The organism is Blastococcus sp. VKM Ac-2987 (genome assembly GCF_026967805.1).
Taxonomy (GTDB): domain Bacteria; phylum Actinomycetota; class Actinomycetes; order Mycobacteriales; family Geodermatophilaceae; genus Blastococcus.
The window spans coordinates 512,304-568,041 of the sequence record NZ_JAPVBG010000003.1 but is presented as its reverse complement, the minus strand read 5'-3'; the positions used below and the strand labels follow the sequence as shown (position 1 = coordinate 568,041).

Genomic DNA, 55,738 nt, shown 5'->3' with positions numbered 1-55,738 from the left:
GCTCGGCCACCGCGGCCAGCTGCGCCGGCAGCTGCAGCAGCTGCTGGGTGAAGGCGGGGTCGAAGCGGTCCCCGTCCCAGCCACCGACCACGATCCCCTGGGCGCTGTCCCCGAGCCCGTGCAGCTGGGTGGCCGTCGCCCGGCGGCCGACCACCGCGGACATCACGGAGAACAGGTAGGTGATGGAGAGGGTCACCAGCGCCAGGCCGCTGAAGCTGGCCAGCGAGGTCATCACCCGCCACGCGGGTTCGGTGGCGACGAAGTCGCCGACGCCCAGCGTGGAGACCGCGTAGCCCGCGAAGTAGACGACGTCGGCGACCGAGCCCGGCCGGCCGGTCCGCGCCTCGGCCACCGAGCCGCTGCCGAGGAAGACCAGCGACCAGCCGGCCCAGAACAGCGCCACCCAGAGGAACACCGTCACACCCATCAGGAGCGGCCCCGCGGAGCTGAGCAGGCGCGGCCGGCCCCCGCGCCGCCGGTGGACGCGGAGCAGCAGGCGCCACGCCGCGGCGAGCAGCCGCCGGGTCAGCGGACCGGCGCCCTCCCCGAGGGTGAGGGTGGTGGCGGTGACGTCCCAGACCACCAGGACGACGGCGAGCGCCCCTCCGACGACGAGCAGGACGTCGGTCACGTCGGGGAGACCTCCGCGGTCGCACCGCGGCCCCGTCGCTTGAACCGGCCCCTGTGGCTGGCCTGCACGCTCGCTCCCTCCCCGGCCGGAGCGGCCGCCGCCCGGTCCGTCCGGGAGCAGGTAGCCCACCTGGGCGGGCCCGACCCCGTCGTCACGCAGTTGTCACATCGCCCGGACCCGGTTCGGCCCGCGACGCCGCGCCGCGGCGACGCCCGTCCGGGTGGCCGGAGCTGCAGGCCGCTGCCCGGGTCGGCAGACTGGGGGCATGTCGCGGTCGGTGCTGATCATCGAGGACGATCCGCGGATCCGCCGCATGCTGCAGATGACGCTCCAGCGGGAGGGGCTCGAGGTCACCGAGGCCGGGAGCGGCGAGGACGGGCTGGAGCGGCTCGCGGAGCGGACCTTCGACGTCATCCTGCTGGACCTGATGCTCCCGGGGAAGGACGGCTTCGAGGTGTGCCGGGAGATCCGGCGCACCTCGAACACGCCGGTCATCATGGTGACCGCCCGCTCGGACAGCCACGACGTCGTCGCGGGACTCGAGGCCGGCGCCGACGACTACGTCTCCAAGCCCTTCGTCGTCAAGGAGCTGTCGGCGCGGATCCGGGCGCTCGCCCGGCGCACCCGCGCGCCGGAGCCGCGCGTCCACCTGCAGGTGGGCGACCTGGAGATCGCCCCCGCGGACGGCACGGTCACGCGCGACGGCGAGCTGCTCAGCCTCACCCGCACCGAGTTCCGGCTGCTCTGCGAGCTGGCGACCGAGCCCGGGCGGGTGCTCAGCCGCGAGGAGCTGCTCGAGCGGGTGTGGGGCTACGACTACTTCGGCGACTCCCGGCTGGTCGACGTGCACGTCCGCCGGCTGCGGAAGAAGATCGAGCCGGACCCGGGCAACCCCACGCTGGTGACCACCGTGCGGGGCATGGGCTACCGAGTCCCGGGGTGAGCAGCCGGTACGACCACGGCGACGGCCCGCCGCCCCGGCCGGCCTGGTCCCTCCGGCCGAGGACCCTGCGGGGGCGCGCGACCGTGGCCTTCGCCGCGGTCACCTTCCTGCTCTCCGGCGTGCTGGCGCTGGCCGTCTGGGTGGGGGTGTCGCAGTACCTGCTCGTCCAGCGGGAGCGGGTCACCCTGGTCCAGGCCTCCGACAACGCCGCGCAGGTGCAGCGCGCCCTGGCCAGCGAGGGCCTCGGCGTCCCCCAGGTGCTCTCCCAGCTGCCCCGGGAGACCGGCTCGACGTCGCTGCTCGTCGACGACGGCGCGTGGACCACCACCTCCCTGCTGCTCGGGCGGGACGCCCTCCCCGAGTCGCTCCGGGAGACGGTGATCGCCGGCACGCCGGCCCGGCAGCGGATCGAGGTGCAGGGGCAGACGATGATGGCCGTCGGCATCCCGCTGGCCGAGTTGCGGCAGGCCTACGTGGAGGTCTTCCCCCTCGACGAGCTGGACCGGACCTACCGGGTGCTGGCGGCGGTGCTCGCCGCGGCGGTCCTGGGCACGGTGCCGCTGTCGCTGCTGGTGGGCTGGTACGTGACCGGCCCGACGCTGCGCCCGCTGGACCGCATCTCCAGCGCCGCCGCCGCCGTCGCCGGCGGGGCGCTCGACACCCGCATCGACCCGCGGGGCGACCCCTCGCTGGTCCCCATCGCGACCTCGTTCAACCAGACCGCCGACGCCCTCGAGGCCCGGGTCCGGAGCGACGCCCGCTTCGCCGCCGACGTCAGCCACGAGCTGCGCAGCCCGCTCACCACGATGCTCGGCGCGCTGGACCTGGTCGACGCGACCGCCGACCCCGCCGACCACGACCAGACCGAGGCGCTGGCCCTCCTGCGCTCGGAGGTGGTCCGCTTCGAACGCCTGGTCGCCGACCTGCTGGAGATCTCCCGGGCCGACGCAGGCAGCGCCGACCTGGTCGCCGAACCGGTCCGCCTGGCGTCGCTGACCGGTGCCGTGGTCACCCGCCACCGGCTGGACGGCAGCGCGGCGCAGCTGCTCACCGTCGAGGACGACGCCGCCGACGTCCTGGTCTGCGCCGACAAGCGGCGCCTCGAGCGGGTGCTGAGCAATCTGCTGGACAACGCCGACAAGCACGGGGGCGGGGTCACCGCCGTCACCGTGGCCCGGCACGGCGAGACCGCCGTCGTCCTGGTCGACGACGCCGGGCCGGGCGTCCCCGCGGACGAGCAGGAGCGGATCTTCGAGCGCTTCGCGCGCGGGTCGGGCAGCATCCGCACGCACACCGACGGCTCCGGGCTGGGGCTGGCACTGGTCACGAGGCACGTCCACGCCATGGACGGGCGGGTCCGGGTGCAGCGCAGCCCGGCGGGGGGCGCCCGCTTCGTCGTCGAGCTGCCGGTGGAGACGCAGCCGTGAGGGCCGTTCCCGCGCTGCTGTGCGCGCTCCTCCTCCTCGCCGGCTGCGGCGTGGAGCCGCAGGGGAGTCCTGAGGTGCTCACCATCCCGGTGCCGGAGGTCAGCGCGGCCGGGGAACGGACCGAGGCGAACGGCCCGGCGCTGACCGTCTACTTCGTCCAGGGCACCACCCTGGCCGCAGCGGAGCGCGCCACGCAGATCGCCGACGCGCCGTCCGCGCTCGAGCTGCTGTCCCAGGGACCGACGCGGGTGGAGGTCATCGGCGGTCTGCGCACCGCCCTCGCGCCGCAGTCGCTCCTGGCGGACGAGGGCGTGCCCGGAGGGATCACCTCCGTGTCGGTCACCCGGGAGTTCACCGGCATCACCGGCGGCAACCAGCTGCTCGCCGTCGCCCAGGTCGTCTGGACCCTGACCGACCTGCCCGGCACCACGCAGGTGCGGTTCCTCGTCGAGGGGGTGCCCGTGGAGGTGCCGACCGACAGCGGGCTCACCGACCAGCCGGTCGACCGAGACCACTTCCGCTCCGTGGCGCCGGCCGGGGACGGACCGTCCAGCCCGCAGCCCCCCGCCGAGGAGGCGGATTGACCGACCGGTTCCGCGGTGCCGGGCGCGGCTCCCGGCCCGCCGGGCCCCTCGTGGGCAACGGGGTCCGGCCGGGATCACCCCGGTCCCGCACGGCTGGAAGGAGCCGATCATCATGCACGTCGTGCAGCAGACCCCGGCGGCGGTGACCCGGTGACGCGGATCAATCCGATCGGCCGGGTGTGGCGGTTGGCCCGCGGCGCGCTCTGGCCGATCCCGCTGCTCGCCGTCACCCTGGCCGTGACCGCCGGCCTCCTGCTGCCGGTGCTGGACGAGGCGCTGAGCACCGCCGACGAAGGCTCCCCGCTGGGGTTCGTGTTCGGCGGTGACCCGGGCGCGGCGCGCGACCTGCTGGCCGCGATCGCGGGCTCGCTGATCTCCGTCACGGGCGTGACCTTCTCGCTGACCGTGGTGGCCCTCCAGCTGGGCAGCAGCCAGTACTCCCCCCGGCTGCTGCAGACGTTCGTCACCGACCCGGTGGTGCAGGGCACCCTCGCCCAGCTGACCGGGACGTTCGTCTACGCGCTGACCGTGCTCCGGACGGTGCGGACCGCGGAGGCGACGCTGGACGGCCGGGCGTTCGTGCCGCGGTTGTCGATCACGCTGGCGTTCCTGTTCGCACTGGGCAGCGTCGCGGCGCTGGTGTTCTTCCTCGGCCACCTCGCCCGGATGCTGCGGGTGGAGACGATGCTGCGCAACGTCCACGACGAGGCCGTGGCCACGATCGAGCGCACCGACCAGAACCCGGACGACGCCCCGCCGGAGCTGCCCGGCCGACCGGGGACGCCCGTCGAGGCGCAGGCGAGCGGCTTCGTCGTGGCGGTCGACGAGGAGCGGCTGGTCGCCGTCGCGCGCGAGCGGGACCTGGTGCTCGTGCTGCGGCCGCGGATGGGCGACTCGGTGGTGAGGGGCACGCCGCTGGCCCACGTGTGGCCCCGCGACGGGGGCCCGGTGCGGGATCCGGACGAGCTGGCCGACGCCGTCACCCAGGCGGTCACCCTGTCCTACGAGCGCACCCCGGAGGAGGACGCGGCCTACAGCGTGCGCAAGATCGTCGACATCGCCGGTCGAGCCCTCTCCCCCGGGATCAACGACCCGACGACGGCCGTGCACGCGCTCTCGCACCTCTCCGCGCTGCTGGGCGACCTGCTGCCCCGCCACTCGCCGTCCCTGGCTTGCCGGGACACCGACGGCACGCTGCGCCTGGTGGTGCACCGCTGGACCGCCGAGGAGCTCCTGCGGCTGGGGCTGGAGGAGACGATCGAGTACTCCTCCGGGCAGCCGGCCGTGCTGCGGCGGATCGCGGGGCTGCTGCGCGAGCTGGCCTGGCGGGTCCGCGGCCACGGGCTGGACCGGGAGCTCACCGCCCTCGTGGAGCGCGCCGCCCGGCTGGCCGCGGAGACGACGTCGGTCGACGAGCGGGAGGCCACCCTGTGGCGGGCCGCCGTCGACGACGCGCTCGCCGGCCGGTGGTCGGTCGTGCCGGAGCCGGGCCGCCGGCCCGCCACCCCCCACGCCCCGACGAGCTGAGGCACGGCACGTCGGGACCCGTCCCGCGGCGGTATGCGCACGTACCGCCGCGGGGTCGGTCAGGCCTGGGCGCGGCGGGCGATGTCGTCGGTCCCGGCGACGCCCGCCAGCGCGGAGCCGGCGCCGTACTTCTTCGCCGGGATGACGCTCAGCGAGCCGTCGCTCTCCAGCACGACCGCGGCGACGTCGGCCAGATCACCGGAGCCCGAGGAGCGGATCGCCTGGCGGATCTCGTCGATGCCGACCCGCACCTCGCGCATCCGGTCGTGCACCGGCTCACCGTTGCGCAGGACCAGCGTGGGCCGTGAGGTGACGACCATCCGCAGGCCCGGCCAGCGGACGGTGGCCCACGCGACCACCGCCTGCAGCAGGGCCAGCAGGCCGAGCGCGACGGCGCCCTCGGTCCAGGCGACGTCGGTGCTCAGCAGGATGGTCGCCAGCGTCGAACCCAGCGCCACGGTGACCACCAGGTCGAACGCGTTGAGCTTGGTCAGCGTCCGCTTGCCGGACAACCGCAGCACGACGACCACGGTGACGTAGGCGGCCGTCCCCACCAGCAGCACCCGGATGACATCGGACCACGAGTCGAACCACATGCCGGCCCCCTACCCCTGCGATCCCGGTGGGAAAGCGGATCGGTCGCGATCGTGATCCCCGGCCGGGTCGTCGTCGCCCTCCTCGCGACCCGCCGGACCGGCGACCTTCCGGTAGACCACCCGCCCCGGCGTCGCCGTCAGGCCGTGCACCACGGTGCTGACCGCGACCACCAGCGTGCCGGCCACCAGGACGACCGGGTCCAGCTGCAGCCGCTCGGACTCCAGCGTCAGGTAGAACAGCGCCGAGACCCCGATCGGGCCGAACCAGCCGAGGTAGACGGCGTCCGGGCGGGCCAGGTGCAGCGGGCGGCGGAGCAGGTAGACGACCGGCGGCCGGCGCAGCAGCAGCACCAGGACGGCGAACAGCAGCCCGCTCCAGCCCAGCGCGCGCCACTCGGCCCACGGCAGTATCGCGCCGAACGCCAGGAACAGCGGCAGGACGACGAACCGGTTCACCGCCTCGTCGATCCGGACGTCCGCCGCGCGCTCCCGTCCGGTGCTCACCGCGTTGAAGGCGAGCCCGCAGACGAACACGGCCAGGACCCCGTCGACCCGGATCAGCCCGCCGGCGCCCAGGGTGGCGAACGCCAGCACGATGGTGAAGACCAGCTCGGGCCCGGGGTCGGTGGCCCCGTGGTCGGCGCCGGCCCTCAGCGCCTGACCGCCCAGCCAGCCGAGCAGCAGGCCGAGCAGCACCGCACCGGCGACGTCCCAGACCGACTCCACCAGCGCCTCGCCCGCGGTCAGCGGGCCGGCCAGCGCCAGGGCGACGAGGACCAGCGGGAGCGCCAGGCCGTCGTTGATGCCGGACTCCAGGGAGAGCACCTGGCGGTCCCGACCGGGCAGGTCCTCCTCGGCGGGCTTGCCGGTGGTGACGGTCGAGGCCAGCACCGGGTCGGTCGGCGTCAGCGCGGCCCCGATCAGCGCCGCCACCCCGAGCCCGACGCCGAGCGTCAGCGCGGCCAGCCCGGCGGTGACCACTGCCATGGCCGGCATCACCACGGCCAGCAGCAGCAGCACCGGCCGCCAGCGGGCGCGCGCGACGTGGAACGGGTAGCGCAGCGCCACCGACATGACCGAGACCGCCAGCAGCAGCCGGGCCGCGGTGTGCAGCCAGGCGTGCTCGGCGAGCAGGTCGGGCAGCGGCAGGACGCCGAGCACGGCCGGGCCGAGCACGACGCCGATGCCCAGCGCCAGGAGCGGCTCGCTCACCGGCAGCCGGCGGATCCGCTCCGACCACGCCGCGGCGACGAGCGCCAGGGCGCCCGCCGCCGTCAGCAGCACGTCGACGGTCATCGGTGGCCGCCGGACGTGCCCGCGACGTTCCGCACGGCGCTCAGCCCAGGCTGGCGATGAGCTCCCGGCACGCCGTCTCGCAGCGGCGGCAGGCCTCGGCGCACACCCGGCAGTGCTCGTGCATGTCGGCGTGGCTGCCGCACTCGTCACCGCAGGACCTGCACGCGGTGGCGCAGGCCTCGAGGACCGCGCGGGTGAGGTTGGCGTCGTAGCCGGTGTGCCGCGAGAGCACCCGGCCGGTCATGTCGCAGATGTCGGCGCAGTCGGCGTTGGTGCGGATGCACTTCGTCAGCTCGGCGACCATGTCCTCGCCGAGGCAGGCGTCGGCGCAGGCGGTGCAGGCCTGCGCGCACTCGAAGCAGGCCTCGATGCACTCGAGCAGCTTCTGCTTGTCCACCCCGCCGAGGTCCTTCGGGTAGGTGTCGAGCATCTGGGCGGCGACGGTCATGTCGGTCTCCTTCGGGGAGTCGGCCCGGTGCGCGGTCGCGCCCGGGGGCTCTCGCCACCGGTCGCCCTACCCGGGCCTCCCGGCCCGGCACGCGATCGACCATGACGATCACGTGACGGCACCGCCCGTGGCCGCGCCGCCGACCGGGTGCGCCGCACCGGCGGGGAGTGCCGGCGTCAGCCCCGCTCGGCCGGCTCGGCGGCGTCGGCCGCCGGCGAGGTGCCCGACGAGGTGTCCGGCGTCTCGCGCAGGAACAGGTACCAGTACGACGTCGCCACGAACACCACGGCGCCGACCAGGTTGCCGACCCCGGCGAGCAGCCAGTTGAGCAGCACGTCCTCCCAGCCGATGTCCGCGACCCCGGCGAAGATCGCCGCGGGGAGGAAGAACATGTTGGCCACGACGTGGTCGAACCCCATCGCGACGAACGCCATGATCGGGAAGAAGATCGCCAGGATCTTGCCCGAGACCGTGGTCGCCGCGAGCGACATCCACACGGCCAGGCAGACCAGCCAGTTGCAGCCCACCGCGCGCAGGAAGGTCTGCCACGGCGTCTCCCCCAGCGCCTTGCCCTCGGCGATGCCGGCCAGCCGCTCGTGGGTCAGGGCGGCGGTGCCGGTCGCGTCGGCGTCGCCGATCACCCCGGTCTGCACCGCGAGGAAGTAGGCCACGAGCAGCGCGCCGAGCAGGTTGCCCAGGAGCACGAGCGTCAGGTTCCGGACGACGTCGCCGATGCTGAGCTTGCCGTTCATGGCGCCGAACGGGACCAGCATCATGTTGCCGGTGGCCAGGTCGGAGCCGGCGATGAGCACGAGGACCAGGCCCAGGGTGAACGCGGCGCCCATGAACAGCGTGGGCAGCGTGCCCCAGGTCGCCGGGTCCAGGCCGGAGGACACGGTGATCGCCACCAGCCCGCCGAAGGCGATGTACGCGCCGGCGAGGAAGGCGCTGACCAGGACACGGTCCCACGTGCGGTGCACCTTCTTGGCACCGGTCGCGGCCGCTACCTGGGCCATCTCCTGCGGTTCACGAGCCGCCATGGTCGCCTCCTCGGGGTGGTGCCTGCCGGCCCCCGCAGCCTCCCGCCGGGCCGACCCCGCGGCAAACCGAGGGCGGCCCGGGCCGGGCCCGGTCGCCCCGCCAGCGCGGCGGCGCACCAGGGTCCCGGCCGACCGTCCACTTCTTACAGCCGCTGCAACGAGCTGCGGGACGCCGTCGACCTGCACCGCAGCACCGGACCGGCGGCGTCCCACCGGTTCGATGCAGGCACTGCACCGAGTCTGCGCCCCGGATCAGCCCTGGCGCTGGAGCACGAAGTCGTAACGGGACTCCAGCCAGGGCACGTCGAGGGAACCGCCGTCGGGCGTCGCCCCCGGCTCCCGCTGGTCGAACGAGGTGACCAGCTCCTGCTTGGTGCCGAAGACGACATCGCTGTCGAGGTACTCCGCCCCCTCCTGGAAGAGGTGGGTGATGAGCGGCTCGAACCCCGGGACGTTGATCAGGAAGTGGATGTGCGCCGGCCGGAAGTGGCTGATGCCGGTGCGGCCCACGAGGTCCCCGACCGGGCCGTCCATCGGGATCGAGTAGCCCAGCGGCGCGATCGTGCGGACGCAGTAGCCGCCGTCGGGCCCGGTCGTGTACTTGGCGCGCAGCCGGGCCTCGTCCACCTCGGCGAGCTGCGACTCGTAGAAGCCCTCGGAGTCCGACTGCCAGACGTCGAGCACCGCGCCGGCCACCGGGGCTCCGTCGAGGTCGCTCACCCGGCCGTGCAGGAACAGCGGCGTCCCCGCCAGCCCCTCGGACATGTCCTCGGCGTAGCCGAGCTCCGGCGAGCCCTCGATGTGGAAGGGGCCCAGCACGGTCGCCGGTGTCGCCCGCGGGTCCAGCCGGTGGTTCATCTGGACCACGAGCATCGACAGGCCCAGCACGTCCGAGGCGAGGATGAACTCCTCGCGCTTCTCGGTGCTGATCTTCCCCGTGGCGGTGAGCCACTGCACCGCGGCCATCCACTCGGCCTCGGTCAGCCGCACCTCGCGGGCGAAGTCGTGCAGGTGACGCACGAGCGCCGTCATGACCTCGGCCAGCCGCGGGTCGCGGGCAGTGGCCCAGCGCTCCACCGCCAGGTCGGTGATGTTGTCCTCGGTGACCAGTTGCACGCCGATCCTCCTGCCGTCCGGCGCGGCCGGGTCCGGCCGCGCGACCTCGTCCCCCGCGGCTCCCGCGGGGCCGTGCTCGTTCAGGGCGTCAGGACGAGCCGGACGCCGGGGTCGCCGGTCGCCTGCCGGCGCCAGGCGGCGGCGACGTCGGCGAGGGGGACCCGCTCGTGGGCCACGGCCAGCCGGCCCGCCGCGGCCTCGCGCGCGACGGCGGTGACCGCCTCGGCCCGCTGGGCCGGGGTCAGCGCGTTGTTGGTGTAGCCGAGGACCGACACCGATCCCCCGCGCAGCACCGCGGAGGAGAACTCGGCGAGGTCACCCGACGCGCCGCCCAGGTTGACCAGCCGCCCGCCGGCCGAGAGGGCCCGGACGGCGGCCGTGGCCGCCCGCCCGAACACCGGGTCGACGACGAGGTCCAGTCGCCCACCGGCGGCCTCGGCGAACCGGGCGGCCAGCGCGTCGGGATCGGCGTCCAGCGCGACCACGGCGTCGGCCCCCGCGGCCAGCGCCCGCTCCCGCGCCGCGGCCGACCGTGCGGCCGCCACCACCCGGCCGGCACCGAGCACCCGAGCCGCCCCCACCGCGGCCTGGCCCACCGCGCCACCGGCGCCCAGGACGAGCACGTGCTCGCCCGGGCGCAGCGCGCCGCGCCAGCCGAGCGACATCCACGCCGCGACGGCGGACAGCCCGAGCGCGGCCATCGCCGCGTCGGGGACGTCGGCGTCCACCGGCACCAGGTCCTCGGGCGCCACCGCGCAGCGCTGCGCCAGGCTGCCGTCGCCCGGCGCCATGCCGGCGCTGGTGCTGAACCAGACCCGGGTGCCGGCCGCGGCGCCCGGGCCGCTCTCGACGACCCCCGTCCCCTGGACCCCGGGAACATAGGGCACGGCGGGGCGCCCGAAGTAGGACGTGCCCGACGCGCACAGCAGGTCGAGCGGGACGATCGGGGCCGCCGTCACCCGGACGACGGTGGACGCCGGCCCGGGTACCGGGTCGGGGTGCTCGGCGAGCTCCGGGGTCTCCCCCGGTGCGTGCAGGACGGCGGCGCGCACGGCCGGCGCCTCAGCCCCGCGCGCCGTCGCCGGCGCCCGGCAGCGGCGACGGGACGAACGGATCGGGGTCCACCGGCCGGTTGTTGAGGTCGACGGAGAGGAAGACGTCGTTGGCGACCGGGTACCGCAGCTCCTCGGCGAGCTGGCCGATCAGCCCCGCGGTGCGCGCCAGCAGCGCGAAGCCCCGGAGCAGCTCCAGCGGCAGGCCGAGGTCGGCGAGGGCCGCGCCGCAGACGCCGGCGCCGTTGAGCGGCAGCGTCTTCCCGAGCACCCGGGGGTGCACCCGCCCGATCGCCGCGAACAGCGACAGGTGCGGCCCGTACAACCCCTCCTCGGCGGCGATCTGGAACAGCCGCGGGGTGCGCGGGTCGCCCTGCTTGTGCACGTGGTGGCCCAGCCCCGGGACGAACCGCCCGGCGGCGCGCTGCGCGGTCACCGTCTCCAGGGCGAGGGCGTCCCAGCCGGCGTCGTCGGTGGGCAGGTCGCCGTCCACCCGCGCGAGCACCTCGTGCAGGAAGCGGCCGCAGTCTTCCGTCACACCCAGGAACCTCGAGCCACCCCCGAGGAGGCCGGCCGCCAGCGCACCCTGGACCGAGTCGGGGGCCGAGAGGTAGGTCAGCCGCGTGACGATCGCGGTCGGGGTGAAGCCGTGGTCGGCGAGCGCGGCGAGCACCGCCTCGAACACGCGGGTCTCCCCCGTGCTCGGTCGGCGCTGGGTGGCCAGCCAGAAGGCCAGCTCACCGAAGCCGACGGACCCCATGACGTCACGGGCCAGGTCGCTGCCCAGCAGCGTGATCGACTCCAGGCTGGAGGCGCCCAGGGCGGTCGGGTAGGCGGGCCGCTCGTCGCTCACCGGGACTCCTCGGGGGCGGCCAGCCAGCGGCGGACCTCCGCACCGTGCTCGTCGAGGTCCGGCGGGGGCAGCCGGTAGGCCGGCGGGGTCACGGAGAAGGTGATCGGGTTGCGCACCGACGGGACGGCGGCGTCGCCCTCCCCCACCCGGACGACCGGGTCCAGCCCGACCTCCTCGGCGAACGCCACGCCCTGGTCGATGGTGTTGATCGGCCCGCACGGGACGCCGGCGCCGATGATGTCGCGGAACCACTCCTGCTTGCTGCGGGTGCGCAGCCGCTCGACGAGCAGCGGGCGCAGCTCGTCGCGGTTGGCGGTGCGGTCCTCGTTGCGGCTGAACCGCGGGTCGTCGGCCAGCTCCGGCACGCCGAGGACCTCGACCAGCCGGCGGAACTGGCCGTTGTTGCCGGCCGTGATGATCAGGTCGCCGTCGGAGCACGGCAGCGGCTCGTAGGGGAACAGGCTCGGGTGGCTGTTCCCCATCCGGAACGGGACGACGTCGCCGGCGACGTAGGCGCTGGTCTGGTTCACCAGCCCGGACAGCGCCGAGGACAGCAGGTTCACCTCGATGTGCTGCCCCTGCCCGGTGGCGTGCCGGTGATTGATCGCCGACAGCACGCCGATGGTGGCGTGCAAGCCGGCCATGACGTCGAAGAGGGCGACACCGCCCCGGTAGGGCGCGCCGTCGGTGTCGCCGGTCAGGCTCATGAAGCCCGAGATGGCCTGCACGATCAGGTCGTAGCCGGGCAGCGGCGCGCCCTTGGGCCCGCTGCCGAAACCGCTGATCGAGGCGTAGACGACGCCGGGGTTCGTCGCGGCCACCGAGTCGTAGTCCAGACCGAACCGCGCCAGGCCGCCGGGCTTGAAGTTCTCCACCACCACGTCGGCGCGGCGGGCCAGCTCGCGGGCGGCGCCGGCGTCCGCCTCGTCCGCCAGGTTCAGCGCCACCGAGCGCTTGTTGCGGTTGACGCCCATGTAGTACGTCGACACGCCCTCGCGCACGGGCGGCTGCCAGGTGCGGGTGTCGTCGCCGGAGGGCCCCTCCACCTTGACCACCTCGGCGCCGAGGTCGGCGAGCAGCATGGTGGCGTACGGACCGGCGAGGATCCGGGAGAAGTCGGCCACCAGGAGCCCGGCCAGGGGCCCGGGGGCCGCCGCACCGGTGCTCGCCGGCTGCGTCGCGTCAGCGCTCATCTGGTTTCCGCCACTCCTTCGCGGTCCCTGCGGACCACTGTCCGCTGCCGTCGCCGCAGTCTCTGCCGCTCCGTCGACCGCTGTCAACCGCAGCACCGAGGTCCTCCGGGATCGGCTCGGCGGCCGGTTGACAGGCACCTCCGGAGCGGCCAAGGTGACGCAGGTCGCACATGCTGTCCGCTATGCGGACGATGGTCCGGCGACGCGACGACGACGTCCAGGAGGAGACGATGACCCAGTCCGAGCCCACCCCGGTGGCCGGCCGCCCGGTGGTCCTGCGCGGCGGGACCGTGCTGACGATGGACGGCAGCTGCACCGTGCTCGACAGCGCCGACGTCCTGGTCGTCGACGACCGCATCGCGGCCGTGGGGCCGGCCCTGGAGGTGCCGGAGGGCACCCAGGAGATCGACGCCCGCGGGGGCATCGTCATGCCGGGGATGATCGACACCCACCGGCACATGTGGCAGACGGCGATGCGCGGCTACGGCGCCGACTGGACGCTCACGCAGTACTTCGTCTGGTACTACCTCGAGCACGGCAAGAGGTTCCGCCCCGAGGACGTCGCGGCGGGCAACCGGCTGTCGGCGCTCGAGGCCATCGAGTCCGGCGTCACCACCACCGTCGACTGGTCGCACGGCCTGCAGACGGTGGACCACGCCGAGGCCGCCGTCGCCGCGCTGCGCTCGGTGCCCGGCCGCTTCGTGCTCGCCTACGGCAACATCCAGGCCGCGCCGTGGGAGTGGACCGCCGACCCGGCCGTCCGCGCCTTCCTGGAGCGGCACCGCGACGCCGCCGACGACAGCCTCGGCCTCCAGCTGGCCTTCGACGTCACGGGCGACCCGGCCTTCCCGGAGAAGGCGGCGTTCGAGGTGGCCCGGGAGCTCGGGCTGCCGGTCACCACCCACGCCGGCGTCTGGGGCGCGACCAACGACGACGGCATCCGGCTCATGCACGAGCACGGCTTCATGACCCCCGAGACGGTCTACGTGCACGCGGCCACGCTGACGCCGGACTCCTACCACCGCATCGCCGCCACAGGCGGGTCGATCTCGGTGTCCACGGAGTCCGAGCAGAGCGCCGGGCAGGGCTATCCCCCCACCTGGCAGGTCCGCTCGCACGGCATCCCGGTCTCGCTGTCGATGGACACCAGCGTCTGGTGGAGCGGCGACCTGTTCTCCGCCATGCGCACCACGCTGGGCGCCGACCGCTCCCGCGAGCACTTCGAGGCCCACCTCGCCGGCGACACCGTCACCCACCTGCAGCTGCGCGCCCAGGACGTCGTCCAGTGGGCCACCCGCGGCGGGGCGCTGGCGCTGGGCCGCGACGACCTGGGCAGCCTCGAGCCGGGCAAGAAGGCCGACGTCGTCCTGATCAAGAACGACGCCTCGCCGGTCTCGTTCCCGCTGCTCAACCCCTTCGGCCACGTCGCCTTCCAGGCCCAGCGCGGGGACGTGCACACCGTGCTGGTCGACGGCCGGGTGGTGAAGCACGCGCACCGGCTGGTCGACGTCGACCTGGCGGCGGTGCGGGAGGAGATCGAGGCGACCGTGGAGCACCTGCGCGGCGCCATGGGTGAGGCGGCGTGGGCCGGCGGGATGTACCCGGATCTCCCCGACGCCGAGGTGCTGGACAACCCGTACCAGTACACCGACTACAGGTCGCACGGCACGCACGCCGCCCGCGAGCAGGTGTTCGAGGAGCACCTGGCCACCGAGCGGCCGGCCGGCGGGCAGTCGACCGGCCACCACTGAGCGGTCCGGGCCGGCGGTCTCGCACACTCCCGTCAGCGGGGTGTGCGGGACCGCCTCCGACCGGGACCGAGGAGAGGACCACGGACATGGCAGGGCGCGGCACCGGGCCCGACTTCGTCGAGGCGCTCGCGCGGGGTCTCGACGTCCTCGCCTGCTTCGACCGGGACTCCCCCACCATGTCGCTCACCGAGGTGGCGGCCGCCGCGGGCCTGGCTCGGCCCACCGCGCGGCGGCTGTTGCTCACCCTGGAGGAGCTCGGCTTCGTCCGCTCGCGGGGCGGGGCCTTCTCGCTCACCCCCAAGGTGCTGACGCTGGGGATGGCCTACGTCGGCGCCCTGGGGTTGTGGGACATCGCCCGCCCGCACCTGGAGGACCTCGTCGCCCGCACCGGGGAGTCCTCGTCGATGGCCCAGCTGGACGGCTCGGACATCGTGTACGTCGCCCGGGTGTCGGTGCCCAAGCTGATCGCGCTGCGGGTGGACATCGGCACCCGCTTCCCCGCTGCGCAGACGTCCCAGGGGAAGGTGCTGCTCGCCGCGCTCTCCCCCGAGGAGCTGGCCGACACCCTCGCCCAGCGCAGCCGGGCCGGTGTGCCGCCGATGATCGGCCGGTCGCCCGAGCAGCTGCGGGCGGAGCTGACCGAGGTGCGCGCCCGCGGCTGGGCGTTCGCCGACGAGGAGCTGGCCCCGGGGGTGCGCTCGGTGGCGGTCCCGGTGCGGGACGGTCAGGGCGTCGTGCGCGCCGCCATGAACGTGACGGTGCACGCGGCGGAGACCTCCTCGGAGCGGCTGCTGCGCGACCACCTCCCACTGCTGCTGCGGACGGCGGGCGACGTCAGCGCCGAGTGGGCGCTGTGGCAGGCCCGCCCGCACACCGAGGTGAACCCGGGCAGCGCGACCGCCGGCTGACCGGTGCGGGAGCGTGTGCCAGGGTGCCCCCGTGACCGCCGTCCTCAGCATCCAGTCGCACGTCACCTACGGGCACGTGGGCAACTCGTCGGCGGTGTTCCCGCTGCAGCGCCTCGGGATCGAGGTGTGGCCGGTGCACACCGTCCAGTTCTCCAACCACACCGGCTACGGCGAGTGGACCGGCCGGGTGTACGACGGCCAGTCGATCGACGAGCTGGTGCAGGGGGTCGCCGAGCGGGGCGTCCTGGGCTCGTGCGATGCCGTGCTCTCGGGCTACCTCGGCTCGGCCGACATCGGGCACGCCGTCGTGGGCGCGGTGGCCCGCGTGCGGGAGGCCAACCCCGCGGCGGTCTACTGCTGCGACCCGGTGATCGGCGACGTCGGCCGCGGGGTGTTCGTGCGGCCGGGCATCGAGGAGTTCATGCGGGACGTCGCGGTGCCGGCCGCCGACGTCGTGACGCCCAACCACTACGAGCTGGACCTGCTCTCCGGCGCGGCCACCCGCTCGCTCGCCTCGGTGAAGGACGCCGTCGCCGCCGTGCAGGGCCTCGGCCCGCGGGTGGTGCTCACCACCTCGCTGGTCGCCGAGGACACCCCCGACGACGCCGTCGACCTGCTGGCGTCGGAGGGCGGCCGGCACTTCCGGGTGCGCACCCCGCGTCTGGGCGTCTCGGTCAACGGCGCCGGCGACGCGATCGCCGCGCTGTTCCTCGCCCACTGGCTCGACACCCGCTCGGCGGCCGAGGCGCTGGGCCGCGCCGCCTCGTCGGTGTTCGGTCTCCTCCAGCGCACCGAGGACGCCCGCTCCCGGGAGATCCTGATGGTCGCCGCGCAGGAGGAGTTCGTGACGCCGTCGCGGACCTTCCCCGTCGAGGAGGTCTGACCGGCCCTCAGCGCTGGGCGAGGGTGGCCGCGATCCGGGTGATCGTCTGCTCCTCCACCGGCAGGTGGGGCAGCACGCTGCTCACCTCGTCCGGTTCGAGGCCGGCGTCCCCGAGCGCGGCCAGGAGCAGGTCGGCGTCCGCCGGCCGGACCGGCACCGTGCAGCCGGACTCCTCGAGGGCCGCGCGGGCGAGGAACAGCGCCCCGGCGAGGCTGTCGTCGGGCACCGGGGCGGGAGCGGGGGCGGCGGCCCGCGTCGCCGCCTCGGCAGCGCGGACCAGCGACAGCGGCAGGCCCTCGGCCTCCGCCTCGATGAGCGGGACGTCGCGCAGCGCGGCGAGGACGAGGTGCTCGGCGTCGATGCGCAGCGGCGCCTCCCAGCCGCCGGCGCGCACCACGTCGGCCACGTCGGCGGGGTCCTCGCCCAGGTCGTGGGCGAGCTCGGCCCAGTCCGCCCGGCGGGTGGTGCGCGCCCGCTCGCCGGCCACCCGGCAGGTCTCGGCGACGAAGGGCACCAGCACCTCGTCGTCGAACCGCTCGGCCTCCAGCCGGCCGTCCGGGCCGATCATGTTCAGCGCGTCCGGGAAGCTGCCGGGCCGGGCGTCCTCGAGGTCGACCCGGCCGTCCTCCGCGCCGCCCAGCGGCTGGCCGTTGGCCGCCCGCTCCCCCACGGTCAGCCCGCTGGGCGCGACCCGGCCGGACCGCCGCCGGTAGTGCGGTCGGTCGGAGAGCCCGACCGCCCACGCGCAGCTCTCGGCGATCAGCGCGGCGCCGCGCTCGCGCAGCACCTCACGGGTCAGCAGGCCCATCCAGTCGACGTCGAACACGCCTCCACTGTCCCAGCGCGGCGCCCGCGGGTCAGCCGGTCGCCTCGGCGAGCGGCAGCAGCACCTGGAAGCGGGTGTCCCCCGGCGACGACGTCACCCGCAGGTCCTCGCCGTGCCGCTTGACCACGACCCGCCACGACACGTCGAGGCCCAGACCGGTCGCTGCCCCACGGGCTTCGTCGTGTGGCACTGGACGGCGTCCGTAGCGTTGCCTCCGTCCCCACGACGTCCGTCCGTCCCGGAGGCGGCCATGACAGCACCCGCCATCGACCCCACGGTGCCGCCCAGCGGGACCGGCTGCGTCGAGTGCGAGGCCACCGGCGGCTGGTGGTTCCACCTCCGCCGCTGCGCGCAGTGCGGCCACATCGGCTGCTGCGACTCCTCACCCAGCCGGCACGCCCGCGCGCACGCGGCGTCGGCCGGCCACCCGGTCATCAGCAGCTTCGAACCGGGCGAGGACTGGTTCTGGGACTTCGACGCGGACCGGCCGGTGGTCGGCCGCGCCCTGGCGCCGCCGCAGCACCGCCCCCTCGACCAGCCCGTGCCCGGACCGAGCGGTCGCGTGCCCGCCGACTGGAGCTCCCGCCTGCACTGAGCGCGGGCGCCAGGGGGTGCCGTACCGGTCATCCGGCGGCGGCTCCGGCGGTGCTGCCCTTGGTGCGCGGCGCCCTGCCCGGAGGTCGGCCGCCGAGAACCGGCCGTCCCGACCCGGCCGGGACGGCCGGCACGGTCCCCAGGATGCGCCCCTGCGGCTGACCGATCCGCCGCACTGGCCTACCGTGGGGCAACGTTCCGGGGCAGCGGACGCGACACGGCAGGGGCAACGGGTGGACTGGACAGCAGCAGGCGGGGTGGGACATCCCCCCGCCGGGGGCTTTCCGCACGACGCCCTCCTGTACGACTCGCCCGACCAGCTGGTCGCCGCGGGGGCGCCGTTCCTGCGCGCGGGGCTGGACGCCGGCGAGGCCGCGGTGGTCATGACCGGCCCCGCTAGCACGGCGGCCCTGCGGGAGGCGCTGGACGACGACCCGCGGCTGCAGCTGCTCGACCGCGCCGAGCTCTACCGGATGCGCACGCCCGCGGCGATCACGACCCTCCGCCGGCTGGCCGAGAAGCAGACCGCCGACGGCGCGCGCCGGGTCCGCGTCGTGGGCGAGATCGACTTCGGGCGCACCGAGCGGGAGTGGCTCGAGTGGGAGCGCTACGAGTCGGTGATCAACGAGGCGCTCACCGGCTGGGAGCTGTGGGGGCTCTGCGCCTTCGACACCCGCCGGCTCCCCGAGCCGGTGCTGGAGTCCGCCGTCCGGACGCACCCCACCCTGGTCACTGCCGCCGGGCGGGCGGCCAATGACGGGTACACCGACCCGGCCGAGTACCTCCGGGCGCTTCCGGTGCCCGACGAGCCGCTGGAGCGCACTGCCCCGCGCCTCGCGGCCGCCGACGTCGCGGACTTCATCGGCCTGCGGCACGCGGTCGCCGCGGAACTGGCCGGCGTCCCGGCCCCCGCCGACGTGGTCGAGGACTTCCTCCTCGCCGTCGACGAGATGGCCTCCAACGCCGTGCGGCACGGGCGGCCGCCGGTGAGCCTCCGGCTGTGGACCGCGCCCGACCGCATGGTCTGCACGATCAGCGACGGCGGCCCCGGCTGGGACGACCCGTTCGCCGGGTACGGCCCCGCGCACGGCGCGGACCTCTCCCGCGGCGGCATGGGGCTGTGGCTCGCCCGCCAGCTCTGCGACCACGTCGACATCTCCGGCGGCGCGCACCACCCGGGCGACGGTGGGGTCCGCGTCCGCCTCACCACGGTCCTGCGCTGAGCCACCCGCGCCCACCCGGGTTCCGGTCAGTGGAGGATCTCGTCCCGCGGTGCGGCCGCGGACGGCGATACTGGGCCCGGCAACCGGCGAGCGATGGGAGCACTGCGGTGGAGCGGACGCGCACGGACCACGGGCGGGACACCGTCCCCGTCGAACCGGGCTCCCGGTGAACAAGCTCGTCGCCTCCCCGGCGGAGGCCGTGGCCGACATCGGAGCGGGGTCGGTGCTGGCCGTGGGCGGCTTCGGCCTCTGCGGGGTGCCGTTCGAGCTGATCGACGCGCTGCTGGCGCAGGGCACCGACGGGCTGACCACGATCTCCAACAACTGCGGGGTCGACGACCAGGCGCTGGGCGTGCTGCTCTACGCCGGGCGGATCCGTCGGACGATCTCGTCGTTCGTCGGCGGCAACAAGGAGCTGGCCCGGCTGTACCTGTCCGGCGAGCTGGAGGTCGAGCTGACGCCGCAGGGCACGCTGGCCGAGCGGCTGCGCGCCGGGGGCGCCGGCATCCCCGCCTTCTACACCCCGACCGGCGTGGGCACGATGGTCGCCGACGGCGGCATCCCGATCCGCTACGACGCCCAGGGGGAGGTCGTCGAGGTGTCCCGGCCCAAGGAGGTGCGGGAGTTCGACGGCCGCCAGTACGTGCTGGAGACCGCGCTGACCGCCGACTTCGGCCTGGTCCGCGCCGCGATCGGTGACCGGCACGGCAACCTGGTGTTCCACGAGTCGGCGCGGAACTTCAACCCGCTGGCCGGGATGGCCGCCCGCGTCACGATCGCCGAGGTGGAGGAGCTCGTCGAACCCGGCGAGATCACCCCCGAGGACGTGCACCTGCCCGGCGTCTTCGTCGACCGCGTCGTCGTCGTCGGCGGCGACCGGAAGCCGATCGAGAACCGCACCACCCGCCCCCGCCCGGCGGCGGGCACCGCCGACACCGCCGCGCCGGCCGCCGCCGGCGAGGAAGCGACCGGAGGAGCAGCCTGATGGCCCTGTCCCGTGAGCAGCTGGCCGCCCGCGTCGCGCTGGAGCTGGAGGACGGCGCCTACGTCAACCTCGGCATCGGCATGCCGACGCTGGTGCCCAACTACGTGCCCGACGGCGTGCACGTCGTCCTGCACTCGGAGAACGGCGTGCTCGGTGTCGGCCCCTACCCCTACCAGGGCGAGGAGGACCCCGACCTGATCAACGCCGGCAAGGAGACCGTCACCGTGCTGCCCGGGGCCAGCTTCTTCGACTCCGCCCTGTCCTTCGGCATGATCCGCGGGCAGCACCTCGACGTCGCCGTCCTCGGCGCCATGCAGGTCAACCCCCGCGGGGACCTCGCCAACTGGCTCATCCCCGGCAAGATGGTCAACGGCATGGGTGGCGCCATGGACCTCGTCCACGGCGCCAAGCGGGTGATCATCATGATGGAGCACACGGCCCGCGACGGATCGCCCAAGATCGTCGCCGAGTGCACCCTGCCGCTGACCGGAAAGGCCTGCGTCGACCGCATCGTCACCGACCTCGCCGTCATCGACGTCACCGACACCGGCCTCGTCCTCCGCGAGACCGCCCCCGGTGTGAGGGCCGACGAGGTCGTGCAGAAGACCGGCGCCCCGCTCACCGTCGCCGACGACGTGCGCGAGATGCCCCTCCCCGCCACCGTCTGACCGGGGGCGCCCCCCTCACCGCCCGCCTGTTCCGGGGCAGTCCGTCACTGCCCAGCCGTGCTGGGCAGTGACGGACTGCCGCTGCCGACGGACACCGGGCGCTGCGCCCGGCCGGAGGCGGTCGCGAGTGCGGTGGCTCAGCTGCCCGGCGTGCGGTGCAGTTCGGCGAGGATCGGGGCGGCCACCGTGAAGGCGTGGTTGGCGGCGGGCACGCCGGCGTAGACCGCGGCGTGCTGGATCACCTCGCCGATCTCCTCGTCCGTGAGGCCGTTGGTCACCGCGGCGCGCACGTGCAGCGCGAACTCGTCCCAGTGCCGCAGCGCGATCGTGATCGACAGCGTCAGCAGGCTGCGGTCGCGACGGGACAGCCCCGGGCGCTGCCAGAGGTCGCCCCACGCGGTCCGGGTGATGAAGTCCTGGAAATCGGCGGTGAACGGGGTGGTGGTGGCGACGGCGCGGTCGACGTGCGCGTCGCCGAGCACCTCCCGGCGGGTGCGCATGCCCGCCTCGCGGCGCGCCCGGTCGGTGTCGGGCAGCTCGCTCACCGGGCAGCTCCCGCAGCGTCGAAGTGGGCGAGCAGCGCGCCGGTGACCTGCAGCGGCTGCTCGATGTTGGCCAGGTGCGCGCCGGGGCTGACCGAGACCAGCTGCGCGCCCGGGATGCCCTCGGCGATGGCCTGCTGGTGCTCCGGCGGCGTCGCCGGGTCCTGCGCGCCGGAGACGACCAGCGTCGGCGCCGTGATGCTCGGGAGGTCGGCGCGCAGGTCCATGTCGGCGATCACCTCGCAGCAGCTCGCGTAACCCTCGCCGTCGGTGCCGGCGACCATCTCGCGCAGCCGGGCGACCACGTCGGGGTGGTCCGCGGCGAAGCCGGGCGTCACCCACCGGCTGACGACGGTCGGCGCGAGCGCCGCCGTGCCCTCGGACCGGGCCGTGACGGCGCGGTCGATCCAGTTCTGGCGGGGGCCCAGCAGGGCGGAGGTGCACAGCAGCGCGAGCCGGTGCACCCGCTGCGGGTCGCGGGCGGCTAGGCGCATACCGGTCATGCCGCCCAGCGACAACCCGGCGACGTGCGCCCGCTCCGCGCCGACCTCGTCGAGCAGCGCGACGAGGTCGTCGGCGAGGTCGTCCAGCGAGTAGGGCCCGGGCGGCACCGGGGAGTCGCCGTGCCCGCGGGTGTCGTAGGTGACCACCCGGAAGCGCTCGGCGAGGGCGGGCACCTGCTGGTCCCACATCGCGCGCGTGGCGCCCAGCGAGTTGGACAGCACGACCACGGGCGCGTCAGCGGGGCCGTCGACGGTGTACGAGACGGCGATGGCGGTCATCGGGCTCCCTCGGTCAGGTGGGCGTGTTCGGTGAGCACGGCGTCGATCTGGGGGCCGGCCTCCCCGACGTCGGGGCCGGCGCCGAGCAGGTCGGCGAGGTCGACGTCGTCGCGGCCGGCGACCACGTCGGCCAGCGGGCGGCCGGTCGCGGCGGCCTCGCGCACGGCGGCCGCGGCCTCGTCGTGCGCGGCCCCGCGGCCGAGGACGGGGGTCAGCGCCTCGGCGAGCGCACCGGCGAGCTCGGGGTCGCGCGCCGCGGCGGCCGTCGCCGCCATGCGCTGCACGTCGGGCCGGAGACCGGAGAGGCTCTCGACCAGCCAGGCCGCTGCCGAGCCGACGGTGGCGAGCAGGTCGGTGAGCGCCGGCCACTCGCTGTGCCAGGCGCCGGCGGCCCGCTCGTGCTCCTGCTCCATGGCGGCCAGCAGCGTGGCGACCAGGCCGGGCGCACGGCGGGCGCAGGCCCGCGCCGAGATCGCGGCCACCGGGTTCTGCTTGTGCGGCATCGCCGACGAGCCGCCGCGCCCCGCGCCGCTCTCCGCGGCCTCGCCGACCTCGGTCTGCGCCATCAGCACCACGTCGACGGCGACGGTCGCCAGCACGCCCGCCGACGCCCCCAGGGCACCGGCCAGATCGGCGATCGGCAGCCGCACCGTGTGCCACGGGACCGGGGTCGTCGCCAGGCCCAGCTCGGTGGCCAGCGCGGCCCGCAGCGCGGTGCCCGACCCGTCCGAGCCGGCGAGCGTCCCGACCGCGCCGCCGTACTGCACGGGCAGCGTGGCCACGACCTCGGCCAGCCGCAGCCGGGCGCCGTCCAGGCCGCTGAGCCAGCCCGCGGCCTTGAGGCCGAACGTGGTGGGCAGCGCCTGCTGCATCAGGGTGCGGCCCATGACGACGTCGTCCCGGTGCGCGCGGGCCAGGCCGGCGGCGGCCTCGGCGGCCAGCTCGAGGTCGCGGTCGATCGCGGTGATCGCCCGCCGGGCCAGCAGCACCAGCGCCGTGTCCAGGACGTCCTGGCTGGTGGCGCCGACGTGGACCGCGACGGCATCGCGCTCCCCGACCGCAGCCTGCAGCACCCGCACCAGCGGGGGCACCGGGTTGCCCGCGTCGGCCGCGCGGGCCACGACGGTGGCCAGGTCCAGGCCGGCCGGCTCCGCGCAGGCCGCGGTCACCGCGTCGGCCGCGGTGGCCGGCACCAGCCCGGTCGCGGCGGCCGCGCGGGCCAGCGCCGCCTCCACGTCCAGCAGCGCGTCGAACCAGGCGGCGTCGGAGACGGCCGCCGCCGCCCCACCGCGGGCGAAGGTCCCGCTGAAGAGGCCGCTCACGCGGCGGTTCCAGTCACAGGTGCGTTCATACCGCGAAGAAGACGGTCTCGCGCTCGCCCTGCAGGTGGACGTCGAACCGGTAGCCGTCGTCGGCCGGCGTGGCGAGCAGCGTGCTGCGCGCGGCGTCGTCGGGCAGCGCGCGCAGCACGACGTCGTCGGCGTTGGCCTGCGCCTCGTCGGCGAAGTAGACGCGGGTGACCACCCGGTCGAGCAGCCCACGCGCGAACACCGACACGGCCACGTGCGGCGCCTGCAGCCCGCCCTGACCGTCGGGCACCCGGCCGGGCTTGAGGGTGTGGACGGCGAACTCGCCAGGAAGCGTCTGCGCGCGGGCGAAGCCGCGGAACCCCGGGTAGGTCGACGCCCCGCGGGGGTCCTCCGGCGAGGGGAAGCCGCCGTCCGGATCGGCCTGCCAGGTCTCCACCATCGCGTCGGTGACCACGTCGCCGGCGCCGTCGAGCACCCGGCCGCGGAGCCAGATCCCGCCCTCGGCGCCCTCGGCCGCAGCCCAGGCGCCGTCCGGCCAGGTGAGGCCGATGGCCAGGTACGGCCCGACCGTCGCGCTCGGGGTGGTGCCGAGCCGCAGCGGCTCGGTGAGGAAGCCGGAGCCGCGCCGACCGGTGCGCGGCTGGGAGGGGCCCGCCGGATCGGGCGGCACGTCCAGCGGGTTCATGCGACATCTCCCGCGCGGTTCCGCGCCTCGGTCCGCTCCTCGGTCGCTGTCCCCCGCAAGCGGGAGGTGCCCCCAGCCTGTGGCGATGCTCCCTCGGCTGTCATCACGCGACATCCCCGTCGTCGTCGGTCTCGAACGGCGTCTGGTCGGTCCCGCGCAGCACGACGTCCCACTCGAAGGCCAGCGCCCAGTTGTCCTGGGTGCGCTCGAGGGAGCAGCGGCTGATCGCCCGGTGCCGCGCGGCCGCCGGGATGGCGTTGAAGATCGGGTCCTGGCCGAACAGCGGGTCGTCCGGGAAGTACATCTGGGTGACCAGCCGCTGGGTGAAGGCGCGGCCGAACAGGCTGAAGTGGATGTGCGCCGGGCGCCAGGCGTTGTGGTGGTTGCCCCAGGGGTACGCGCCGGGCTTGATCGTCAGGAACTCGTAGCGGCCCAGGCTGTCGGTGACCACCCGGCCGAGCCCGTCGAAGTGCGGGTCCAGCGGCGCCGGCCAGTTGTCCCCGACGTGCCGGTAGCGGCCGGCGGCGTTGGCCTGCCACACCTCGACCAGCGCGTCGGACACCGGGCGGCCGTCGCTGTCGAGCACCCGGCCGTGGACGAGGACCCGCTGCCCCAGGGCCTCGCCGCCGCTGCGGACGGTGAGGTCGGCGTCCCCCGGCCGCACCCGGTCCTCGCCGAGCACCGGGCCGGTGATCTCGGTGAGCCGGTGCGGGAGGTCGACCGGCGTCCGCAGGGGCGCCCGCAGCGCGGCGCTGCGGTAGTCGGGGAAGCCCACGGGCGTGCGGAGCGCGGCGGGTTCGCGCACGTACCGCGGTAGGTGCAGGCCACCGGCCGCTGTGGTCCCGGTCATGCCGGGACGGTACGACCGGGACGCTAGGCTCCCAACCCCTGGCTTCCACTGGGCGGGAGATCTCCGGACATGGCCGGTCGGAGCAGCACCCCGGGCCGCTCGGTGACCTCCCGCGCACTCGGCATCCTCGACGCGTTCGGCAGCGACACCCCCCGGCTGTCGCTGTCCGAGATCGCCGAGCGGACCGGCACGCCGCTCACCACGACGCACCGGCTGCTCGCCGAGCTCGCCGACTGGGGCGCGCTGGTGCGGCGCTCCGACGGCCGCTACGAGGTCGGCCGCAAGCTCTGGGACCTCGGCCTGCTCGCGCCGGTGCAGCTGGAGCTGCGGCAGGTGGCCGCCCCGTTCCTGCTCGACCTGCACACCACCATCCGCGACACCGTGCACCTCGCCGTCCGGGAGGGGCTCTGCGCCCTCTACGTCGACCGGGTGTCGGGCCGGGGGTCGGTGCCGGTGGTCAGCCAGGTCGGCAGCCGGCTACCGCTGCACGCGACCGGCGTCGGCAAGGTGCTGCTCGCCGCCGCCCCGGACGACGTCGTCGAGCAGACGCTGCGCTCCCTGCGGCCGATCACCCGGCACACCGTCGTCGACCCGGTGCAGCTCACCCGGGAGCTGGCCGAGATCCGCCGGCGGCGCTACGCCCGCACGTGCGAGGAGATGTCGGCCGGCGCGGCCTCGATCGCCGTCCCCGTGCAGGTTGAGCGGGCCGCCGGTCCGCTGGCCGTCGCCGCCCTCGGCATCGTCGTCCCCCCGCACCGCCGGGACCTCGCCCGCCTGGTGCCGGCCCTGGAGATGGCGGCCCGGGGCATCGGCCGGGAACTGGCCCGGTCGCAGGAGTTCCACTGACGCCCACCGGCGCGCCGCGCCGTCCTGCTTCCGTTCGCCGGTGGACCCGAGCACCATGCGGTCGGTGAGCGCCTCCGTGCTGGCGATCGTCGCGCACCCCGATGACGACCTGCTCTTCCTCAACCCCGACCTCGACGCCGGCATCCACGCCGGCATCCCGACCACCGTCGTCTACGTCAGCGCCGGGGACGCACTGCTCCCTCTCGCCCAAGGGGCGGTCCGCGCCCGCGACCGGCGGCGTGGCATCCAGGACGCCTACCGGATCTCCGGCGGCGTGCGCGACCTCTGGCTGCAGGACGAGTGGGACGGCGAGGTGGTCGAGCTCGGCGGTCGCCGGGTGGAGGAGTTCCGGCTGCGGCAGCGGCCCGGCGTGCGGGTGGTCTTCCTCGGGCTGCCCGACGGCCGGCTGTCCCGGCTCGCCTCCGGTGCGACGCTGACGACGGTCCCCGCCGCCGGTGGGCTCGTCGCCGACGGCCAGCAGTACGACGCCGACGACGTGGTGTCGGTGCTGTGCGGGCTCATGGAGCGCTACCGGCCGACGGTGCTGCACGTCACCGAACTGCTCGCGGACCGCCGGTACGACGTCCCGCAGTCGCACCCGGACCACCGGGCGGCGACCGCGCTCGCCCTCGATGCGGCGCGCCGGTACCGGGCGGTGCAGGACACCTGGCTGCCCTCCGTCCTCGAGCACCGCGACTACGGGGTCGGCCAGCACCCCGTGAACCTCGCGGCCGCCACGCGCGCCCGCAAGCTCGCGCTGTTCGCCGGCGCGTACCAGCCGTGGGACCCGGCCGCGGCGGACGTCTTCGGCGCCACCGACCGCGCCTACAACCGGTCCTCCCGCGGAACCCGCTGGTCGGCGACCGACGGCCGAGGCGCGGTGCGGCTGTTCGCCGTGCGCGACGGCCGGGTCGTGGCCTGGACGGGCCCCGGCTCCTGGCAGGGTCCGGTCGACCTCGGCCCCGACGGCCTCGGCGCCGGGGTCACCACCGTCGTCGCGGCGGAAGGGACCGACGGCGGCATCCACCTCGCCGCCCGCACCGACGACGGCCGGTTGGCCGTGCGGTCCGTCGCCGGCGGCTCGTGGACCGACCTCGGCACGCCGAACCCCGGGCCCGACGCCCGCTACGTCGGGAGCCCCGCCCTCGCGCCGAACGCGGACGGCCGGCTGCAGGTCGTCGTCGTCAACGCCGGCGGCGGCCTGTCGACCCGCGGGCAGGACGCCGACGGCGGCTGGCACCCCTGGCTCGACCTCCGGGGCGCCGACCTGCAGGACCCGTGCGACGCCCTGCTGGACGCCACCGGGCGCATCGAGGTCGTCGCGGCCTCCCGCACGGGGCTCCTCCTGTGGCGGCAGGTCGTGCCCGGCGGCGAGTTCCTGGCCGGCCCGCTGCCCTCCCTGGCGCCGGCAAGCCCCGCCACGTTCGCCGTCAACGCCGACGGGCGACCGGAGGTGCACTATCGGCAGGCGGGGACCGCCGCCGTCGCGACGAGCTGGCAGGACACCGACCTCGCGTGGCGATCGGCCACCGCCCTCGGCGGGCACGGCGGGACCGGGCCGACGGCGAGCGCCACCGTGGACGGCCGGATCACCTGCGTCACCCGGAACGCCGGCGGCGGGATCTCCGTGACCTCGCAGGTGGCCCCCGACAGCCACTACGGCCCGTGGACCGACCTGGGCGGCTTCGTCCCCGACCTCCCCACCGCCGCCGGCACGCCCGACGGCCGGCTGGTCGTGGCGGCGGTCGACGCCGGCGGCGCGCTCGTGCACCGCATCCGCTCGGCCGCCGGCGAGTGGGGGCCGTGGCGGGCCGTCGGCCCCCTCGTCTGAGCGACCGCCTCCCGGCCGATCCCTCCCGCTGGGCGGAAGGCCGTGGTTCCGTCCGCGGGTGCGCGGGGGAACACTTCCCTCCGTGCGCACCCAGGTTGGCATCATCGGCGCCGGCCCCGCCGGCCTCCTCCTCTCCCGGCTGCTGACCATGCGGGGCATCGACAACGTCGTCCTGGAGAACCGGTCCCGCGACTACGTCGAGGCGCGCATCCGGGCCGGCATCCTCGAGCAGCACACCGTCGACACGCTCACCGACGCCGGCCTCGGCGACCGGCTGCACCGCGAGGGGCTCGAGCACTCCGGCATCCACCTGCAGCACCCGGGGACGCGCCACAAGCTGGACTTCCCGGAGCTGTGCGGCCGCACCGTGTGGGTCTACGGCCAGACCGAGGTGACCAAGGACCTCATCGCGGCCCAGCTGGACGGCGGCCCGCCGCTGCTGTTCGACGTCTCCGACGTCCGCCCCGAGGACGTCGACTCCGACTCCCCGCGGATCCGGTTCACCGACGCCGACGGCACCCCCCAGGTGCTCGCGTGCGACGTCATCGCGGGCACCGACGGTTTCCACGGCGTCTCGCGCCCGGTGGTCACGGCCGGCACGTCCGGTCGCACGTGGGAGCGCACGTACCCCTACGCGTGGCTCGGCATCCTCGCCGACGCCGCCCCGGCCACCGACGAGCTGATCTACGCCTGGCACCCCGAGGGCTTCGCGCTGTACTCGATGCGCTCGCCCACGGTGTCCCGGCTCTACCTGCAGGTCGACCCCGCCGAGAAGATCGAGGACTGGTCCGACGACCGGATCTGGGACGGTCTGGCCAGGCGCTTCGCCCTGGACGGCTGGGAGATCAGCACCGGCCCCGTCACGGAGAAGTCGATCCTGCCGATGCGCTCGTTCGTCAGCGCGCCGATGCGCCGGGGGCGGCTGTTCCTCGCCGGGGACGCCGCGCACATCGTGCCGCCGACCGGCGCGAAGGGGCTGAACCTCGCCGTCGCCGACGTCACCCTGCTGGCCACGGCGCTGACCCGCCTGCTGCAGGAGAAGCGCACCGATCTGGTCGACGCGTACTCCGACACCGCGCTGCGCCGGGTCTGGCGCTGCACCCACTTCTCCTGGTGGATGACCTCGATGCTGCACACCTCCGGCGACGACTTCGACGCCCAGCTCCAGCTCGCCCAGCTGCAGCGGGTGTGCTCGTCGGAGGCCGCCGCCCGCGACCTGGCGGAGAACTACACCGGGCTGCCCGTCGAGGGCTGAGCGGGCAGCGCTGCATCCGGATCGGTGCCGGGCGGCGAAAGCCGGTCGTGGAGTCCTTCGCGCCGCACCGGGAGACGCACTGGATAGTCCAGCCCCTGCTCGACGCCGGGCTGGCCCTCGACGACATCCGGGTGCTGGTCACCCGGCTGGGCTTCGCGGCCGTCGTCGGTGGGCGGCACGCCGACTGCACCAGCCTGCTCGACCTCGTCGCCGACCGGCCGACCGACGTCCGCGCCGCGTGGGTGGAGACGATCGACCGGATGACCACCCGCCCGCTGCCCGGTTGCTGACCGGTCCGGCGCGGCCCCGCCCGGGCGACGGACAGGAGTGACCCCCGACACACCAGGGTGAGACACGGCGGGCTAGTGTCCCGAGCGCTGTGGTCCAGCTCACCCCGGGCTCGGCCGGCACTCCTTGGAGGTCACGTGCGCACCACTCCCCCACGTCCCGCCCGAAGGTCGTTGCTCGCACTCGGCCTGGGCGCGGTGCTGACCGCCGGCGCCCTCGCCACCGCCGCGCCCGCCGGGGCCGCGCCCGATCCGCGGGACCGCGCCCCGCTGGTCGTCCAGACCGCCGAGGGCGCCGTCGAGGGCACCGCGGCCGACGGCTACCGGCTGTTCGAGGGCATCCCGTACGCCGCGCCGCCGGTCGGCGACCTCCGCTTCGCCCCGCCCGCGCCGGCGCAGCCCTGGGACGGCGTCCTCGACGCGACCACGCCCGACAGCGCCTGCCCGCAGGAGCCCAGCGCCAGCAACCCGGTCACGTCGGTGGTCGAGGACTGCCTCTACCTCAACGTCACGACGCCCTCCGGCCTGGACACCCAGCGCCGTGACCTCCCGGTGATGGTGTGGATCCACGGCGGCTCGTGGCAGACCGGCAGCGGTGACCGGTACGACGCGAGCAAGCTGGCCCTGGAGGGCGACGTCGTGGTGGTGACGATCAACTACCGGCTCGGCGCTCTGGGCTTCATGGCGCAGGAGGACCTCTCCCGCGAGAACGGCGACGTCGCCTCCGGCAGCGCCGGGCTGCTCGACCAGCAGGCCGCGCTGCGCTGGGTGGAGCGCAACATCCGGGCCTTCGGCGGCAACCCCGGGCGGGTGACGATCTTCGGCGAGTCGGCCGGTGGCTCGGCGGTCTGCGCCCAGCTCACCTCGCCGAGCGCGCGGGGCCTGTTCGACCGCGCCATCGCGCAGAGCTACAGCTGCACGGCGCCCTACGACACGCTGGAGACGGCGGAGGCGAAGGGCGCCCGGGTCGCGGAGGCCGTCGGCTGTGCCACGGCGGACGACGTCGCGGCCTGCCTGCGGGAGACACCGGTGCAGCAGCTGCTCGACGCCTGGCCGGGCGGCGCCTTCGTCGTCGGCGGCTCGGCGCTGCCGGTGCAGCCGGCCGAGGCGATCGCCGCCGGGGACCACGCCAGGGTGCCGGTCATGCACGGCAACCTCAGCGACGAGAACACGTTGTTCACGCCCCTGAACCCGACCGTCGCCGGCCTGGCCGCCGACGGCTTCACCGACGCCGACTACGCGGCTGTCCTCGCCGGCGTCTTCGGCGACGACGCCGACGAGGTGCTCGCGCGCTACCCGGCCGGTGCCTACCCGTCGCCGCTGCGCGCCCTGGCCGCCGTCAACAGCGACGCCGGCAGCGCGCTGTCCACCTGCGAGCACGTCGACGCCTACGACACCCTCGCCCGCCCGCCGGTGCCGGCCCCCGTATTCGCCTACCAGTTCCGCGACGAGACGGCCGACCCGCTGGTGGACTTCCCGTACCCGGGCTATCCGGAGGACGCCCAGCACGCCACCGAGCTGCCCTACCTGTTCCCGGGGCTGTTCGGGGACGGGCTGACCGCCGAGCAGGAGCAGCTGTCGACGGCGATGGTCCGCTACTGGACCAACTTCGCCGCCCACGGCAACCCCAACGGCCGTGACGTCCCGACCTGGACCCGCTACCGCGCCTCGAAGGACGTCCAGGGCCTGGACATCGCCTCGGACGGCGGGATCGGCCCGGTCGACGTCGCCGCCGAGGCCGACTGCGCGTTCTGGTCGACGCTGGACTGAGCGACCGGTCCTGGGACGGGCCCCGGGCAGCACTGCTGCCCGGGGCCCGTTCGCGTGGGCGGCACGCCGCCCCCGGGTGCCGCATCTACCGGCCGGTAGCTCATGTGGGATCGTCGGGGGTACTACGTCGAGACGGCGCTGCCGCCGTCAGGAATGAGGATCGATGCGGTTGCAGCTGTCCCCGGAGCTCGAGGCCTTCCGGGAGGAGATGCGGACCTTCTTCACCACCCAGGTGCCGCAGGAGATCCGCGACAAGGTCGCGGCCCACCGGCACGTGTCCAAGGAGGAGTACGTCGAGGCCCAGCGCGCGCTCAACGCCGCCGGCCTCGCCGTGCCGCACTGGCCGGTGGAGTGGGGCGGCCGGGACTGGACGCCGCTGCAGCGCCACATCTGGCGCGAGGAGATGCAGCTGGCCAGCGTCCCCGAGCCGCTGGCGTTCAACACCAGCATGATCGGCCCGGTGCTCGCGGCCTTCGGCAACCAGGAGCAGAAGGAGCGCTTCCTGGCCAAGACGGCGAACCTGGACATCTGGTGGTGCCAGGGCTTCTCCGAGCCCGACGCCGGCTCCGACCTCGCCTCGCTGCGCACCACCGCCGTGCGCGACGGCGACGACTGGGTGGTCAACGGCCAGAAGACCTGGACCACCCTCGGTCAGCACGCCGACTGGATCTTCTGCCTGGTCCGCACCGACCCGACCGCGGAGAAGAAGCAGCGCGGCATCTCGATGCTGGTCTTCCCGATGGACACCCCCGGCGTCACGCTGCGCCCCATCGAGCTCATCGACGGCGGGTTCGAGGTCAACGAGGTCTTCTTCGAGGACGTCCGCGTCCCCGCCGAGAACCTGATCGGCGAGGAGAACCGCGGCTGGGACTACGCGAAGTTCCTGCTCGGCAACGAGCGCGTCGGCATCGCCCGCGTCGGCGCCACCAAGAAGATGCTGGCCCAGGCCAAGGACTACGCCCGCGAGATCACCGTCGACGGGCGCCCGCTGCTCGAGGACCCGTTCATGGCGACCCGCATCGCCGAGGTGGAGAACGAGCTGGTCGCGCTGGAGCTGACCGCCCTGCGCGTGGTCGCCAACTCCGCCGACGGCAAGCCGCACCCCGCGTCCTCGGTCCTCAAGCTCAAGGGCTCGGAGCTGCAGCAGGCCGCCACCGAGCTGCTGGTCGACATCGCCGGCCCGCTCTCGGTCGCGTCCTTCGCGGAGGAGGGCTCCGACGTGCCCGACTGGGCGCGCGTCGCGACGCCGCACTACCTGAACTACCGGAAGGTCTCCATCTACGGAGGCTCCAACGAAGTTCAGCGCACCATCATCGCCGGCACGATCCTGGGGCTGTGATCTGACGTGGACTTCACCTTCGACAGCGAGCAGAACGACCTCCGGGAGGCCGTCCGCGGCCTGCTGGAGCGCGCCTACTCCGACAGCGAGGCGCGCCGCAAGGCCGCCGCGAACGAGCCGGGCTTCGACGAGAAGACCTGGTCCCGGCTGGCCGAGATGGGCCTGCTGGGCCTGCCCTTCGCCGAGGAGCACGGCGGCATGGGCGCCGGACCGATCGAGGTGGCGATCGTCGCCGAGGAGATCGGCCGGGTCATCGCCCCCGAGCCGTTCATCGAGGCGGTCGTGCTGGCCGGTGGGCTGATCGCCGCCGTCGGCACCGACGAGCAGAAGGCGCAGCTGCTGGCCGCGATCGCCGAGGGCACCAGCGTGCCCGCGTTCGCGCACGCCGAGATCGGCACCCGGTGGAGCGCGTCGGCGTCGGCGGTCACCGCCACGCAGACCGGCGACGGCTGGACCCTGACCGGTGTCAAGGAGCCGGTGCCCACGGGCGCCCGCGCCGACGTCCTGGTGGTCTCGGCCGTCGTCGACAGCGGCGGCACCGGGCTGTTCGTCGTCCAGGGCGACGCGGCGGGGCTGACCCGCACCGGCTACCGCACGCACGACGGCACCCGCGCGGCCAACGTCCGCTTCGACGGCACCCCGGCGACCCTCCTCGGCACCGGCGGCGACCAGACGGCGGCCGTCGAACGCGCGCTGGCCGAGGCGCGCATCGCCTACAGCCACGAGGCGATCGGCGCGATAGACACCGCACTGCGGACCACCGCCGAGTACCTGAAGACCCGCAAGCAGTTCGGGGTCACCCTCAACAAGTTCCAGGCGCTCACCTTCCGCGCCGCGGACATGTACGTGTCCCTGGAGCTGGCCCGCAGCACCGCGCTGTGGGCGTCGATGGTGCAGGACGCCGGCGGCGACGTCCTCTCCGCCGCCGACCGGACCCGGCTGCAGACCAGCCGCGCCGGCCGGCACGTCGGCAAGGAGGCCATCCAGCTGCACGGTGGCATCGGCGTGACCGCGGAGTACTCCGTGGGGCACTACGTCAGCCGGCTCACCGCGATCGACCACCTGCTGGGCGACGGCGACTTCGCCGCGGCCCGGCTCGCCCGCACCGTGGGCGACCGGCCGACCGTCGACCCGCTGGGTGCCCCCTACGCGGGCTGACCGCGGCACCACGCACGACGGAGCCCCGTCCCCCTCCACAGGGGGGCGGGGCTCCGCTGCGTTCCGCGGTCAGTCGCCCAGCATCGCCCGGCGCAGCTCGTCGGCGTCGGCCCGCACCGCGTCCAGCACCGGCACCAGGTCGTCCTCGCGCAGCCGGCCGCAGGTGAGCCGCACGATCGGCACCGGGTCGTGGTCCGCGACGGTCAGCCGGGCGGCGACCTCGAAGGCCCCGCGCAGCAGGCCCCCTTCGAGCGAGGTGAGGTCGTCGATCTGGTCGAGCCGGCCGGTCATCGTGTGCGGGAAGCCCCACTGCTCCAGCGCCACCGCGGTCAGCCGCACGCTGTTGAGGCCGTAGCGACGCAGCTCGGCGGAGCGCCGGGCGGTGGCGTCCCGGTGCTCGGCGACCAGCTCGCCGTAGCCCTCCGGGTCGTCGTGGTGCAGCAGCGCCGCGCCCAGCTGGGCCAGCAACCCGACGCAGAGCGCGTCCTGCGGCCGCTCGCCGAAGCGGGGGGCCAGCGTGGCGGAGGCCAGCGCCAGGCTGGTCGTCATGTCCCAGAAGTTCTCCGGCAGCCGCGACTCGTCGTCGAGCTCGGTCAGGGCGACGGTCGCCATCGTGCGCACGGTGGTGAAGCCGACGACGGTGACGGCGAACTGCAGCGAGGTGACCCGGCCGCGCATGCCGAAGTAGGCGGAGTTGGCCAGCTTCATGACCCGGCCGGCCAGGGCGACGTCGGAGGCGAGGATCCGCGACAGCGCCTTGGCGCTGGTGTCGTCGGAGTTGGCCACCGAGACGATCTGCGCCGCGACCGGGCGCTGGGCGGCCATCGTGTCGATGCTCGCCAGCACCCTCTCGAGGTCGAAGACCGGTCCTTCGCGGGCCGGCAGCGGGGTCACGGTCATCGGGTGCGCTCTCCGGAGGAGGCGAACCAGGCAGCGGTCTGCTCCCCGGTCATGGGTTCGCTCAGGCCGAAGCCCTGCAGGTAGGTGGCCCCCAGCCGGACGAGCTCGGCGGCCTGCTCGGGGGTCTCGACGCCCTCGGCGACGGTGCTCAGGTCCAGGCTGCGGGCCAGCGCGATGACGGCGGAGGCGATCTCGGCGTGGCCGTGCGCCAGCTCCGCGACGAACGACCGGTCCACCTTCAGGCAGTTCACCGGCAGGTGCCGCAGGTAGGCCAGCGAGGAGTAGCCGGTGCCGAAGTCGTCGATGGCGAGCTCGACGCCGAGGTCGCGCAGCTGGTGCAGGACCTCCCGGGCCGACTCGGGGTCCTTCATGAGCGCGGACTCGGTGATCTCGATGGAGATCCGCGACGCGTCCAGCCCGTGCCGGGCGAGGGCGTCGGCGACCTGCGGGGGCAGGTTGGCGTCGAGCTGCAGCGCCGAGACGTTGACGTTGGCCCGCGGCGGCGCGGCCGATCCCATCCGGGACATCCACTCGGCCAGCTGGCGGCAGGTCTCGTCGAGCACCAGCAGCCCGAGGCCGGCGATGAGCCCGCTCTCCTCGGCCAGGGGGATGAAGACCGCGGGGCTGATGACGCCCCGCTCGGGGTGCATCCAGCGGGCCAGCGACTCCACGGCGACCGGCCGGCCGGTCCTGGTGCTGAAGATCGGCTGGTAGAGCAGCGTGATGCCCCGCCGCTCGACGGCGCCCCGCAGGTCGGCCACCAGGCGCAGCTTGTCGCGGGCGTCCTCGCGGGCCCGCTGGTCCAGGACCGTGATCCGCCCCTTGCCGCCGGCCTTGGCCTGGTACATCGCGATGTCGCAGTCGCGGATCAGCTCCTCGGCGCTGGCGTGCTCCGCGGTCTGCACGGTGACGCCGACGCTCGCGTGGGGGCGCACGTCCACCCCACCGAGCCGCACCGGCTGCGCCAGCTCGGCGCAGATCCGCTCCGCGAGCGCCACCGCCGCGGCCTGGTCGACGTCCTCGCAGACCACGACGAACTCGTCGCCGCCGAACCGGGCGACGAGGTCCCCCGGGCGCACGGCCGACCGCAACCGGCCGGCCACCTCGGTGAGCAGCTCGTCGCCGGAGGTGTGCCCCAGCGAGTCGTTGACGACCTTGAAGTCGTCCAGGTCCAGGAACAGGCAGGCGAGGGCGCCGTCGCCGGGGGTGAACCGCCCGGCGACGTACTCGGCCAGCAGCGTCCGGTTGGGCAGCCCGGTGAGCGGGTCGTGGTTGGCCTGGTGGGCCAGCTGCGCCTCGAAGGCCAGCCGGTCGGTGATGTCCTCGATCGTGCCGACGAAGCCGGCTCCCACGCCGGGGGTGAACAGGTGGGCGAACCGGATGATCGTGGTGCGCACCGTGCCGTCGTCGCGGAGCAGGCGGGCCTGGGTCTCGACCTCCTCGCCGCCAAGCGCGGCCGACACCTGCTCGATGACGGCGTCCAGGTCGTCCTCGTGCACCGTCCCGATCCAACCGGTGCCGAGCAGCTGCTCGGCCCGGCGCCCGACGAGGGTGCAGAAGGCGTCGTTGACGTGCGCCAGCCGCATGCCCTGCTCGGAGAGCAGCGTCGGCACCGGGGAGCGCTCGGTGAGGGTGGAGAAGCGGCGTTCGTGCGCGTCCGCGGTGGCCCGCAGGGCACGCTCCTGCTCGTTGGTCGTCGACAGGATGCGGATCGTCCACATCCGGCCGCCGGGCGACGGCGTCGTCGTGACCAGCGCCTCGACGGTGGCGCCGCTGGCCGTGCGCACCGGAAGCGTCATCCGGGCCGTCCGCTCGCGGCGCAGCAGCAGCTTCAGCTCCCCGCCGCGGAGGCTCGGGAAGAGGTGTTCGAGGGGCAGGGCGCGCAGGTCGTCCAGGCCGTAGCCCAGCAGGTCCACGGCTCCCGCGTTGCCCCAGTTCAGGCGAAGCCGGCCGGCCACCGTCTCGGCGACCACCAGCGCGAGGTTGTCGTTGACCGTGGCGCTGTAGAAGACCGAGGCGACGATCTCCGGTGGGACCCGGTCGTCGTCGGCGTCGGCGATGATGACGGACACGGTCCTCCCCTCGGTTCGAGCAGGCGCCGAGATCCGGGCCCGCCACGATGTCCTTCGGCCGGGAGGCGGTGCTCTCTGCAACCGGGCGGCGGCCCCGCACCCCGTTGGGGGGAGGGTCTCCGGCACCGGGCCGTCACCCGTGTCCCCCGCCCGTTCGGCGCACGTGCTGTGCCTCACATCGCCGGGGCGACGTCCCGCGACCGTGCGTCAGCAGGCAAGATCCCTCCGAGTCCACCGAGCACCGCGAACGACCCCGCCACTGGCGGACAGGCGACGAGGCCTGCCCACCGAGGAATGGAGCGCCACGATGCAGATCGGAGTGCCGCGCGAGACGCGGCCACGCGAGACGCGGGTCGCCGCGACACCGGCGACGGTGACGCAGCTGATAGCGCTGGGCTACGACGTCGTGGTCGAGACCGGCGCCGGCGCGGCCAGCAGCTTCCCCGACGACGCCTACGCCGCGGCGGGAGCGCGCGCCGGCACGGCCGAGGAGGCGTGGGGCGCCGAGGTGGTGCTGCGGGTCAACGCCCCGGCGCCGGCGGAGATCGGCCGGCTGGCCGATGGCGCGACGCTGATCAGCCTGCTCTCCCCCGCGCTGAACCCGGAGCTGGTGGAGTCGCTGGCCGCCCGGCCGATCACGGTCCTGGCCATGGACGCGGTGCCGCGGATCTCACGGGCGCAGTCGATGGACGTGCTCTCCTCGATGGCCAACATCGCCGGGTACCGGGCGGTGATCGAGGCGGCGAACGTCTTCGGCCGGTTCTTCACCGGCCAGGTGACCGCGGCGGGGAAGGTCCCCCCGGCGAAGGTGCTCGTCGCCGGCGCGGGCGTGGCCGGGCTGGCCGCGATCGGTGCGGCCTCGAGCCTGGGGGCGATCGTGCGGTCCACGGACGTGCGGCCGGAGGTCGCCGAGCAGGTGCGGTCGCTCGGCGGTGAGTACGTGGCGGTGCCGGACGCCGCGGAGACCCAGGTGAGTTCCGACGGCTACGCGCGGGAGATGGGTGAGGACTTCAACCGGCGGGCGGCCCAGATGTACGCCGAGCAGGCCCGCGACGTCGACATCATCATCACCACCGCGCTCATCCCCGGCCGCCCCGCGCCCCGGCTGATCACCGAGGAGATGGTCGCCTCGATGAAGTCGGGCAGCGTGATCGTGGACATGGCCGCCGCGCAGGGCGGCAACGTCGCCGGCTCGGTGGCCGACGAGGTCGTGGTCACCCCCAACGGCGTCTCCATCATCGGCTACACCGATCTGCCGGCCCGCCTGCCGGCCCAGGCCTCCCAGCTCTACGGCACCAACCTGGTCAACCTGCTCAAGCTGCTGACCCCCGGCAAGGACGGCCGGCTGGTCCTCGACTTCGACGACGTCGTGCAGCGGACGATCACCGTCGTGCGCGCGGGCGAGAAGACCTGGCCGCCACCGCCGGTCCAGGTCTCGGCCGCACCGGCCCCGCCACCGGTCCCGGCCGGTGCCACCGCGGGCGCGCCGAGCGTGCCCGCGAGGACGCCGGCGCCCGGGCGGCGGTTCGCGCTGGTCGGCCTGGCCGCCGCGCTGCTGTTCGGGCTGACGGCCTTCTCGCCGAACGAGCTGGTGCAGCACTTCACCGTGTTCGCGCTCGCCGTGGTGGTCGGCTTCTACGTCATCAGCGGTGTGCACCACGCGCTGCACACCCCGCTGATGAGCGTCACAAACGCGATCTCCGGGATCATCGTCGTCGGCGCCCTGCTGCAACTGGGCAGCGACGACGGCGTGGTCATCGCACTCGCCTTTCTCGCGACGCTGGTGGCCAGCATCAACGTCTTCGGCGGCTTTGCCGTCACCCGCCGCATGCTGGGCATGTTCTCGCGCGGCCCGAGCACGAAGGTCGCCGCCCGATGACCGCCACCGGTGCTGCGTCCGCGGCCTACATCGTCGCCGCCCTGCTGTTCATCCTCAGCCTGGCCGGCCTGTCGAAGCACGAGACCGCCAAGGCCGGCAACTCCTACGGGATCGCCGGCATGGCCATCGCGCTGGTCGCCACGATCGGCCTGGCCATCGACCACGGCCTCTCCGGCACGGGCGCGATCCTGATGGTCGTCGCCGTCGTCATCGGCGCCGCGATCGGCCTGTGGCGCGCGGCCGAGGTCGAGATGACCGGCATGCCCGAGCTCATCGCGCTCCTGCACAGCTTCGTCGGCCTCGCCGCCGTGCTCGTCGGCTGGAACGGCTACCTGACGGTCGAGGCCGACCCGGAGGGCCAGACCGAGGTCTCCGCCGACCTGCTGGGCATCCACTCCGGCGAGGTCGCGATCGGCGTCTTCATCGGCGCGGTGACCTTCACCGGCTCGATCGTGGCGTTCCTGAAGCTCTCGGCCCGGATCAAGAGCAACCCGTTGATGCTGCCGGGCAAGAACTGGCTGAACCTCGGCGCTCTGGCCGCCTTCGTGGCGCTGACCGTCGTGTTCGTGGTCGAGCCGAACCTGCCGGTGCTGGCGGTGCTCACCGTGATCGCGCTGGCCCTGGGCTGGCACCTGGTCGCATCGATCGGCGGCGGCGACATGCCCGTCGTTGTCTCGATGCTCAACAGCTACTCGGGCTGGGCCGCGGCCGCGGCGGGCTTCCTGCTCGGCAACGACCTGCTGATCATCACCGGTGCGCTGGTCGGCGCCTCGGGTGCCTACCTCTCCTACATCATGTGCAAGGCGATGAACCGGTCGTTCCTCTCGGTCATCGCCGGGGGGTTCGGCAACGAGGGCAGCGTCGGCTCCTCCGACGTCGACTACGGCGAGCACACCGAGATCACCGCCGACGACACGGCGGACCTGCTGCGCGACGCGACGTCCGTCGTCATCACGCCGGGCTACGGCATGGCCGTCGCGCAGGCCCAGAGCGCCGTGGCCGAACTGACCCGCAAGCTCACCGAGCGCGGCGTCGAGGTGCGCTTCGGCATCCACCCGGTCGCCGGGCGGCTGCCGGGCCACATGAACGTGCTGCTCGCCGAGGCGAAGGTGCCCTACGACGTCGTCCTGGAGATGGACGAGATCAACGACGATCTGCGCTCCACCTCCGTCGTCCTGGTCATCGGGGCCAACGACACGGTGAACCCGTCCGCCTCCGAGGACCCGGCGAGCCCGATCGCCGGCATGCCGGTGCTGCGGGTCTGGGAGGCCGAGCGCGTCGTGGTGTTCAAGCGCTCCATGAACACCGGCTACGCCGGCGTCCAGAACCCGCTGTTCTTCCGCGACAACAGCCGGATGCTCTTCGGCGATGCGCGGGAGCGCGTGGAGGACATCCTCAAGGCCCTGTGAGGGACGACGCCCTGGCCAGCCCGACCGATCGCCATTACTGTGAGCGCATGCTCGTTCACGGTCAGCTCGACGACGCCGCCGCGCCGCCGCCTGCGTTCCAGGCCGTCGTCGACGGGCCCCGGGTGGCGCTGAGCGGGGACGTCGACGCGGTCGGCGCCGAGCGGCTGGGCCGGGTGCTGGCCGCCTCCCCGGTGGACGGCGGCGTCTGCACCCTCGACCTCTCCGGGCTCCGCTTCGCCGACGTCGCGGGCTGCCGGGCGATCGCCCGCTGGGCGCGCAGCCGCACCGCGCACGGGATCCGCGTCGAGCTGCGGAACGCCCCGCCCCTCATGGAGCGCGCCTGGCACCTGCTGGCGCTCGACGAGTGGGTGACGGTCTCGTTCACCGGGGCCCGCTGACCTGCTGACCTCGCCGTCGTCCCTGGGCGACGACGACCATGCTCTCCGCTGCGACTTCGCGCGTCACACCTCTCCTCCCCGCCAGGCCCCCGAGCGCGCGAGGGGTGCCGGCGGTTCCGGGTGGGCACCCTCGGCGGCACGGTCGCCAGGACTGCCGGCGGTTCCGGGGGCCCAGATCCAGCGGTCGAAGCGACGGCCTCTGCGTCGCCCCGGGCGCGCCGGGTTGCGCTGCACGTCTCGGTCGCCCACGGTTTCCCGGTGGATCCCTTCCGCGGTCTCGGCATCCCCCGCATCCCCGGGTTCAGCGAGCTGCTCGCCCTGCTGCAGACGCAGACCGAGGCGCTGGCGCAGCTGCCCCGGACCCTCTCCGACCTCAACGCCACCGTCCGCGAGCTGACCGCGGCGACCACGTCGGCGCGGGACACGATCGCCTCCGCGCAGCGGATCGCCGAGCGGCTGGAGGACCTGGTCGAGGACCTGGAGGAGCCGGTGCGGGCGTTGCGCCCCGGCCTCGAGCGGGTCGGCCGGGTGCTCGACGACCCGGCCGTGGACACCGTGCCCGACACCCTGCGCCGCATCCACGACGACCTGATGCCGTTGATCCACGGCCTCCGGCAGGCGCAGGACCGGGTGGGGTCGGTGACCGGCCTGCTGCGCCGTCGTCCCGCGGCGGAGGACGACGGCCACTGAGCGTGGAGGCGGCCCCCGAGCCTCTCGCCCTGCTCGTCTGCGGCGTGGCGGTGCTGGTGGCATCGATCGTGCAGACGGCGACCGGCATGGGCTTCGGCCTGCTCGCCGGACCGCTGGTGCTGCTCGTCCAGCCCGCACTCGTACCCGGGCCGCTACTGGTCGGCACGCTCGCCTCCCTGCTGCCGGTGCTGTGGCGGGAGCGGGCCGCGCTGGAGTTCGCCGCCATGCGCGGGGCGATGCTGGCCTCGGTCCCCGGCGTCGTCGCCGGTCTGGGGCTCGTGCAGGTGATCGACGGACGAGTGTTGGGCATAACGGTCGGCGTCGTGGTGCTGGCCGCCTGCGGGGCGGCGCTCGCCGGGATCCGGCTGCCGGGCGGGCGAGGCGCGCTGACCGTCGCCGGCTTCACCTCGGGCGCGTTGTCGACGGTCGCGGCGACGCCGGGGCCGCCGCTGGTGCTCACCTACCGGGCGCCCACACCGGCCGCCCAGCGAGCCAACCTGTCGCTGTTCTTCGTCGGGACGACGGTGCTCTCCCTCGCCGTGCTGGTGGCCGGCGGCGAGCTCTCGGGCACCGGCCTGGGCTCCGGTGCGGTCCTGGTGCCGTTCGTGCTGCTCGGCTACGCCGCCGCCGGCCCGCTGCGGCGGCGGCTGGCCCTGCCGGCCATGCGCCGCGCGGCGCTGGTCCTGTGCGTGGTCTCCGGCGCGGCGCTGCTGGTCAGGTCGCTGGCCGGCTGACCGTCAGCCCTCGGGAGGCGGCTCCCGGCGGACGAAGTCGCCGACGGCCTCCTCCAGCCGAGCCCAGCTGGAGCTCCACTCGACCAGCGGGTCGAGGATCTTCTCGAGGACGGCGAGCTGCTGGTCGAAGGCCTGCAGCTGGGCGCTCATCGCCGCGATCGACTGCCGCTGGGCCTTGACGACGTCGGCGATGGCGCGCACCTGCGCCGCCGACATAGCCCCCGGCGGGCTGGGCAGGGCCGGCAGCGACAGCCTGCCGGGAACGGCGCCGGCCAGGTTGCGCGCGCGGTCGCTGAACCCGCGCAGCTGGTGCACGAACTCGTCGATCGACCGGCCCACGATCCCGCTCTGCGCGGCGGCTCGCCGGCTGTCCTCGCCCTCGGTCATCGCTCCCCCTCCGGCCGTGGTCCTGACCCGACCTTAGGGAGGGCGCGCCGTCGGTGCCCGGTCAGGCGGGAGCGGGCTCGCCGGAGCCGGCCGCGGAGCTCGCCGACGGGCGCGACCGCCCGGGCGACCGACCGGGGCCGGGCCCGGAGACGGCGAGGTCGCCGACCCCTGCGGGATCGGCGACCTCGTCCTCCTGCTGCGCTGCAGCTCCCGCTGCGAGCCGGCTCAGTACCAGCCGGTCGACTGGGAGTGCGCCCACGCGGCGCACGGCGTGCCGTAGCGGTTCTGGATGTAGATCAGCCCCGCGTCGATCTGCCGGTAGCCGTCGGAGGTCTTGGCGATGCCCGTCCCGGCCCAGGTCGAGTCGAGGAACTGCGCGATGCCGTAGGCGGTGCTGCTCGGGTTCTGCGCGTTGGGGTTCCAGCCGCTCTCCTTGCCCCACAAGCTCTCCAGGCAGCTGAACTGGCCGGCGCCCACCTTGCCCATCGCGTACTCCTTGAACGACCCGGCCGGCGCGGCGGGCGCCGGGGCCGGGGCCGCCGGCGCGGCCGGCGCGGTAGCGGCCGGGGCGCTGGTGCTGCGACGGGGGGCGGCGGCCGCGGCCTGCGCCTCGGCGGCACGGGCGGCCTCCACGCGGGCGGCCTCGGCACGCGCGGCCTCGGCGCGGGCGGCCTCCTCGGCGGCGCGCCGGGCGGCCTCCTCCGCCGCCAGGCGAGCGGCCTCCTCCGCGGCCCGGCGGTCGAGCTCGGCCTGCTCGGCGGCGGCCCGGGCCTCGGCGGCCGCGGTCTGCTCGGCGGCCCGCTCGCTGCGGCTCGCCGCGAGCGGGGCCAGGGAGTCGACAGCGGACTCGACGGCGTCGGCCGGCGGCGCCTCGGCGGGGATGCCCAGCTGCGCGGCGACGCTGACCGACGCCAGCTGCGGCTTGGCATGGGCCTCCGGCTCGTTGGTGACGACGACGTTGACGACCAGTGCGCCGGCGGCGGCGACGGCCAGCAGCAGCGCCGGGCGGCGGACGGCACCGGCGGGACGGCGCCCGGCCTTCGGCCGGAGAGCGCGGGTGATCGAGGTGGCGCGAAGGTTCATGGGGAGGAACTGCTCCAGGGGCAGGGCACAGCGGGCCCGCCGTTCGCGGCGGACAGCTGCAGGGGGGTGGTCGAGTGGCAGCGGGTGTCGGGCAGGGCGCCCGGGCGCTCAGCGCGGGGAAGGCGCGCGCGAGGCTCCGTACCGGCTCCGGTTCCGTGCAAGGTGGGCCCGCAGGCTCGCCATGCGGCGGCTCTCCGTTTCTTCCGTCGTGCCGCCTACCGAGTTAGCTGACGGATTCGGGCGTGGAAGTCGCCCTACCCGCGCCGCGACGTACGCGGCGCGCGATTCACCCCGGTGCTGCGGTGGGTCCCCGGCTCCCCCGCGGCGCGATGCTGCGGAGAACTCGGCGGCGCCCGGCGGACCTCCCCGGATGGGGAGTGAACGACCGGCCGGGCGGAGCCACGGTAACCAGCGTTATCCGTTCGTGACAATCCCCCCGGGGGAACTTCCTGTGTGCGGGTCGTCTCGCGGACAGCTCAGGGCAGCCGCCAGACGGTCGTCCGGCGCACCGCCGCGGGGAGGGTGGGCGACGGCTCGGTGTCGGGGACGTCGTACACCGCCAGCGCGGTCAGCCGGTCCTCGGGGAGGTAGACGCGGCCGGGGTCGCCGATCAGAACTTCGGCCCCGCGGGCGCGGGCGGCCTCGAGGAAGGGCAGCACCCGATCGGTCATCTCGCGGTCGTAGCAGACGTCGCCGGCCAGGATCACCGCCACGTCCGGCGGCCCCTCCCCCAGCACGTGGCCCACGGGGGTGATCCCCGGCGTCCCGTTCCGCTCGGCGTTCACCGCGACTGCGGTCAGCGCGAACGGGTCGACGTCGCTGGCGAGCACGGAGCTCGCCCCGGCGCGCACCGCCGCCACGGCGACCAGCCCGCTGCCGGCACCCAGGTCGAGCACGGTGCGCCCGGCCACGAGGGCGGGGTGGTCCAGCACGTAGCGGGCGAGGGCCTGACCGCCCGGCCAGGCCGCCGCCCAGAACGGCGGCTCGGTGGAGGTGCGCCCCTGCTCGGTCTCCATCGCCTCCCAGAGGGCGACGACGTCGGCGGCGACCAGCAGCTCGACCTCGGGCACCAGCTCGGGCCGCACCGGGCGGGTGTGGGCGCGGACGAACTCCGGGGGAACGGGACGGTCCACCCGGGCAGTCAACCGCACCGGCGGTGCGCCGGTGCGGGCGACCGGGGGACCTCAGAGCCGCGCCGACCAGGACGACAGCCGGCCGGCGGGCCGGAACCCGAACGCCTCGTTGACCGCCACCATCGGGGTGTTGCTCTCGGCGTTGTACGTGCTGATCCGGCGCACCTCGGGGAACCGCTCGGCCACCTCCCGCAGCACGGCCGCCTTGACCCGGGCGCCGAGCCGGTGACCGCGGTGCTCGCGGAGCACCAGCGTCCCGCCCTGGGAAGCGCGCGCCGGCTGGGCGAGCGGGATCTGCAGGTCGGTGAACGCGACCAGCCGGCCGTCCCGGGTCACCGCACCGGCGGAGAGGACCGTGCGGCCCCGGGCGACGTGCGACCGCTCGTACTCGCGGATCCGCCCGCCGTCCCACTCCTCCTCCTCGACCGGCAGGTCGCCGTGCGGGGCGTCGGTCGTCATCCGCCGCTCCAGCAGCGCCCGGTCGTCGAGCAGCGCGTCCGGCGTCCGGTCCTGCCAGGTGCGGACGTCGTACCCGGCGCCCGCCCGCGCGGCCTCGGCCTCCAGCGCCGACAGCCGGTCCTCGTCGGGTGGCAGCACGAGGTCCCGCCGCGTCTCGACCAGGTCGCAGGCCCAGCCGTGCGCTGCCGCGAAGGCGCGCCCCGGCGACCCGGGCCCCGGCTCGTCGACCTCCGCGATCAGCACGGTGCGGCCACGCTCCGCGGCGAGCGCCCGCCCCGACGCCAGCAGCGCGCTGCCCAGCCCCCGGCGACGGGCGTCGGGGTGCACCGCGACGTCGACGATCGCGACGGTCGGATTGTCCTTGCGCGGGAGCAGCACGCGGAGCGCGCCGACGACGGCACCGTCGACCACGGCCGCCCGGTGGACGCCGTCCCGGGAGCCCCCGGGGGCCACCAGCTCGCGGCCGAGCGCGAGGTGTTCCTGCGCCGGGCGCGACGGGTCCTCCGGACGGTCGGCCCGCTCGGACGCCGCCCACACCTCGCACCACGGCGCGAACAGGCCGTCCTCGGGACCGAGATCGACGATGCGGGAGGTCGGAGCGCTCACGTCCGAAGTCCTACCGCCCGCCGCAACCGCTTTTCCCGTCACCGAGCCCCGGCCGGGGTCGGCCTAGGCTGCGCCCTTCGGCTTCGCCGGCGCCGCCCGGCGGGCCATCAGCCGCCAGTAGGTGCCCGGCAGCAGCCGCACGAGGACGTCGGGCACCGTCGCGGTCCAGCCGATGAGCAGCCGCGGCCGGCGCCGCTCGATCGCCGCGACGATCTGCGCGGCGGCGTCCTCCGGCGGCATCCGCAGCAGCTTGGCGAACTGCCTGCGCCCCTCCTCGTACTCCTCCACCGAGACCCCGGAGCCGGTCCGGGCGCTCTCCGCGATCCGGGTGCGGATGCCGCCGGGGTGCACCACGGTCACGCCGATGCCGTCGTCGGCGAGCTCGTGCCGCAGCGCCTCGCTGAACCCGCGCACGGCGAACTTGCTGGCCGCGTAGGCGGCCTGGCCGGCCGGGGCGAAGATGCCGAAGACGCTGGACACGTTGACCACGTGGGCGCCGGGGTGCGCCTTGAGCACCGGCAGCAGGGTGTGGGTGAGCCGGACGACGGCGCGGACGTTGATCGCCATCACCCACTCGAACTCCTCGAGGGTGACCTGGTCGAAGCGCCCGCCGAGCGCCACGCCGGCGTTGTTGACCAGCAGCGTGGTCTCCGGGTGCTCGGCGACGAGCCGCGCGGCCACCCGGGCGGTCGCCTCGTCGTCGGCGAGGTCGACGACGTGGGTGGCGACCCGCAGCGCGGGGTGGTCGGCGCGGATCCGCCCGGCCACCCCGTCGAGCCGCTCGGCGTCGCGGTCGAGCAGCACCAGGTGGCTGCCCCGGCCGGCGAGCTGCCCGGCCAGCGCCTCCCCGATGCCGCTGGCCGCGCCGGTGACGACCGCCGTCCCGCCGGCGAACGCGTAGGGACCCATCACGCTCCAGTCCGCCCGGCCGTGGCGACGGTCCGGGCACCGGCCGGCACGCGCGGCTGGAAGGTCATGCCCTCGTCCTCCAGCGGGCCGCGGCGCATCACCGCGACGTCGCGCAGGTAGTTCTGGTGCAGTCGCCACGGCGCACGGCCGCCCTGCTTCGGCAGCCCGGCGAGGCTGCGCTGCACGTAGCCGGCCGCGAGGTCGAGGAACGGCGCGTCGGCGCCCTCGGGCGGGGCGAGCGGCGTCGCCGAGACGTAGCCGTGCGCGTCCATGTGGTCGAGCAGGCGGCAGACGTAGCCGTTGACCAGGTCGGCCTTGAGCGTCCAGGAGGCGTTCGTGTAGCCGATGACCATGGCGAAGTTGGGCACGCCCGACAGCATCATCCCCTTGTAGGAGACCGTGTCGGCCAGCTCCACCTGCTCCCCGTCCACGGCGATGGTCATCCCGCCCGCCGGGAGCAGGTTCAGCCCGGTGGCGGTGACCACGACGTCGGCGGGCAGGTGCTCCCCCGACGCCAGCTCGATGCCGTCCTCGGTGAAGCCGGCGATCCGGTCGGTGACGATCGAGGCCTTCCCGCGGCGCAGCGCGCGGAACAGGTCGCCGTCGGGCACCAGGCACAGCCGCTGGTCCCACGGGTCGTACGGCGGGTTGAAGTGCGTGTCGACGTCGAACCCGGGCAGCTGCTTCTCGGTGAGCCGGCGGATCATCTTCCGCACCGTCGCGGGTCGGCGGCGGCTGAGCTGGTAGAGCGCGGTGGCCGTGAGGACGTTCTTCCAGCGGACGACCGGATAGGCGATGCGGGCCGGCAGCCGCGTGCGCAGCCACTGCGCCAGCGGGTCACGGCTGGGCAGCGACATGACGTAGCTCGGGGTGCGCTGCAGCATCGTGACGTGCTCGGCCTGCTCGGCGAGGTTGGGCACGAGGGTGACGGCGGTGGCGCCGCTGCCGATGACGACCACCCGCTTGCCGGTGACGTCGAGGTCCTCGGGCCAGTGCTGCGGGTGCACCAGCTGCCCGCCGAAGCGCTCCTCGCCCGCGAAGGAGGGGCGGAAGCCCTCGTCGTAGCGGTAGTACCCGGAGCAGACCGAGAGCCAGGAGCAGGTGAGCTGCACCGTCTCGCCGGTGTCGGTGCGCTCGGCGGTGACCGTCCACCGGCCGTCCGCCGTCGACCACTCCGCGGAGAGGACGCGGTGGTGGTACCGGATCTTGCCGGTGACGCCGTACTCGCGTGCGGTGTCCTCGATGTAGCGGCGGATGGACGGGCCGTCGGCGATCGACGTCGCCTCGTCCCACGGCCGGAAGGAGTAGCCCAGCGTGAACATGTCGGAGTCCGACCGGATCCCCGGGTAGCGGAAGAGGTCCCAGGTGCCGCCGAGGGCCGCCCGGGACTCGAGCAGCAGGTAGCTGGTGCCCGGCCGCTCCAGCTCCAGGTGGCAGGCGGCGCCGATGCCGGAGAGGCCGGCGCCCACGACCAGGACGTCCACGTGCTCGGTTGCCATGCCGTATCTCCGGTTCGCTCGTCCGGCGGGGGCCGGAGCTGGGTCGACCCCGTCACGGGACGATGCGCCGACGACGGTATCGACACCATGTCGAACGAGTCAACAGGGTGTCGAGGACTGCGGTGGTGCGGCTAGTCTGCGTCTCGTGCCGGCTGCCGCGGACGAACTCCCCAGCACCGGGCGCGGCCGCCGGCCGCCCCGGCCGTCCGGCGACGACCGCGAACTGGCGATCCTCACCACCGCCGAGCGGCTCCTCGCCGAGCGGCCGCTGGGGGCCATCTCGGTCGACGACCTCGCGCGCGGCGCGGGGATCTCCCGGCCCACCTTCTACTTCTACTTCTCGTCCAAGGACGCCGTCCTGCTGTCGCTGCTCGACCGCGTCGTCGAGGAGGCCGACACGGCCATGCGCGAGGCGTTCGGCTCCCCCGCGACCGGCGCGCGGGACGGCTGGGCCCGGGCCATCGGCGCCTACTACGACACCTTCCGCGCGCACCGCCCGCTCACCGTCGCCTGGGCGCAGGCCCGGTCCACCAGCGACGAGGTCCGGGGGCTGTGGTCGGCGGTGTTCGAGCGCTGGGTGCAGCAGAGCACCGCGGCCATCGATGCGGAGCGGGCGCGCGGGGCCGCACCGGCGGGGTTGCCCGCGCGCGACCTCGCCGTCGCCCTGACGTCGATGAACGAGCGGGTGCTCTACGCGACCTTCAGCGGGGACGGGCCCGCCGTCGCCGAGGCCGACGTCGTCGAGGTGCTCCTCGGCATCTGGCTGTCGGCGGTCTACGGCGCGGCGATCCCCGACTGAGGCCGCTGCCCGTCAGAGCGCCACGGTCGCCAGCGTGCTGCCGGTGAGGCTGCCGAACCACAGCCGGCCGCCGGCCTCGCGGACGCCGGTGAGCATCTCGAACCCGGCGATCTCCCCGCTGAACCGGTGCACCGTCGCCCCGCGGTCGTCGACGGCCAGGACCCCCAGCGTCCGGCCGGGGCCGGGCTGCAGGCCGGGGGGGAGCATGCTCAGCAGCGCGCGCAGCGCTGCGGGCAGCCGGTGGACGGCGGCCAGCGCGGCGACGCGGGGGCTCGGCAGGGTGATCCACACCAGGCCGTCGGACCCGAGCGCGATGTTGTCCGGGTGGCCGGGGAGGTCGTCGACGAAGACCTCCGCGGTGCCGGCACGCGCGCCGGTCAGCCACACCCGGTGCACCCGCGCCGCACCGGTCTCGGCGACGGCCACCCAGGACCCGTCGGCGGCCAGGGCGACCCCGTTGGCGAACTCCAGGCCGCCGAGCAGCTCGGTCACCGCACCGTCGGGCGTCCGCCGGAACAGCCGGCCGGTGGCGGTCCGCCGGACCAGGTCGGCGCGCCACTGCGGGATGCGGAACCGCTGCGAGGAATCGGTGAAGTAGATCGTCCCATCGGCGGCGACGGCGGCGTTGTTCACCGCCTCGAGCCGGGCACCGGCCACCCGGTCGACCAGCGTCCGCACGGCCCCGTCGGCGAGCGAGACCGCCAGCAGGCCGGCATCGGAGGCGCAGACCAGCAGCTCGTCGTCCCCGAGGAGCTCCAGTCCCAGCGGCCGGCCCGGCACCTCCGCCACCGTCTCCACCGGGCCGGTGAACCCGGCGACGCGCACGATCCGCCCGTCGGCCAGGCCGGTGTACACCCGCCCGGCCGCGTCGACCACGACGTCCTCGGGCCCCTCGCCGACCGGCACCACCGTCGTCCCACCGAAGTCGCGCACGCCGGTCCTCCCGCTCCCCCCGCGGTCGGTCCGCAGGTCAGCGGCAGTGTGCCCGACGGCCCCGGCCGGGCCGCGCGGTCACTCCCCGACGGCGGCGGAGCCGGCCTCGGCGGTGGTGAAGTCGCGGCCGCCGGCACCGGTGCGGACCACGGTGACCGGGCAGGCCGCGTGGTGCACCAGCTGGTCGCTGACCGAGCCGAGCAGCAGCCCGGCGAACCCGCCGCGGCCGCGCGCACCGACGACCAGCAGGCTGGCGCCCTCGGCGGCGGCGAGCATCGCCGCCACCGCCGGGCGGTGGACGGCGTGGCAGGTGACCCGCGTGGCCGGGTCCAGCCCGGCCGCCGCGACGTGCGCCTCCAGCTCGTCCAGCACCGCCTGCTCCCAGTCGGTCAGCGGCGGCACGTAGCCGGGCTCCCAGCTGCTCGGCTGCGGCGCGGTGGTCATCGACCAGGCGCGCACCACGTGCAGGTCGACGTCGGCCCGGCGGGCCAGCCGCGCAGCCCACCGGAGCGCCTCCTGCGCGCACTTGGAGCCGTCGTGGCCGACCACGACGCCACCCTCGACCTGCACGACCTCACGGACCTCGTCCACCGCTGACCTCCTCATTCCTGCCTGCTGGCGCGATCACTGTCTCCGTGAGCCTCTCATCACCCGGCGACCCGCACGTCACCGGCGGCCGGCGGCGCGCCGTCAGCCCGACACGGGCTCCGGCCGGGCCCCCAGGAGCGCGAGCTCGTCGGCCGGCGGCACGCCCACCGCCTGGAGCGCCGCACCGATCCGGTCGGTGAGGCACCGCAGCGACTCCCGAGCCTGGTCCCGCTGGCGGCAGAGGTCGTCCACCTCCGCGCGGACGGCGGCCAGCCGGGCGCCGGCGAGGTCGTCGGCGGACTCGCGGTCCCGCTGCGCCTGCGCCGCGGCCTGCTCGAGCTCGGCGGCGGTCGCCGCGGCGAGCGCCGCCCGCTCGGCAGCGGCCTCGGCGGCCAGCCGGTCGCGCTCCGCCGCCGCCTCCGCGGCGAGCCGGTCCTGCTCCGCCGCCGCCTCGGCGGCCGCGCGGTCGCGCTCGGCGGCGGCGACCCGGAGCAGCTCGGCGGCCTCGGCCTGCGCCTTCTCCAGCGCCGCCACCGCTTCGGCCCGGTCCCGCTGGGCGTTCACCCGGAGCTGGTCGGCGACGTCGATCGCCAGCTCCTTGATCTCGTGCGCCTTGCGCAGCCGGGCGTCGGCCTCGAGCCGGGCGTCGGCGAGGATCTGCGCCGCATCCGCCTCGGCGGCCTCGAGAACCTGGGCCGCCTGGTTCTCCGCGAGCCGCAGCACCTCCCCGACGCGGGCGCTGACCCCCGGCCGCTCACGCCCGACGGGCTGCTCGGCGAGCAGCCGACGGGAGATCTCCAGCTCCGTCCCGCAGGCGACCACGCGGTCGAGCAGGTGCTCCCGCTCGCGCTGCGCCGCCGTGAGCTCGCCCTCGGCCCACGCGACGTAGTTGTCCACCTCGATCCGGTCGTAGCCGCGCAGCGCGCCGCGGAAGGCCGGTCGGTGGTCCAGCAGCGCCTCCAGGGCGCCCGCCGGACGCTGGACCCGGGCCTCGGGCCCCTCCGGCGGCACCCCCTCGTCCTGGACACGGTTGGCGACGAACTCGACGTGCCGGAGCATCCGGATGGCCCCCCTGGGAAGTAGGTGAGGCGGAATCTGCCAGAGCACCACCCGACGCGCGGGCCGCTGTGACGGGTCCGTGACCCGTGTCGCGGGCACCCCGGCGGCGTCACGCCGGGGCGTACCGGGACGACTACGCGGCGCTGCCGCCGACGCCCGCCCCACCCTTTCGGACCGGCCGGGCATAGCGCAGGGGTGCGGCACGTTGCCCGGACGTAGATGATTGCACTCTCAACCAGATGCGGAGATCGAGATGCAGTTCGGCGTCTTCACCGTCAGCGACATCACCACCGACCCGACGACCGGGCGCACGCCCACCGAGGCGGAGCGGCTGAAGGCGGTGCTGGCGATCGCGCAGAAGGCCGAGGAGGTCGGTCTCGACGTCTTCGCCCTCGGCGAGCACCACAACCCGCCGTTCTTCTCCTCCTCCCCCACCACCACGCTCGCGTGGATCGCGGCACGGACGTCGACGCTGCAGCTGTCCACGTCGACGATGCTGATCACCACCAACGACCCGGTGAAGATCGCCGAGGACTACGCGATGCTGCAGCACCTGGCCGAGGGCCGGGTGGATCTGATGATGGGCCGCGGGAACACCGGTCCGGTCTACCCCTGGTTCGGGCAGGACATCCGCAACGGCATCGAGCTGGCGATCGAGAACTACGCGCTGCTGCGCCGGCTGTGGACCGAGGACGTCGTCGACTGGCAGGGCAAGCACCGCACCCCGCTGCAGGGCTTCACCTCCACGCCGCGGCCGCTCGACGGGGTGCCGCCGTTCGTCTGGCACGGCTCGATCCGCTCGCCGCAGATCGCCGAGCAGGCCGCGTACTACGGCGACGGCTTCTTCCACAACCACATCTTCTGGCCGCCCGAGCACACCCAGCGGATGGTGGAGTTCTACCGCCGCCGCTACGCGCACTACGGCCATGGCGGCGCCGACCAGGCGATCGTCGGCCTCGGCGGTCAGGTCTTCATGCGGAAGAACAGCCAGGACGCCGTCGCCGAGTTCCGCCCGTACTTCGACAACGCGCCGGTCTACGGCCACGGCCCCTCGCTGGAGGACTTCTCGGCCCAGACGCCCCTGACCGTCGGCAGCCCGCAGCAGGTCATCGAGCGGACGCTAGGCTTCCGCGACTACGTCGGCGACTACCAGCGGCAGCTGTTCCTCATCGACCACGCCGGGCTGCCGCTGAAGACGGTGCTCGAGCAGCTGGACATCCTCGGCGAGGAGGTCGTCCCCGTGCTCCGCCGCGAGTTCGCGGCGCTCAAGCCGGCGCACGTGCCCGACGCGCCGACGCACGCCGCGCGGGTGGCCGCGGCCGGCGGCACGGAGGACGCCACCGTCCCCGCCGCCGCCGACGGCGTCACCGGGCGGACGGCGGAGGCGGTGGCGCGATGAGCACCCGCACGCTCGCCGTCGTCAGCGCCGGGCTGGCCGTCCCGTCGTCCACCCGGCTGCTGGCCGACCGGCTGACGACCGCGACGGTCGACGCGCTGCGCGAACGGGGCGTCACCACCACCGTCGAGGTGGTGGAGCTGCGGCAGCGCGCCCGCGACCTCGCCGACAACCTGGTCACCGGGTTCGCCGGCGAGGCGCTGCGCGGCGCCGTGGACACGGTGGTCGGGGCCGACGGGCTGATCGCGGTGACGCCGATCTTCTCGGCGTCCTACAGCGGGCTGTTCAAGACCTTCTTCGACGTCCTCGACCGCGACGCCCTGACCGGGAAGCCGGTGCTGCTCGGCGCGACCGCCGGCACCGCCCGGCACTCGCTGGCCCTGGAGCACGCGATGCGGCCGCTGTTCGCGTACCTGCGCGCCACGGTCGCCCCCACCGCGGTCTTCGCCGCCTCCGAGGACTGGGCCGGCGGCGAGGTCGGCAGCCCGGCCCTCACCGGCCGGGTGCACCGGGCCGCCGGGGAACTCGCCGACCTGGTGGCCGGGCGGCCGCCGGCCGCACCGGCGGATCCGTTCGCCGACCCGGCGACCTCCTTCGAGGACCTGCTCCGCGGCTCCGGCGCCTGACGCCGGCCGGCTCCCGCGCGCACACCGCCGCGGCGACGTGCGGGCGGGACGCCGGCGAGGTCAGTCGTCCTCCTCCTCCTCCTCGAGGTCGCCGCCCTCCTCGCCGCCTTCCTCCTCGCCGCCTTCCTCCTCGACGATGCCGCCCTCCTCGGCGCCTTCCTCGCCACCGCAGGCGGTCATGGTGAACGACGCGGCCGCGATGGCCAGCGCGGCCGCACCGGCGCGCAGGCGACGGGTGGGCAGGGACGTGCGGTTCATGGGCTCTCCTCCAGGGCGGCCGACAGGGGGTCGGGAGCGGGTGTACCTCGCCCGGCGGTACCCCGCCCCGGCCACCCCATCCCGAACCGCGGCGACGTCAACGGTCCGCCCGGCGGGCTCCACGGCGGTGCGAGCACCGGCCACCTGCTCAGCCGACGGCGTCCTCCGACGGCGGCGCGGAGCCGCCCTCGGGCGCCTCGCCGGTCATGAGCGCGACGACGGCGGCCCGGTCCTCGGCTGACGGCAGGCCCCACCCCGGCTCGTAGCCGTAGACCTCGCGGAGCGGGCGGGACGCGGTCCGGCCGGTGAGCACCTCGACGGAGTCGGTGTCGATCAGCCCGGGGTGCTCGACGCCGCAGGCCTCGGCCACCTTCAGCAGGTCGCGGCGCAGCGTGCTGATGTAGTTGGCGGCCCGGGTCGACTTCAGCGCCGGGTCGAGCCCGTGCTCCAGCCACGCGTTCTGCGTCGCCACCCCGGTCGGGCAGGTGTCGGTGTGGCACTTCTGCGCCTGGATGCAGCCGATGGCGAGCATCGCCTCCCGCCCGACGTTGACCATGTCGCAGCCGAGCGCGAAGGCGACCACCGCGTTGTCGGGGAGGCCGAGCTTCCCCGCGCCGATGAACACGACGTCGTCGGCCAGGCCCGCGCGCGCGAACGTGGCGTGCACGCGGGAGAAGCCGAGCGCGAAGGGCAACGACACCGAGTCGGTGAAGATCAGCGGCGCGGCGCCGGTACCGCCCTCGCCCCCGTCGATCGTCACGAAGTCCACGCCGCGGCCGGTGCTCGCCATCAACCCGGTGAGCTCGTCCCAGAACTCCATGTCGCCGACGGCCGACTTGATGCCCACCGGCAGCCCCGTCTCGGCGGCGAGCAGCTCCACCCAGTCCAGCAGGCTGTCGGTGTCGGAGAACTCCGCGTGCCGGGACGGACTGATGCAGTCGACGCCCTCCCGGACGCCCCGGGTCGCGGCGATCTCGGCCGACACCTTGGCCGCCGGCAGCACCCCGCCCAGGCCGGGCTTCGCACCCTGGCTCAGCTTGATCTCCAACGCGCGGACCGGCGCTGACGCCACCAGGTCCTTGAGCTTGTCGAGATCGAACCGCCCGTGCTCGTCGCGGCAGCCGAAGTAGGCGGTGCCGATCTGGTAGACCAGCTCCCCGCCGTGCCGGTGGTACCGGGAGACGCCACCCTCCCCCGTGTTGTGCAGGCACCCGGCGAGCGCGGCACCGCGGTTGAGCGCCTCCACCGCGGCGCCGGACAGCGAGCCGTAGCTCATCGCCGAGATGTTCACGACCGACGGGGGCCGGAAGGCGCCGGCGCGCCCGCGGGCGGCACCGAGCACCTTGGCGCACGGGAGGGAGACGTCCTGGCCGGCCTGCACGTGCGTGGCCGGGACCGCCCGGCCGAAGGTGCGGTGCTTGATCACCGGGTACCCGGCGGTGTACTCCAGGTCGTTGTCGGTGCCGAAGGCGAAGTAGTTGTTGTCCCGCTTGCTCGAGGCGTAGACCCAGCGGCGCTGGTCGCGGGTGAACGGCCGCTCCTCGTTGTTGCCGGCCACCAGGTACTGGCGGAGCTCTGGCCCGATCGACTCGAGCAGGTAGCGGGCGTGGCCCACCACCGGGAAGTTGCGCAGCAGGGTGTGCTCGCGCTGGAGCAGGTCACGGACGGCGACCGCGGCCAGGGCGGAGAGGCCGGCTGCGGCAGCGCGCGGGAGAAGCGGCATGCCCCACTATCGCGCGGTCGGGCCGGCCGCGCAGGCGCGGGCGACGTGGCGGGCGGGCAGCCCGCCCGCCCCGCCTGCCGCCGGGTCAGAGGAACAGGCTGAGCACCAGCGCCAGCACGAAGCCGATCGTGCCGAGCAGCGTCTCCATCACCGTCCACGTCTTGAGCGTGGTCTTCTCGTCCATCTGGAAGAACCGGCTGACCAGCCAGAACCCCGAGTCGTTGACGTGCGAGAGCACGGTCGCGCCGCCGGCGATCGCGATGACGATGAGCGCGAGGTCCGGGGAGCTGAGGCCGTCGGTGGCCGCGACCACGGGCGCGATCAGGCCCGCCGCGGTGGTCAGGGCCACCGTGGCCGAGCCCTGCGCCACCCGGATCAGGGCGGAGATGACGAACGCCGCGACGATGACCGGCAGGCCGATGTCACCGAGCACGTCGGCCAGCGCGGCTCCGATGCCGCTGGCCCGCAGCACGCCGCCGAACATGCCGCCCGCGCCGGTGATCAGGATGATCGCGCAGACCGGGCCCAGCGCGCTGTTGAGCACCGATTCCACCTCGGCGCCGCTGTCACCCCGACGACGGCCGAGCACCCACATGGCCACCAGGACGGTGAGGAGCAGCGCGATGGGCGTGGCCCCGATCAGCTGACCCCAGCGGACCACGGTCGATTCCTCGTCCACGATCCCCTCGGCGGCGAGCGTGGTCAGGCCGGTGTTCATGAAGATCAGCAGCATCGGCAGGAGCAGCAGCGAGATCACGGTCGCGAACCGCGGCGGTGCGGGCCGGGTCGCCGTCTCCGTGCCCGTCCGCCCGGACGCGATCCCCGGCGAGCTGCCCTCGACCGAGGCGTCCGGGGCGTCGTCGGCCGTCTTCGCCTCGCCGGACAGGATGTTCGGGACGGGCAGCTCGAACCGGCGCCCGGCCCACAGGCCGAACAGGTAGCTGCCGAGGAACCAGGTCGGGACGCCGATGAGCAGCCCGAACACCAGCACCAGGCCGA

Annotated in this window: 56 protein-coding genes and 1 riboswitch (2 of these 57 only partly in view); of the genes, 26 read left to right on the top strand and 30 right to left on the bottom strand. The window is 74.8% G+C overall.

The features are described from left to right. Nucleotides 1–631, bottom strand: the 5' portion of a protein-coding gene (locus O2W17_RS17960; RefSeq protein ID WP_269193812.1) for a potassium channel family protein. 374 nt of this gene lie to the left of the window's left edge; only the first 631 of its 1,005 coding nucleotides appear in the window; its start codon is at nucleotides 629–631; its stop codon lies beyond the left edge, outside the window. Nucleotides 632–896: 265 nt separating this feature from the next. Between O2W17_RS17960 and O2W17_RS17955 the strand changes: the two genes are divergently transcribed. From O2W17_RS17955 to O2W17_RS17940, 4 genes are all read left to right on the top strand, one after another. Then, the gene (locus O2W17_RS17955) at nucleotides 897–1,574 is read left to right on the top strand and encodes a response regulator transcription factor (protein WP_269193811.1); all 678 of its coding nucleotides are present in this window, start codon (nucleotides 897–899) and stop codon (nucleotides 1,572–1,574) included. Then, nucleotides 1,571–3,001 carry a sensor histidine kinase gene (locus tag O2W17_RS17950; protein WP_269193810.1) on the top strand — a complete coding sequence of 477 codons (1,431 nt, stop codon included), beginning with the start codon at nucleotides 1,571–1,573 and terminating at the stop codon, nucleotides 2,999–3,001. The genes O2W17_RS17955 and O2W17_RS17950 overlap by 4 nt, the downstream gene beginning before the upstream one ends. After that, on the top strand, nucleotides 2,998–3,585 hold the full coding sequence (locus tag O2W17_RS17945) for a GerMN domain-containing protein (protein ID WP_269193809.1): 588 nt from the start codon (nucleotides 2,998–3,000) through the stop codon (nucleotides 3,583–3,585). The genes O2W17_RS17950 and O2W17_RS17945 overlap by 4 nt, the downstream gene beginning before the upstream one ends. Before the next feature lie 150 nt (nucleotides 3,586–3,735). Beyond that, the gene (locus O2W17_RS17940) at nucleotides 3,736–5,112 is read left to right on the top strand and encodes a DUF2254 domain-containing protein (protein ID WP_269193808.1); all 1,377 of its coding nucleotides are present in this window, start codon (nucleotides 3,736–3,738) and stop codon (nucleotides 5,110–5,112) included. Between the two features lie 59 nt (nucleotides 5,113–5,171). Here the strand turns inward: O2W17_RS17940 and O2W17_RS17935 are convergent, their stop codons facing one another. The 8 genes from O2W17_RS17935 to O2W17_RS17900 form a co-directional block, all read right to left on the bottom strand. Beyond that, on the bottom strand, nucleotides 5,172–5,708 hold the full coding sequence (locus tag O2W17_RS17935) for a DUF421 domain-containing protein (protein WP_269193807.1): 537 nt from the start codon (nucleotides 5,706–5,708) through the stop codon (nucleotides 5,172–5,174). Nucleotides 5,709–5,717: 9 nt separating this feature from the next. Next, nucleotides 5,718–7,004, bottom strand: a complete 1,287-nt coding sequence (locus O2W17_RS17930) for a cation:proton antiporter domain-containing protein (RefSeq protein ID WP_269193806.1) — start codon at nucleotides 7,002–7,004, stop codon at nucleotides 5,718–5,720. A gap of 40 nt (nucleotides 7,005–7,044) precedes the next feature. Next, entirely contained in the window at nucleotides 7,045–7,452 is a 408-nt protein-coding gene (locus O2W17_RS17925) for a four-helix bundle copper-binding protein (RefSeq protein WP_269193805.1), read from the bottom strand. 176 nt (nucleotides 7,453–7,628) lie between these two features. After that, nucleotides 7,629–8,492 carry a formate/nitrite transporter family protein gene (locus O2W17_RS17920; protein WP_269193804.1) on the bottom strand — a complete coding sequence of 288 codons (864 nt, stop codon included), beginning with the start codon at nucleotides 8,490–8,492 and terminating at the stop codon, nucleotides 7,629–7,631. Between the two features lie 252 nt (nucleotides 8,493–8,744). Beyond that, nucleotides 8,745–9,608 (bottom strand): dioxygenase family protein, encoded by an 864-nt coding sequence (locus tag O2W17_RS17915; protein WP_269193803.1) that lies wholly within the window; start codon nucleotides 9,606–9,608, stop codon nucleotides 8,745–8,747. 80 nt (nucleotides 9,609–9,688) lie between these two features. Continuing rightward, complete coding sequence (locus tag O2W17_RS17910) at nucleotides 9,689–10,660, bottom strand: quinone oxidoreductase family protein (RefSeq protein WP_269193802.1); 972 nt, start codon at nucleotides 10,658–10,660, stop codon at nucleotides 9,689–9,691. 10 nt (nucleotides 10,661–10,670) lie between these two features. Continuing rightward, nucleotides 10,671–11,513 carry a citryl-CoA lyase gene (locus O2W17_RS17905; RefSeq protein ID WP_269193801.1) on the bottom strand — a complete coding sequence of 281 codons (843 nt, stop codon included), beginning with the start codon at nucleotides 11,511–11,513 and terminating at the stop codon, nucleotides 10,671–10,673. Then, complete coding sequence (locus tag O2W17_RS17900) at nucleotides 11,510–12,706, bottom strand: CaiB/BaiF CoA transferase family protein (RefSeq protein WP_269193800.1); 1,197 nt, start codon at nucleotides 12,704–12,706, stop codon at nucleotides 11,510–11,512. Before O2W17_RS17900 ends, O2W17_RS17905 begins: the two co-directional genes overlap by 4 nt. A gap of 182 nt (nucleotides 12,707–12,888) precedes the next feature. On the opposite strand from O2W17_RS17900, the gene O2W17_RS17895 reads away from it, so the two are divergent. The 3 genes from O2W17_RS17895 (at nucleotide 12,889) to pdxY (ending at nucleotide 16,248) form a co-directional block, all read left to right on the top strand. Beyond that, complete coding sequence (locus O2W17_RS17895; RefSeq protein WP_269193799.1) at nucleotides 12,889–14,457, top strand: amidohydrolase family protein; 1,569 nt, start codon at nucleotides 12,889–12,891, stop codon at nucleotides 14,455–14,457. A gap of 86 nt (nucleotides 14,458–14,543) precedes the next feature. Then, a complete protein-coding gene (locus O2W17_RS17890; RefSeq protein ID WP_269193798.1) occupies nucleotides 14,544–15,365 on the top strand; it encodes an IclR family transcriptional regulator domain-containing protein in 822 nt (273 codons plus the stop codon). Between the two features lie 31 nt (nucleotides 15,366–15,396). Next, nucleotides 15,397–16,248, top strand: a complete 852-nt coding sequence (gene pdxY, locus O2W17_RS17885; protein ID WP_269193797.1) for a pyridoxal kinase PdxY — start codon at nucleotides 15,397–15,399, stop codon at nucleotides 16,246–16,248. Nucleotides 16,249–16,255: 7 nt separating this feature from the next. Here the strand turns inward: pdxY and O2W17_RS17880 are convergent, their stop codons facing one another. Next, nucleotides 16,256–17,074, bottom strand: a complete 819-nt coding sequence (locus O2W17_RS17880) for a hypothetical protein (protein ID WP_269193796.1) — start codon at nucleotides 17,072–17,074, stop codon at nucleotides 16,256–16,258. A gap of 31 nt (nucleotides 17,075–17,105) precedes the next feature. Beyond that, the gene (locus tag O2W17_RS17875) at nucleotides 17,106–17,264 is read right to left on the bottom strand and encodes a hypothetical protein (protein ID WP_269193795.1); all 159 of its coding nucleotides are present in this window, start codon (nucleotides 17,262–17,264) and stop codon (nucleotides 17,106–17,108) included. A gap of 60 nt (nucleotides 17,265–17,324) precedes the next feature. On the opposite strand from O2W17_RS17875, the gene O2W17_RS17870 reads away from it, so the two are divergent. From O2W17_RS17870 to O2W17_RS17855, 4 genes are all read left to right on the top strand, one after another. After that, the gene (locus O2W17_RS17870) at nucleotides 17,325–17,669 is read left to right on the top strand and encodes a UBP-type zinc finger domain-containing protein (protein ID WP_269193794.1); all 345 of its coding nucleotides are present in this window, start codon (nucleotides 17,325–17,327) and stop codon (nucleotides 17,667–17,669) included. Between the two features lie 256 nt (nucleotides 17,670–17,925). Beyond that, on the top strand, nucleotides 17,926–18,891 hold the full coding sequence (locus tag O2W17_RS17865) for a sensor histidine kinase (RefSeq protein WP_269193793.1): 966 nt from the start codon (nucleotides 17,926–17,928) through the stop codon (nucleotides 18,889–18,891). Between the two features lie 166 nt (nucleotides 18,892–19,057). Continuing rightward, entirely contained in the window at nucleotides 19,058–19,876 is an 819-nt protein-coding gene (locus tag O2W17_RS17860; RefSeq protein WP_269193792.1) for a CoA transferase subunit A, read from the top strand. Beyond that, nucleotides 19,876–20,544, top strand: a complete 669-nt coding sequence (locus O2W17_RS17855; protein WP_269193791.1) for a CoA transferase subunit B — start codon at nucleotides 19,876–19,878, stop codon at nucleotides 20,542–20,544. The genes O2W17_RS17860 and O2W17_RS17855 overlap by 1 nt, the downstream gene beginning before the upstream one ends. Before the next feature lie 137 nt (nucleotides 20,545–20,681). On the opposite strand, the gene pcaC is transcribed toward O2W17_RS17855, so the two are convergent. From pcaC to pcaH, 5 genes are all read right to left on the bottom strand, one after another. Further along, nucleotides 20,682–21,089 carry a 4-carboxymuconolactone decarboxylase gene (gene pcaC / locus O2W17_RS17850; protein ID WP_269193790.1) on the bottom strand — a complete coding sequence of 136 codons (408 nt, stop codon included), beginning with the start codon at nucleotides 21,087–21,089 and terminating at the stop codon, nucleotides 20,682–20,684. Continuing rightward, nucleotides 21,086–21,868, bottom strand: a complete 783-nt coding sequence (pcaD, locus tag O2W17_RS17845; protein WP_269193789.1) for a 3-oxoadipate enol-lactonase — start codon at nucleotides 21,866–21,868, stop codon at nucleotides 21,086–21,088. The genes pcaC and pcaD overlap by 4 nt, the downstream gene beginning before the upstream one ends. Beyond that, on the bottom strand, nucleotides 21,865–23,190 hold the full coding sequence (pcaB, locus tag O2W17_RS17840) for a 3-carboxy-cis,cis-muconate cycloisomerase (protein ID WP_269193788.1): 1,326 nt from the start codon (nucleotides 23,188–23,190) through the stop codon (nucleotides 21,865–21,867). Before pcaB ends, pcaD begins: the two co-directional genes overlap by 4 nt. Before the next feature lie 25 nt (nucleotides 23,191–23,215). After that, on the bottom strand, nucleotides 23,216–23,863 hold the full coding sequence (pcaG, locus tag O2W17_RS17835) for a protocatechuate 3,4-dioxygenase subunit alpha (RefSeq protein WP_269193787.1): 648 nt from the start codon (nucleotides 23,861–23,863) through the stop codon (nucleotides 23,216–23,218). A gap of 103 nt (nucleotides 23,864–23,966) precedes the next feature. Next, entirely contained in the window at nucleotides 23,967–24,713 is a 747-nt protein-coding gene (gene pcaH / locus O2W17_RS17830) for a protocatechuate 3,4-dioxygenase subunit beta (RefSeq protein WP_269193786.1), read from the bottom strand. Nucleotides 24,714–24,782: 69 nt separating this feature from the next. Between pcaH and O2W17_RS17825 the strand changes: the two genes are divergently transcribed. From O2W17_RS17825 to O2W17_RS17795, 7 genes are all read left to right on the top strand, one after another. Beyond that, nucleotides 24,783–25,559 (top strand): IclR family transcriptional regulator, encoded by a 777-nt coding sequence (locus tag O2W17_RS17825; protein ID WP_269193785.1) that lies wholly within the window; start codon nucleotides 24,783–24,785, stop codon nucleotides 25,557–25,559. 64 nt (nucleotides 25,560–25,623) lie between these two features. Continuing rightward, complete coding sequence (locus tag O2W17_RS17820) at nucleotides 25,624–27,390, top strand: PIG-L family deacetylase (protein WP_269193784.1); 1,767 nt, start codon at nucleotides 25,624–25,626, stop codon at nucleotides 27,388–27,390. An 82-nt stretch (nucleotides 27,391–27,472) separates the two neighbouring features. Then, entirely contained in the window at nucleotides 27,473–28,645 is a 1,173-nt protein-coding gene (locus tag O2W17_RS17815) for a 4-hydroxybenzoate 3-monooxygenase (protein WP_269193783.1), read from the top strand. Nucleotides 28,646–28,692: 47 nt separating this feature from the next. Then, nucleotides 28,693–28,935, top strand: coding sequence for a hypothetical protein (locus O2W17_RS17810; protein ID WP_269193782.1), 243 nt, complete (start codon nucleotides 28,693–28,695; stop codon nucleotides 28,933–28,935). A gap of 135 nt (nucleotides 28,936–29,070) precedes the next feature. Further along, nucleotides 29,071–30,702 (top strand): carboxylesterase/lipase family protein, encoded by a 1,632-nt coding sequence (locus tag O2W17_RS17805; protein ID WP_269193781.1) that lies wholly within the window; start codon nucleotides 29,071–29,073, stop codon nucleotides 30,700–30,702. A 163-nt stretch (nucleotides 30,703–30,865) separates the two neighbouring features. Further along, nucleotides 30,866–32,041, top strand: coding sequence for an acyl-CoA dehydrogenase family protein (locus O2W17_RS17800; RefSeq protein ID WP_269193780.1), 1,176 nt, complete (start codon nucleotides 30,866–30,868; stop codon nucleotides 32,039–32,041). Between the two features lie 6 nt (nucleotides 32,042–32,047). After that, complete coding sequence (locus O2W17_RS17795) at nucleotides 32,048–33,199, top strand: acyl-CoA dehydrogenase family protein (RefSeq protein ID WP_269193779.1); 1,152 nt, start codon at nucleotides 32,048–32,050, stop codon at nucleotides 33,197–33,199. Between the two features lie 69 nt (nucleotides 33,200–33,268). Here the strand turns inward: O2W17_RS17795 and O2W17_RS17790 are convergent, their stop codons facing one another. Beyond that, nucleotides 33,269–34,099, bottom strand: a complete 831-nt coding sequence (locus O2W17_RS17790; RefSeq protein ID WP_269193778.1) for an HDOD domain-containing protein — start codon at nucleotides 34,097–34,099, stop codon at nucleotides 33,269–33,271. Continuing rightward, nucleotides 34,096–36,171, bottom strand: coding sequence for a putative bifunctional diguanylate cyclase/phosphodiesterase (locus O2W17_RS17785; protein WP_269193777.1), 2,076 nt, complete (start codon nucleotides 36,169–36,171; stop codon nucleotides 34,096–34,098). Before O2W17_RS17785 ends, O2W17_RS17790 begins: the two co-directional genes overlap by 4 nt. Before the next feature lie 307 nt (nucleotides 36,172–36,478). Here O2W17_RS17785 and O2W17_RS17780 point away from each other — a divergent pair, with 307 nt between their 5' ends. The 5 genes from O2W17_RS17780 (at nucleotide 36,479) to O2W17_RS17760 (ending at nucleotide 41,281) form a co-directional block, all read left to right on the top strand. Beyond that, nucleotides 36,479–38,050, top strand: coding sequence for a Re/Si-specific NAD(P)(+) transhydrogenase subunit alpha (locus O2W17_RS17780; protein WP_269193776.1), 1,572 nt, complete (start codon nucleotides 36,479–36,481; stop codon nucleotides 38,048–38,050). Further along, nucleotides 38,047–39,459, top strand: coding sequence for a Re/Si-specific NAD(P)(+) transhydrogenase subunit beta (gene pntB, locus O2W17_RS17775; protein ID WP_269193775.1), 1,413 nt, complete (start codon nucleotides 38,047–38,049; stop codon nucleotides 39,457–39,459). Before O2W17_RS17780 ends, pntB begins: the two co-directional genes overlap by 4 nt. A gap of 47 nt (nucleotides 39,460–39,506) precedes the next feature. Beyond that, nucleotides 39,507–39,857 carry an STAS domain-containing protein gene (locus O2W17_RS17770; RefSeq protein WP_269193774.1) on the top strand — a complete coding sequence of 117 codons (351 nt, stop codon included), beginning with the start codon at nucleotides 39,507–39,509 and terminating at the stop codon, nucleotides 39,855–39,857. Between the two features lie 258 nt (nucleotides 39,858–40,115). After that, nucleotides 40,116–40,547, top strand: a complete 432-nt coding sequence (locus O2W17_RS17765) for a hypothetical protein (RefSeq protein ID WP_269193773.1) — start codon at nucleotides 40,116–40,118, stop codon at nucleotides 40,545–40,547. Nucleotides 40,548–40,549: 2 nt separating this feature from the next. Next, nucleotides 40,550–41,281: a sulfite exporter TauE/SafE family protein gene (locus O2W17_RS17760; protein ID WP_269193772.1), complete on the top strand. Its 732-nt coding sequence runs from the start codon at nucleotides 40,550–40,552 to the stop codon at nucleotides 41,279–41,281. Nucleotides 41,282–41,284: 3 nt separating this feature from the next. On the opposite strand, the gene O2W17_RS17755 is transcribed toward O2W17_RS17760, so the two are convergent. The 6 genes from O2W17_RS17755 to O2W17_RS17730 all read right to left on the bottom strand — a co-directional run bounded on the left by O2W17_RS17755 (nucleotide 41,285) and on the right by O2W17_RS17730 (nucleotide 47,357). Then, nucleotides 41,285–41,668 (bottom strand): hypothetical protein, encoded by a 384-nt coding sequence (locus tag O2W17_RS17755; RefSeq protein ID WP_269193771.1) that lies wholly within the window; start codon nucleotides 41,666–41,668, stop codon nucleotides 41,285–41,287. A 225-nt stretch (nucleotides 41,669–41,893) separates the two neighbouring features. Next, nucleotides 41,894–42,751, bottom strand: a complete 858-nt coding sequence (locus O2W17_RS17750; protein WP_269193770.1) for a transglycosylase SLT domain-containing protein — start codon at nucleotides 42,749–42,751, stop codon at nucleotides 41,894–41,896. Between the two features lie 196 nt (nucleotides 42,752–42,947). Beyond that, nucleotides 42,948–43,098, bottom strand: a riboswitch (cyclic di-AMP (ydaO/yuaA leader). Nucleotides 43,099–43,227: 129 nt separating this feature from the next. Continuing rightward, nucleotides 43,228–43,884, bottom strand: coding sequence for a class I SAM-dependent methyltransferase (locus tag O2W17_RS17745; RefSeq protein ID WP_269193769.1), 657 nt, complete (start codon nucleotides 43,882–43,884; stop codon nucleotides 43,228–43,230). A gap of 51 nt (nucleotides 43,885–43,935) precedes the next feature. Further along, a complete protein-coding gene (locus O2W17_RS17740; protein WP_269193768.1) occupies nucleotides 43,936–44,949 on the bottom strand; it encodes a GNAT family N-acetyltransferase in 1,014 nt (337 codons plus the stop codon). A 63-nt stretch (nucleotides 44,950–45,012) separates the two neighbouring features. After that, entirely contained in the window at nucleotides 45,013–45,858 is an 846-nt protein-coding gene (locus O2W17_RS17735; RefSeq protein ID WP_269194398.1) for an SDR family NAD(P)-dependent oxidoreductase, read from the bottom strand. Beyond that, nucleotides 45,858–47,357 carry a flavin-containing monooxygenase gene (locus tag O2W17_RS17730; protein ID WP_269193767.1) on the bottom strand — a complete coding sequence of 500 codons (1,500 nt, stop codon included), beginning with the start codon at nucleotides 47,355–47,357 and terminating at the stop codon, nucleotides 45,858–45,860. Before O2W17_RS17730 ends, O2W17_RS17735 begins: the two co-directional genes overlap by 1 nt. A gap of 145 nt (nucleotides 47,358–47,502) precedes the next feature. Between O2W17_RS17730 and O2W17_RS17725 the strand changes: the two genes are divergently transcribed. Further along, on the top strand, nucleotides 47,503–48,156 hold the full coding sequence (locus O2W17_RS17725; protein ID WP_269193766.1) for a TetR/AcrR family transcriptional regulator: 654 nt from the start codon (nucleotides 47,503–47,505) through the stop codon (nucleotides 48,154–48,156). A 12-nt stretch (nucleotides 48,157–48,168) separates the two neighbouring features. Here O2W17_RS17725 and O2W17_RS17720 read toward each other — a convergent pair whose 3' ends face one another. The 3 genes from O2W17_RS17720 to O2W17_RS17710 form a co-directional block, all read right to left on the bottom strand. Continuing rightward, nucleotides 48,169–49,089: an SMP-30/gluconolactonase/LRE family protein gene (locus tag O2W17_RS17720; RefSeq protein ID WP_269193765.1), complete on the bottom strand. Its 921-nt coding sequence runs from the start codon at nucleotides 49,087–49,089 to the stop codon at nucleotides 48,169–48,171. 78 nt (nucleotides 49,090–49,167) lie between these two features. Next, nucleotides 49,168–49,680: a universal stress protein gene (locus O2W17_RS17715; RefSeq protein ID WP_269193764.1), complete on the bottom strand. Its 513-nt coding sequence runs from the start codon at nucleotides 49,678–49,680 to the stop codon at nucleotides 49,168–49,170. 99 nt (nucleotides 49,681–49,779) lie between these two features. Next, the gene (locus O2W17_RS17710; RefSeq protein WP_269193763.1) at nucleotides 49,780–50,736 is read right to left on the bottom strand and encodes a DivIVA domain-containing protein; all 957 of its coding nucleotides are present in this window, start codon (nucleotides 50,734–50,736) and stop codon (nucleotides 49,780–49,782) included. A gap of 253 nt (nucleotides 50,737–50,989) precedes the next feature. Between O2W17_RS17710 and O2W17_RS17705 the strand changes: the two genes are divergently transcribed. Together O2W17_RS17705 and O2W17_RS17700 are read left to right on the top strand one after the other, a co-directional pair. Beyond that, nucleotides 50,990–52,135, top strand: a complete 1,146-nt coding sequence (locus O2W17_RS17705; RefSeq protein WP_269193762.1) for an LLM class flavin-dependent oxidoreductase — start codon at nucleotides 50,990–50,992, stop codon at nucleotides 52,133–52,135. Beyond that, nucleotides 52,132–52,758, top strand: coding sequence for an FMN reductase (locus O2W17_RS17700; RefSeq protein WP_269193761.1), 627 nt, complete (start codon nucleotides 52,132–52,134; stop codon nucleotides 52,756–52,758). Before O2W17_RS17705 ends, O2W17_RS17700 begins: the two co-directional genes overlap by 4 nt. A gap of 60 nt (nucleotides 52,759–52,818) precedes the next feature. On the opposite strand, the gene O2W17_RS17695 is transcribed toward O2W17_RS17700, so the two are convergent. The 3 genes from O2W17_RS17695 to O2W17_RS17685 form a co-directional block, all read right to left on the bottom strand. Then, a complete protein-coding gene (locus tag O2W17_RS17695) occupies nucleotides 52,819–53,016 on the bottom strand; it encodes a hypothetical protein (protein WP_269193760.1) in 198 nt (65 codons plus the stop codon). Between the two features lie 148 nt (nucleotides 53,017–53,164). After that, a complete protein-coding gene (locus O2W17_RS17690) occupies nucleotides 53,165–54,739 on the bottom strand; it encodes an FMN-binding glutamate synthase family protein (protein WP_269193759.1) in 1,575 nt (524 codons plus the stop codon). An 85-nt stretch (nucleotides 54,740–54,824) separates the two neighbouring features. Next, a protein-coding gene (locus O2W17_RS17685; protein WP_269193758.1) for a GntP family permease crosses the window boundary here: on the bottom strand, nucleotides 54,825–55,738 show its 3' portion. 544 nt of this gene lie beyond the right edge of the window; only the last 914 of its 1,458 coding nucleotides appear in the window; its start codon lies beyond the right edge, outside the window — the gene reads right to left on this strand; its stop codon occupies nucleotides 54,825–54,827.

Bases quoted from the DNA above. Each gene is read 5' to 3' on its own strand.
- O2W17_RS17825 (WP_269193785.1), top strand. From the start codon at position 24,783: ATGGCCGGTCGGAGCAGCACCCCGGGCCGCTCGGTGACCTCCCGCGCA.
- O2W17_RS17855 (WP_269193791.1), top strand. From the start codon at position 19,876: ATGGCCCTGTCCCGTGAGCAGCTGGCCGCCCGCGTCGCGCTGGAGCTG.
- O2W17_RS17770 (WP_269193774.1), top strand. From the start codon at position 39,507: ATGCTCGTTCACGGTCAGCTCGACGACGCCGCCGCGCCGCCGCCTGCG.
- O2W17_RS17735 (WP_269194398.1), bottom strand. From the start codon at position 45,858: ATGGGTCCCTACGCGTTCGCCGGCGGGACGGCGGTCGTCACCGGCGCG.
- O2W17_RS17730 (WP_269193767.1), bottom strand. From the start codon at position 47,357: ATGGCAACCGAGCACGTGGACGTCCTGGTCGTGGGCGCCGGCCTCTCC.
- pcaG (WP_269193787.1), bottom strand. From the start codon at position 23,863: ATGAACCCGCTGGACGTGCCGCCCGATCCGGCGGGCCCCTCCCAGCCG.
- pcaH (WP_269193786.1), bottom strand. From the start codon at position 24,713: ATGACCGGGACCACAGCGGCCGGTGGCCTGCACCTACCGCGGTACGTG.
- O2W17_RS17935 (WP_269193807.1), bottom strand. From the start codon at position 5,708: ATGTGGTTCGACTCGTGGTCCGATGTCATCCGGGTGCTGCTGGTGGGG.
- O2W17_RS17710 (WP_269193763.1), bottom strand. From the start codon at position 50,736: ATGCTCCGGCACGTCGAGTTCGTCGCCAACCGTGTCCAGGACGAGGGG.
- O2W17_RS17700 (WP_269193761.1), top strand. From the start codon at position 52,132: ATGAGCACCCGCACGCTCGCCGTCGTCAGCGCCGGGCTGGCCGTCCCG.
- O2W17_RS17955 (WP_269193811.1), top strand. From the start codon at position 897: ATGTCGCGGTCGGTGCTGATCATCGAGGACGATCCGCGGATCCGCCGC.
- pntB (WP_269193775.1), top strand. From the start codon at position 38,047: ATGACCGCCACCGGTGCTGCGTCCGCGGCCTACATCGTCGCCGCCCTG.
- O2W17_RS17925 (WP_269193805.1), bottom strand. From the start codon at position 7,452: ATGACCGTCGCCGCCCAGATGCTCGACACCTACCCGAAGGACCTCGGC.
- O2W17_RS17790 (WP_269193778.1), bottom strand. From the start codon at position 34,099: ATGACCGTGACCCCGCTGCCGGCCCGCGAAGGACCGGTCTTCGACCTC.
- pcaD (WP_269193789.1), bottom strand. From the start codon at position 21,868: ATGACCGCCATCGCCGTCTCGTACACCGTCGACGGCCCCGCTGACGCG.
- O2W17_RS17755 (WP_269193771.1), bottom strand. From the start codon at position 41,668: ATGACCGAGGGCGAGGACAGCCGGCGAGCCGCCGCGCAGAGCGGGATC.
- O2W17_RS17705 (WP_269193762.1), top strand. From the start codon at position 50,990: ATGCAGTTCGGCGTCTTCACCGTCAGCGACATCACCACCGACCCGACG.
- O2W17_RS17695 (WP_269193760.1), bottom strand. From the start codon at position 53,016: ATGAACCGCACGTCCCTGCCCACCCGTCGCCTGCGCGCCGGTGCGGCC.
- O2W17_RS17890 (WP_269193798.1), top strand. From the start codon at position 14,544: ATGGCAGGGCGCGGCACCGGGCCCGACTTCGTCGAGGCGCTCGCGCGG.
- O2W17_RS17870 (WP_269193794.1), top strand. From the start codon at position 17,325: ATGACAGCACCCGCCATCGACCCCACGGTGCCGCCCAGCGGGACCGGC.
- O2W17_RS17780 (WP_269193776.1), top strand. From the start codon at position 36,479: ATGCAGATCGGAGTGCCGCGCGAGACGCGGCCACGCGAGACGCGGGTC.
- O2W17_RS17930 (WP_269193806.1), bottom strand. From the start codon at position 7,004: ATGACCGTCGACGTGCTGCTGACGGCGGCGGGCGCCCTGGCGCTCGTC.
- O2W17_RS17900 (WP_269193800.1), bottom strand. From the start codon at position 12,706: ATGAGCGCTGACGCGACGCAGCCGGCGAGCACCGGTGCGGCGGCCCCC.
- O2W17_RS17750 (WP_269193770.1), bottom strand. From the start codon at position 42,751: ATGAACCTTCGCGCCACCTCGATCACCCGCGCTCTCCGGCCGAAGGCC.
- O2W17_RS17690 (WP_269193759.1), bottom strand. From the start codon at position 54,739: ATGCCGCTTCTCCCGCGCGCTGCCGCAGCCGGCCTCTCCGCCCTGGCC.
- O2W17_RS17895 (WP_269193799.1), top strand. From the start codon at position 12,889: ATGCGGACGATGGTCCGGCGACGCGACGACGACGTCCAGGAGGAGACG.
- O2W17_RS17800 (WP_269193780.1), top strand. From the start codon at position 30,866: ATGCGGTTGCAGCTGTCCCCGGAGCTCGAGGCCTTCCGGGAGGAGATG.
- O2W17_RS17920 (WP_269193804.1), bottom strand. From the start codon at position 8,492: ATGGCGGCTCGTGAACCGCAGGAGATGGCCCAGGTAGCGGCCGCGACC.